Genomic DNA, 56,307 nt, shown 5'->3' with positions numbered 1-56,307 from the left:
GGTGCCCCGCAAGATCAACAAGGACCTCTTCACCTTCCCGTTCCGCCTCGTCGGTGCGCTGAACCGGACCCGTCGCGTCCTCAAGGACCTCGACGCCGATGTCGTCATCGGATTCGGTGGCTATGTCTCCGGGCCGGCCTACCTCGCCGCGAAGTGGGCGAAGGTCCCCACGGTCGTCCATGAGGCGAATGCCCGCACCGGTATGGCCAACCGGCTCGGTGCCAGGCTCGGCGCCCGCGTGCTCGAGGCGGTGAAGGGTTCCGGGCTCAAGGGTGCCGAGGTCGTCGGCATCCCCGTCCGGCAGTCACTGCTGGAACTCGACCGCGCAGCACTGCGTGGCCAGGCCCGCGAGTTCTTCGGCCTCGACCCTGATGCGCCGGTCCTCCTGGTCACCGGCGGCAGCCAGGGGGCGGCGTCCATCAACGACGCCGTCAGCGGTGCAGCCCGCACCCTCGGAGACGCCGGGATCGGCGTCCTCCACGCCTACGGCCGTAAGAACAGTGTCCACGTCGACCAGGTCGACGGTGCCCCGGCCTACGTGGCCGTGCCCTACATCGACCGGATGGACCTCGCCCTGACCGCCGCGGACATGGTGCTCTGCCGGTCGGGGGCGATGACGGTCGCCGAGATCTCCTCGTGCGGCCTGCCCGCGGTGTACGTCCCGCTACCGCACGGCAACGGTGAGCAGGAGCTCAACGCACGCCCGGTCGTGGAGGCCGGGGGTGGCGTCATCGTCAAGGACGCCGAGCTCGACCCGGGCCGGGTCGCCCGTGAGGTCGTCCCGCTGCTGCGTGACGCCGAGCGCCTCGCGGCTGCGGGTGAGGCTGCCCGAGGTGCCGGGCACCGGGACGCCGCCGACCGTATCGCCACCGTCGTCATCGAGACTGCACGCAGGAAGTAGACCATGAACGCGAACCCCATCACCTCCATCGACCAGCTGCACCGGGTGCACATGGTCGGTATCGGCGGCGCCGGCATGTCCGGTATCGCCCGCATCCTGCTCGACCGCGGCATCGCCGTGAGCGGTTCCGACATGAAGGAGTCCCGGGTCGTGCTCGCGCTCCGCGCCGCCGGGGCACAGATCGCGGTCGGCCACGACGCCGCGAACCTCACCTCCGGGGGAGAACTGCCCGACGCCGTCGTCATCTCCTTCGCCGCCATCCCGCACGACAATCCGGAACTCGTCGCGGCCGCAGAACAGGGCATCCCGCTGCTGCGTCGCAGCGACGTCCTCGCCCTGCTCATGGCCGACCGGCGTGCGGTCCTGCTCTCCGGCACGCACGGCAAGACCTCGACGACCTCGATGGCCGTGGTGGGTCTGCAGGCCGCGGGCATGGACCCCTCCTTCGCCATCGGCGGTCAGCTCAACCGGGCCGGCACCAACGCCCACCACGGCACCGGTGACGTGTTCGTCGCCGAGGCCGACGAGTCCGACGGATCCTTCCTGTCCTACTCGCCGACGGTTGCGGTGGTCACCAACATCGAGGCCGACCACCTGGACTTCTACGGCACCGAGGAGGCCTACCACGAGGTCTTCGGCGCCTTCGCCGGCCGCGTCGTCCCCGGTGGTTTCCTCGTGACCTGCGTCGACGACCCGGGCGCGGCGGAGCTCGCCGAGCGCGTCGTCGCCGGTGAGGTTGAACTGGCCGAGGGCACCCGGGTGCTGGGTTACGGCACCGCGGCCGCCTTCGAGGCACACCCGACAGTGCCGGTCGGCGCGTTGATCGTGGACGCCGGCACGACGCCCGACGGTGGTTCGCAGGCTGCTGTCCGGTTCCCCGGGGCCGGCGGGTCCGGTGACGACACCACCCGCACCGTCACCGTGCGCACACCGGGCCGACACATGCTCCTCAACGCCACCGCCGCCGTGCTGGCCGGGGGACTGGTCGGCTCCGATCTTGACGAGGTGATCGACGGCGTCGCCGCCTTCGACGGGGTCCGCCGCCGCTTCGAGTACCACGGCACCGCCGGGGGAGTCGAGGTCTACGACGACTACGCCCACCACCCGACCGAGGTCCGGGCCGTGCTCTCGGCCGCCCGCGACAAGGTCGCCGCCCGCGCCGCCGCCGACGGCGTGGCGGGACGCGTCATCGCTGTCTTCCAGCCCCACCTCTACTCCCGCACCATCACCTTCGCCGAAGAGTTCGCCGAGTCCCTGTCCCTGGCGGACACCGCCGTGGTGCTCGACATCTACGGAGCCCGCGAGGACCCCGTCGAAGGCGTGACCTCCCGGATCATCACCGACCGGATGACGGTTCCGGTGGTCTACGAGGAGCGCTTCAGCGATGTGCCGGAGCGGGTGGCAGAGGTCGCCCGCCCCGGTGATGTCGTGCTCACCGTCGGTGCCGGCACGGTCACCATGCTCGCCGACGAGATCCTCCGGCGACTGGGTGGGGAGGCCTGATCCCCGTGGCGCGCACGAGCAGGAGGACCCGTGACAGGAAGCCGCGTCCGCGCTGGCTGCTGCCCACTGTGGCAGCGGTCGTGGTCGTGGTGATCGGCCTGGTGCTGGTCAGCCAGCTGCTCACCGTCAAGAAGGTCCAGGTCGACGGCGCCGTCAACCAGGACAGTGCCTCTGTACAGGACGCCTCGGGCATCGACGACGGTGACAGGATGGCCGGTGTGGACACCGGCTCGGCCGCCTCCGCCGTCTCCACGCTGCCCTGGGTGGACACGGTCACGGTCTCACGCTCCTGGCCGTCGACGGTGAAGATCACCGTCACCGAGCACACCGCGGTCGGCGTCCTCGATGACGGTGGTACGCCGGTTGTCGTCGACTCCGGGGGACGCCAGTTCCTCCGCGACGCACAGCCTGAGGGAGCGACCCCGATGCGGGTCTCGTCCACCGACCAGGACGCGGTCACCGCCGCCGCGGAGGTTCTCCTCGCCCTGGACCACATGGACCCGGGGTTCCGGGCAGGTGTCACCGAGATCGATGCTCCCGCGTCCGACAGCGTCAGCCTGAAGTTCGGGGACGACCGGGAGGTCTTCTGGGGAACCTCCGACCGCGCGGACGAGAAAGCGGAGGCGACGCGCATCGTGCTCACCCGCGAGGGCGCGCACTGGAATGTCTCGAATCCGGCACAGCCGTCCGTCCGGGACTGAGAAAAGCCTCACAACCCTCAACCTTGAGTTGAGGGATACGACACGCCACAGAAAATGTTCCGGCAATTCTCCGCCGTGTCCCCCAAGATGGGTTCCACGAGCGAGGGCCTGAACAGCAGCAGATCAGCACAGGGAGAACACGCAACATGAGCGACTTTGACAACCACATCGCCAAGATCACCGTGGTCGGTGTGGGCGGCGGCGGCGTGAACGCCGTCAACCGGATGATCGAGGCGAACCTTCAGGGGGTGGAGTTCGTGGCGATCAACACCGATGCGCAGGCACTGATGTTCACCGACGCGGACTCCAAACTCGACATCGGACGGGAGAAGACCCGTGGCCTCGGCGCCGGTGCGAACCCGGAGGTCGGCCGCGCCGCGGCCGAGGACAGCCGGGACCAGATCGAGGAGATGCTCGAAGGCTCGGACATGGTCTTCGTGACCTGCGGTGAGGGTGGCGGAACCGGTACGGGCGCTGCTCCCGTGGTCGCCCAGATCGCCAAGAAGCAGGGCGCGCTGACCGTCGGCATCGTCACCCGACCCTTCGGCTTCGAGGGTCGCAAGCGTGCCAAGCAGGCACTGGAGGGCATCGACCAGCTCAAGGACGTCTGTGACACCCTCATCGTCATCCCGAACGACAGCCTGCTGAAGGCCAGCGATGCTTCGCTGCAGCTCATGGAGGCCTTCCGTCTGGCCGATGAGGTCCTGCACTCCGGTGTCGAGGGCATCACCAAGCTGATCACCACTCCGGGCATGATCAACGTCGACTTCGCCGACGTCCGCTCCGTCATGACGGACGCCGGTTCCGCCCTCATGGGTGTCGGTGTCGCCCGTGGCGACAACCGCGCCAAGGAGGCCGCCCAGGCGGCGATCAATTCCCCGCTGCTGGAGGCCACCATGGAGGGCGCGACCGGCGTCCTGCTGTCCTTCGCCGGCGGCGGCGACCTCGGTCTGTTCGAGGTCAACGAGGCGGCCTCCCTGGTTGAGGAGCTCGCCGACGAGGACGCCAACATCATCTTCGGAACCATCGTCGACGACTCCCTGGGTGACGAGGTGCGTGTGACCGTCATCGCCACCGGTTTCGACGACTCCGCCAACGTCAACGCCCTGCCGGGCCGCGGTCAGCACCGCGCCCCGGAGCCGGTGGACCCGGTGCAGCCCGCCGAGCAGCCCGCCCAGGTTCCGGCCGCCGAGCAGCCCGCCTACCGTCCGGCCCCGTCCCGTGAGTCCGAGTCCCGTCAGGGGATCTTCGGTCAGGACGCCGCGCCGGACCGTCCCCAGCGTGCGGCGGCCCAGTCCCGCCAGCAGCGCGAGAACGACGGTCTGTTCACTCCGCACGAGGGAGCGGCCCGCAACGGTCGGGGCTCCCGCCGTCGCGAGGAAGCGGAGGATGACCTTGATCTCCCCGACTTCTTCTGAGTCGGTGGGGGACGGCCGAAAGGACCGCAGGGTCCGTAAGGTCGTCACCGACCGCACCGGCGGCGCCTCCGAGGGCGTCTACGGCAGCTTCAACCTCGGTCACCATGTCGGGGACGACCCGACCGCCGTCGCCGCCAACCGTGCGCGCCTGGCGTCCCTGCTGGATGTCCCTGCCGACCGGATGGTCTACATGGAGCAGGTTCATTCCCCGAACGTCACCGAGGTGACCGCTGAGCTGCTCGACAGTCTCGACGGCAACCCGGTGGAGGTGACCGACGCACTGGTCACCACGCTGCCCGGAGTGGCCCTGGTCGTCCTCACCGCCGACTGTGTACCCGTCCTGCTCTCCGACGAGGAGGCGGGTGTGGTTGCCGCGGTGCACGCCGGCCGGACCGGTGCGCGCAACGGCATCGTCCGGAAGGCCGTGGACGCGATGGTGGAACTCGGGGCTTCCCCGGCCCGGATCCACGCCCTGCTCGGTGCTGCGGCGGCGGGGGAGGACTACGAGGTTCCCGAGGCCATGGCGGCCGACGTGGAATCCCGTCTCCCCGGATCCCGGACCACCACCAGGGTGGGTACCCCGGGTCTCGACATCAGGGCCGGGATCACCCGGCAGCTGCTGGGGCTCGGTGTCCGGTCCATTGACGCAGACCCGCGCAGCACGGTCTCGGAGCAGAACTTCTTCTCCTACCGGAGAGAAGGGACCACGGGACGGCAGGCTTCAGTGGTCTGGATGCCCTGACACCGGTACCTTTGGACCAGAGAACGACGAGCGACGAAAGTGAGTGAGACCATGGCAGAGGGATTCATCGAGAAGACCAAGGGCTTCTTCGGCTTCGGTGCCATCGACAGCTTCGACGACCGGGACTACCCCCGGGACGAGTTCGACGACTTCCAGGACGATGACCGTCGTGAGCACCGACGCGACGACCGTCGTCCGGAGCCTGAAGACCGCTACGGGGCCACGTCGGGCCGGCACGCCGATCCCACCCCCGCCCGGGAGCACAGCCGCTACGGCCGTCCGGAGAGTGCGCGTCCCGGCGCCGGTCTCGGCGACCGTGACCGCGTGCCAGGTCGACCCGCCGTCGTCGAACCTGCCGCGGTCCCGGCACACACTCCCGAACTCGTCATCGTCGAGGTCTGTGAGTACCGGGACGTGAACAAGGTCACCCCGGAGTACCGCCGGGGCGACATCGTGGGCTTCAACCTCAGCGACCTCGACAAGGCCGAGGGGCTCCAGTTCCTCGCCTACATCGGCGGACTCGCGGCCGGCCGCGACGGCAAGGTCGAGAAGATCGGCGGTTCCCGGAACTTCGCTCTGCTGCCCGAGGGGGTCCGTCTGAACCTGGAGCAGAAGGACACTCTCGAGTCCCGGCTCTCCGGGGAGCGGTAACCGACTGTGGCTACTGCGCTCTACATCGTCGCTCTCGTCCTGCGCGTCTACTGGTTCATTCTGCTGGGCCGGGTGATCATCGAGATGATCCGGTCCTTTTCCCGCCGGTGGTCCCCGTCGCGCGGGTTTGCGCTGGTCGCGGAACCGATGTTCGTACTTACGGACGTCGCCGTGAAGCCGCTGCGGAAGCTCATTCCGCCGGTCCGGTTCGGAGGTGTGGCACTGGATGTCTCGATCCTGGTGCTCTTCTTCGGGTTGTCTATTCTGGTCACGATCCTGATCTCCGTGGCCAACGGTATGGCGTGACCGGGAAACTAATATCGCAATATCCGTTGTGTCTCTTTCCCGGCCCAGCTACACTGGACATGTCTTCGTGGCCCTGAGTTCGCGGAGATGTCGTGTGTAGTGACCGAAGTCGTCGTCTTCCCTGGAATGTGGGTCCGGGCGAGACGGCGGCTTCTTCAATTTCGAGGGGTCCTCACGGGTTCTTATGGGGCCTCTGTTGCTAGTGGGGTTGAAGTTGCTCTATAATTTTGCTGATAGATTGCACTTGAGGTTGAACTTCAGACTCTTGTCTGCGGTGCCTGCTAGGATCTGAACCTGATACACCGACTGTGAAGGGAACTACCGATGCCGTTGACTCCCGCTGACGTTCATAACGTGGCCTTCAGCAAGCCGCCGATCGGCAAGCGTGGCTACAACGAGGACGAGGTCGACCAGTTCCTCGATCTCGTTGAGGACACGCTCGCCGAGCTTGAGGACGAGAAGGAGGAGCTCCGCTCCCAGCTCGAGTCCGGTGCCTCTGCCGCACCGGCCGCTGAGGCTACCGGCGCCGCCGCTGCCGCATCCGCCACCGATCCCGAGGAACTCGAGCGTGCGACCGCCGCTGCGCAGTCCGCGGAAGAGGGCCGGACCCGTGCCGAGGCACGGGTCAAGGACCTGGAGCTTCAGCTCAAGAACGCGCAGACCGCTGCCCGGGCCGCCGAGGAGCGGGCCACCAAGGCAGAGCGCGCCGCGGCGGACGCCCAGAAGGCTTCCGCGCAGGGCGAGCAGGCTGCCACGACCCAGCAGGTCGCAGCCGCTGCGCCCGCCGGCGACGGCACCGCCTCCGCCGAGACCCACATGCAGGCCGCCCGCGTCCTGTCCCTGGCCCAGGAGATGGCCGACCGTCTCACCGGGGACGCGAAGCAGGAGGCGCAGTCCATGCTCTCCGAGGCGCGTTCCGAGGCGGAGAAGACCCTCGACTCCGCCAACAGCACCTCGCAGTCCCAGCTGGCTGATGCCAAGCAGCGGTCCGAGAAGCAGCTCGCCGAGGCCAAGCAGACCTCCGAGAAGCTCCTGGCCGATGCCCGTCAGCAGTCCGACACACTGGTCGGCGACGCCCGCCAGAAGGCGGACACCCTCCTCGCCGATGCGACCGCCCAGTCCGAGGCCCAGGTCCGGGCCGCCCAGGAGAAGGCCACTTCCCTGGAGCAGGACGCCGAGCGCAAGCACACCGAGATCATGGCGACCATCAAGAAGCAGCAGACGACCCTCGAGGGACGCATCGACGAGCTGCGTACCTACGAGCGGGAGTACCGCACCCGCCTGAAGACCTTCCTCGAGTCCCAGCTCGAGGAGCTCAACAGCCGGAGCACCGCCGCCCCCTCGGCGAACAACATCAACTTCGGCAACAAGAAGTAGCAGCCGGAGCCACTGACCCCCATGCTCGCCCTCTCCCTCATCCTGTCCCTCCTCGGGTTCATCGCACTGCTGGTGGCCCTGTACATGGGATCAGTGGTGTGGGCGTGGGTGTGCGTGGGGGTCGCTGCTGTCGGCGTCGTACTTTTCATCGTCGACCTCGTTGCACTGAAACGACGGTAGAGGGGCTATACTGCCCCCTAGTGGGTCCCGCGCCGCCGTGCGGGGCCACCACGTGCACTGATCCGGCCATCACCGGGGAGCACTCCGGAAGAACCGGACGCCGGGCGTAGAGCCTGTCGTCCCCAGTAGAACCGGACGGGACCGCGGCACGTCACGCCGCATGATGAGCGGAACTCCCCACGACATTCGGCGGTGGGGGAGATCAAGCGGGGTGGTACCGCGCGACCGGCAACGGACGCGTCCCCGCGGACTTGAGACGAACAACCTTCAAGGAGTCCGCGATGACCACCCCCGCCGGCGGTGCCTACCCCCGCACAGACATGAGTGACGGCACCAGCTCATTCCCTCTCATGGAGCAGAACGTCCTGTCCTACTGGGCAGAGGACGACACGTTCCGGGAATCACTGAGGAACCGTGAGGGCGCCGAAGAGTACATCTTCTACGACGGCCCGCCCTTCGCCAACGGCCTGCCGCACTACGGCCACCTGCTCACCGGCTACGTCAAGGACATCGTCCCGCGCTACAAGACCATGCGCGGCTACAAGGTTCCGCGCGTCTTCGGCTGGGACACCCACGGTCTGCCGGCTGAACTCGAGGCCGAGAAGCAGCTCGGCATCAAGGACAAGGGCGAGATCGAGGAGATGGGCCTCGCCGCGTTCAACGACTACTGCGCCAAGTCAGTGCTGCGGTACGCGGGGGAGTGGAAGGACTACGTCACCCGCCAGGCCCGCTGGGTCGACTTCGACAACGGCTACAAGACCATGGACCTCTCCTACATGGAGTCCGTGATCTGGGCCTTCAAGACCCTCTACGACAAGGGTCTGATCTACCAGGGCTTCCGCGTCCTGCCGTACTCCTGGGCCGAGCACACCCCGCTGTCCAACCAGGAGACCCGCCTGGATGACTCCTACAAGATGCGTCAGGACCCCACCGTCACCGTGACCTTCCCGGTCACCGGTGCCTGGCCCGGCACCGCCGCGGTCGAGACTCTCGCCGCACACCCCGAGCTCGCCGACGCTGCCCCGCTGGCCTGGACGACCACCCCGTGGACCCTGCCCTCGCACCTGGCACTCGCGGTCAACCCGACCGTCACCTACGCCCTGGTGAAGGTCGCCGCCGACGGTGCCGAGGCCGTCGCCGGTCGGAAGGTGCTGCTCGCCAAGGACCTCATGGGCGCGTACGCCAAGGAGCTGGGGGAGGACGCCGAGATCGTCGCCGAATTCACGGGTGACCAGCTCGTGGGCCTGACCTACACCCCGCCCTTCGACTACTTCGCCGACCGTGCGCAGCAGGGTGCCTTCCGCATCCTCGCCGCGGACTACGTCACCACCGAGGACGGTACCGGTATCGTCCACCAGGCCCCGGCCTTCGGTGAGGACGACATGAACACCTGCAACGCCGCAGGGATCGAGGTCGTCATCCCGGTCGACATGGACGGAAAGTTCACCTCCCTGGTGCCTGACTACGAGGGACAGCTCGTCTTCGACGCCAACCGGCAGATCATCCGGGACCTCAAGGAAAAGGCGCGGATCGTCCGCGACCAGACCATCGAGCACTCCTACCCGCACTCCTGGCGATCCGGTGAGCCGCTGATTTACATGGCACTGCCCAGCTGGTTCGTCTCCGTCACGACCTTCCGTGACCGTATGGTCGAGCTCAACCACGACCAGATCGAGTGGATCCCGGAGCACATCCGCGACGGACAGTTCGGCAAGTGGCTCGAGGGCGCGCGTGACTGGAACATCTCCCGGTCCCGCTACTGGGGTTCCCCGATCCCGGTGTGGGTCTCCGACGACGATGCCTACCCGCGCATCGACGTCTACGGTTCCCTTGATGAGCTCGAGGCTGACTTCGGCGTCCGCCCGCAGTCCCTCCACCGCCCGTACATCGACGAGCTGACCCGGCCGAACCCGGATGACCCGACGGGGAAGTCCACCATGCGCCGCGTCCCTGACGTCCTCGACGTCTGGTTCGACTCCGGCTCCATGCCCTTCGCCCAGGTGCACTACCCGTTCGAGAACAAGGACTGGTTCGACACCCACTCGCCGGCGGACTTCATCGTCGAGTACATCGGACAGACCCGTGGCTGGTTCTACCTGCTCCATGTCCTGTCCACCGCACTGTTCGACCGCCCGGCATTCAAGAAGGTCGTCTCGCACGGCATCGTGCTCGGCGACGACGGCCTGAAGATGTCCAAGTCCAAGGGCAACTACCCCGACGTCAACGGCGTCTTCGACCGCGACGGCTCCGACGCGATGCGCTGGTTCCTCATGAGCTCGCCGATCCTGCGTGGCGGCAACCTTATCGTCACCGAGCAGGGCATCCGTGAGGGTGTCCGCCAGGCGATGCTGCCGATGTGGAACGCGTACTCCTTCCTGCGGCTCTACGCCCACACCCCGGCCGAGCGCTCCACGGCGTCCACCAACGTCCTGGACCGCTACATCCTCGCCAAGCTGCATGACACGGTCGCCGAGGTCACCGCGTCGCTGGACGCCACGAATATCGCGGCGGCCACCGACGAGATCCGGCAGTTCTGCGACGCGCTGACCAACTGGTACGTGCGCCGCTCCCGTGACCGCTTCTGGGCCGGCGACGGTGAATTCCCGGAGGCCTTCAACACCCTGTACACGGTGCTGGAGACCCTCTGCCGCATCAGTGCGCCGCTTCTGCCGATGTCCACCGAGGTCATCTGGCGCGGTCTGACCGGTGGACGCTCCGTGCACCTCACCGACTGGCCGGACGCCGACGAGTTCCCGGCGGACGCCGGCCTGGTCGTCGCCATGGACGAGGTCCGCAGCGTCTGCTCCGCGTCCTCCTCACTGCGTAAGGCGAACAAGCTGCGCAACCGCCTGCCGCTGCAGAACCTCACCGTGGCGCTGCCGTCCTCGGCGCGTCTCGCCGACTTCACCGACATCATCCGAGACGAGGTGAACGTCAAGGAGGTCATCCTGACCGATGACGTGAACTCCGTGGGTCGCTTCGATGTGGTCGTCAACGCCCGTGCCGCCGGCCCCCGCCTCGGCAGGGACGTGCAGAAGGTCATCAAGGCCGTGAAGTCCGGCAACTACACCGTCTCGGGGTCCGGTGCGGTCGTCGCCGACGGCATCGAGCTGATCGAGGGGGAGTACTCCCGCAAGCTCGTCGCCGTCGACCCGGAACGCACCGCCGAGATCCCCGGCACCGAGGGGCTTGTCGTGCTCGACATGACACTCACCGAGGAGCTGGAGGCCGAGGGCTGGGCCGCGGACCGTATCCGCGGCATCCAGGACGCCCGCCGTACCGAGGACTTCGACGTCTCCGACCGGATCAGTCTCGTGCTGTCCGTCCCGGAGGGACGACGGGGGTGGGCGGAGGCCCGTATCGACACCATCGCGCGCGAAGTTCTCGCCACCTCGGCTAGGGTCATCACCGGTGAGGTGCTCACGCACGACACCGGCGACGACTGCACGGTCTCCGTGGAGCGCGTCACCGGCAACTGACGCCGACCGACAACTTCAAGAGCAACAGACCATTCCGACGGGAACACCGCCGGGACCTGAACTCCGACAGATACGCCGGGGTCCGGGTCCCGGCGTTGGTGTTCGCTCGGGCCAGGTTAACTTAGTTTACTTCGGTATATATCAAGGAAGGTCGCCCCACGGTGACAGAGAATCAGACACAGGGGCCACAGGCGACGTCGTCGTTTCTGACCGCTGACCAGGAGGGCTACAAGAAGGGCCTCAAGCACCGCCACATCCAGATGATGGCCATCGGTTCGGCCATCGGCACCGGCCTGTTCCTCGGTGCCGGTGGACGCCTGCATGACGCCGGCCCGTCTCTGTTCATCGCCTACGCGGTGTGCGGTTTCTTCGGCTTCCTCGTGCTGCGCGCCATCGGTGAGCTGGTCATGCACCGGCCGAGCTCCGGCGGTGTGGTCTCCTACGCCCGCGAGTTCCTCGGCGAGCGTGCCGCCTACCTGCTGGGCTGGAACTACTTCCTGCAGTGGGCCATCACCGGCATCGCCGACGTGACCGCCTTCGCCCTCTACCTGAAGTTCTGGCCGGCCTTCGACTCGGTGCCGCAGTGGGTGTTGGCACTGGTCGCCCTGGTCATCGTCGTGGCCTTCAATGTCATCGGCGTGGCGGTTTTCGGTGAGCTGGAGTTCTGGTTCAGTTTCATCAAGGTCGCCGCCATCGTGATCTTCCTGGTCACCGGCATCATCTTCATCCTCACCGGCCACGAGATCGGCGGCTTCTCCGCCGGCCTGGACAACATCTCCGGCCACGGCGGCATCTTCCCCGAGGGTGTCGTCCCGCTGGCCGTCGTCACCTCCGGTGTCTTCTTCGCCTACCTCGGTATCGAGGTCATCGCGACCGCCGCCGGTGAGACCGAGAACGCCCGCGACGAGATGCCTCGCGCGGTGAACAATGTCGTGTGGCGCATCCTGGTCCTGTACTGCGGTTCCGTGCTCGTCATGTCGCTGCTGCTGCCGTACACCGAGTTCAAGGCGGACGAGAGCCCTTTCGTCACCGTGTTCTCGAAGGTCGGTGTCTCCCAGATGGGCGACATCATGAACCTCGTCGTCATCACCGCGGTGCTGTCCTCGCTCAACGCCGGCCTGTACTCCACCGGCCGCGTCATCCGCACCATGTCCCACGCCGGTTCGGCCCCGCACGCGCTCGGTCAGCTCAACAACCGTGGCGTCCCCTTCGGCGGCATCGTCCTGACCAGCGCAGTCATCATCATCGGCGTGATCATCAACTACGTCGCCCCGGGCAAGGCTTTCGACATCGCGATGAACCTCACCGCGGTCACGCTGGTGCTGACCTGGGGTTCGATGATCGTGGCCCAGATGAAGTTCCAGAAGCGGGCCGAGGCCGGCGAGTTCGAGCGTCCGTCCTTCCGGATGCCGTGGGCACCGGTCTCCAACTGGGTCACGCTGGCCTTCCTGCTGCTGGTCGTCGTGCTCGTCGCCTCCGGCGACTCGATCGGTTTCTGGACGATCATCGTCTCCATCCCGATCGTGATCGTCGTCTGGTTTTCGTGGCGCTGGGTCACGCCGAGCGTGGAACGCCGTCGCGAGGAGTACGCACTCAAGGTCGAGCGCTCCGCAGTGAACCCGGCGGAGTGACAACGCCACAACCGCACACTGTCGAACACCTGGACGCCCCGGCGTTCTAGGATGGGGAACCGTGACAGGTTCCGGGACAGGTGAGCGACGCTGGGTGGTGCACGTCGACATGGACGCTTTCTTCGCGTCCGTCGAGCAGCTCACCCGGCCGACGTTGCGTGGCCGTCCGGTCCTGGTGGGAGGGGCCTCGGGCAGGGGAGTCGTCGCCGGGGCGTCCTATGAGGCTCGGGTGTTCGGCGCACGCTCGGCGATGCCGATGAGTCAGGCCGTGCGGTTGTGCCGGGGGAAGGCCTCGGTGGTGCACCCCCGGTTCGTGGTCTACTCGGCGGCATCCGAACGCATCTTCGGCATCCTCGAGCGCGAAGCAGGGTTCATCGAACGGCTCAGCGTCGACGAGGGTTTCGCCGAACCGGCGGTTCTCGTCGGGGCGACCACACAGGACGCCGGGTCCTGGGCTCATGCCCTCCAGGACACCGTCGAACAGGAGACCGGTCTGGTCTGCTCCATCGGGGTCTCGACCGGGAAGCTCCACGCCAAGATGGCCTCGGACCTCAACAAGCCCCACGGTGTGGCCGTCGTCGGGGCAGATCGCCGTGACGAGGTCTTCGGCCCCCGCCCGGTCGGGGAGATCGGCGGTATCGGTCCGGTCGCTCAGGCACGGCTCGCCGAGGTCGGGGTGACCACGATCGGTCAGTTCACCGCCATGGACGACGCCGATGTCCGCAGTCTCCTGGGCTCCGTCGGCACCCAGCTCCTCGGCTACACCCGCGGCGTCGACCCCCGACCGGTCGCGGCCCGGGGGCGCGCCAAGCAGGTCTCCGCCGAGCGCACCCTCGAGGTGGACGCCGCGACGACCGCGGCAGCCGACCCGGTGCTCGTGGCGTCGGCGACCGCCGCACACAGCCGGTTGAAGAAGGACGGCAGGGCTGCCCGGACCGTCACCGTGAAGACACGCACCGCGGATTTCCGGGCCCACACCCGCTCACTCACTCTCGCGGTGCCTACCGAGGATCTCGACGAGATCATCGCGGCCTCCCGCTCGGTGATGCCGCATCCCGAGGAGTCCGGGGCGGTGCGGCTGGTCGGTGTCAGCCTCTCGGGCTTGACCGATGAGTGCCAGGGGGCGTTGTTCCCGGAGCTCTCGGAGATCGGCACCCGGGAGACCGTGCATCCCGACCCGCCGGAACCGGAGGGGGCGGCCGCTACCGACCCCCGCGGCCCCTGGCGGGCCACCCAGGATGTCCGCCATGCGGAGTTCGGTCACGGCTGGGTGCAGGGCACCGGTGGTGGGGTGGTCAGCGTGCGCTTCGAGACCCGTGCGACCGGACCGGGCAGGACGCGCACCTTCCCGGTCGACGACCCGGACCTCAGTCCTGCGGACCCGCTGGAGTCACTGGCGTGGGATCCGCCCGCTGTACCGCCAACTGACACAGCAGTTCCATCCGGGCCTGAGCAGGGCTGAGCACCCCACCGGACCGGGCACCTGCGGCGGCCAGGGTCGCCCCGCCGCCGTCACCGCCGTATACGGCGTCCACCCCGCCGGCGGCGACCCTGGTGCACAGCACGACGGGCACCCCGGCATCCAGGGCGCGTCCGATCCCGGGGGCGAGCCCACCGGCGTTGCCCGAACCGAACGCCGCAATGACAAGGCCGTCGGCGCCGGCGGTGAGGGCGGCGTCCACCAGGGTGCTGTCGGTGCCCTGGTAGGCGGTGAGGATGTCGACACGCAGCCCTGCCAGAGGAGCCGGGGCGGAGCCGGGGGAGACGAGGGGTGCCGGACGATCGACGGGGGAGTCCGGTCCACCGAAGGCCCGGTCCGCGGTGGTGTGGACCTTGCGCACCCCGTAGGCTGGGACCGTTGCACCACCCGTCACCACGACCGGGCCGGTGACGGTGGCTGCCGCGGTGACGGCGTCCCGCAGGTTGGCGGGACCGTCCGGGGACGCGTCATCGGCGGGACGCTGCGCCCCGGTGAGCACCACGGGGCCACCGAGGAGGCGGTCGACGGCCATGGCGGTCTCCTCCATCGAATCGGTGCCGTGGGTGACGACCACCGGACCACCGACGGCATGGATCGCGGCCAGCAGTCCGTCGAGGTCGGCCAGGGTCATCTCCGAGGAGTCGAGGTGCAGAGCGTCGGTCGCGGCGACGTCGTCGGGTGTGAGCCCGGCGTCCGTGCAGAGGTCCACGGCGCTGCGTGTCGGCCGCAGAGCGCCGTCGGGACCTGCGGTGCAGGCGATGGTTCCGCCGGTGGCGAGCAGGGTGACGGGGGAGGGCGCACTCATGGGAACACAGAGTACTGGTGTGACGGGGGAAGCGTGGGGTGGGTAGGCTGACTCACCATGAAATACTCCATGAAGTCCGTCGCCGTCGTGGCTGCCGTCGCCGCAGGTCTGTCCCTGTCCGCCTGCTCCTCCGATGACGATGACTCGACGGACGGGACCACCAGTGCCGCCCCGACCACCCAGACCACCGCACTGCCTACCGCCGTCGAACTCAACGACGTGCTGAACCGCGCCGTCGATCCGGCAGTCCCCTCCGACCAGAAGGCAGACACCGTCGAGGGCGGTGACCAGGCTCTCGAGCTCTTCGACGTCATGACGCAGTCGAAGGAGGAGTCCGGCGCGACCCTGGAGGTCGTTGACCCGGTGCTGCCCGGCATCCTGCCGGACACCGCCTCCGTGACCGTCAACTTCCTCATCCCGGACCGCGACCCGATGCCCGTATCCGGGGTGGAGTTCATCCGCGAGAACGACATCTGGAAGCTCAAGCGTGAGTGGGCCTGCACGCTCATCGAGAACGTCGCCCCGGACAACGTGCCGCCGCTCTGCTCGGCGGATGTCGCCGAGGAACTGCCCGAGGAGATCCCGGAGGACGCCCCGGCACCGGAGGGCGCTCCCGCTGAGGCACCGGCCGAGGCACCGGCCGAGGAAGCCCCCGCAGAGGGCGCTACGGCCGAAGGAGCCCCGGCGGCCTAGTTCTCCGCCTGTTCCCCGTCGGAGGACCAGGTCGAGGTGGTGCGGGACTCCTGCACCACCGTCACGGGGGATTCCGGCTGACCGTAGGTGATCTCGGTCGTCGTCTTCACCGATCCGCTCACCGGCAGGGGGCGTCGCAGGTCGAGGGTCAGTGAACCGGTGGACTCGGTGGTGGAGTCCATCACCTCGAGATCGGTACCGGCCATCTGCTTGACCGTGGGGGTCCGCTCGATGTCCACGTCGAGGTTGACCTGCGATCCGTTGCGCGAGGCGATCGTGTAGGTCACCGTCTGTCGCATGGGAGTGCCTGCGGCGCTGTCTTCGATCTGGCCGGTTACAGTCCAGCGCGCACCTTCCCCGACAGCCTCCTCGGGGAAGACCAGCGGCAGGCTGGTCATTTGCCCGAGGTTGTTTTCTATGGCTGCTCGGGCAGAATCCGACGCGTTCTCCGGCGAGGCGAAGGAGCGGTTGTTCACCTTGCCGTCGTCGCTGTACTTCTGCACCATGCGGAAGCCTTCGGCGGTGGCGATATCATCATTGAGCTCGCCGTTCTCGTCGTCATCAAGGGCTTCATTGCTCCCCTCCGGAGTTCCGATAGTCATGGTGGATTCCAGCTGGTCTCCGTCAGTGGTGGCCGATGCGGTGTAAGGAAGATTGGCTGACAATTCGGAGTACGGCGCTGCGCCATCGGCGGTACCTTGCTCGTCACCACCGATCACCTCTTGTCCGTAACCCCAGGTCACCGAGAATTTCCCGGACTGCTCCCCGTCGTCCGCGAACCAGGCGAGAGGGTCGGTGGGGGACGTTCCGGCGTCCAGCAGCTTCACTGCGACACCGTCGACGGTGGACTCGACGGGGGCGGTGCGGTCGGGTTCATCGTCCGACGAGACACACCCGCTCAGGCCCAGGGTCGACCCCAGGGCGACGGTGGAGACCAGGACTGCCACGGTGGATGGAAAGGATCGTCGTCTGTGCACGACCGTCACGTTACCAACCTCTCCTGGCACACCCGCTAGGATGGACACCCGTGACCCAGGCCCCTTCCTCCCGACCCTCCGCTGAGACAGCGGATTCCCGCCCGGCCCGCATCAGGTCCAGAGTGGTTCCCTGGGCGTTGGCCGTTCTGCTGGGCGTGGTCGTTCTCGACCAGGTGACGAAGTGGGCCGTCGTCGAATTCCTCGAACCGCGGACCAGCTACCCGGTCCTCGGTGAGTTCGCGCGTCTCTACCTCATCCGAAACTCCGGGGCGGCGTTCTCGATGGGGGAGGACGCCACCCCGGTCTTCGCGGTCATCCAGCTGCTGGCGGCACTGCTGTGCGTCTTCCTCGCGTTCCGGGTACGCGCCCCGTGGACCGTCGCGGCGGTCGGCATGATCGGCGGCGGGGCGACCGGCAACTTCATCGACCGGGTCTTCCGGGACCCGGGTGGACTGCACGGCCATGTCGTGGACTTCATCTCGCTCGGGGACTTCGCAATCTTCAATGTCGCGGACTCCGGCATCACCGTCGGCGTCATCGTGTACCTCATCTACGGGCTGTTCATCGAGCCGAAGCAGCAGAAGGACAAAGCGGACGACGCGGACGACGCGGACGACGCGGACGACGCGGACGACGCGGACGAAGCGGACGCAGCGACAGAGCAGGAGGAGCAGAAATGAGCGACCGTGAGTCCAGGATGATGCCGGTGCCCGGCGGCCTGGCAGGAATGCGGGTCGACGCCGGCCTGTCCAAGCTGCTCGGTCTGTCCCGTACCGTCGTCGCCGAACTCGCCGAGGCCGGCGACATCGTCCAGGACGGGAAGACCGCCGGTAAGTCCGACCGGCTCGTCGACGGCGCATGGCTCGACGTCACCCTCCCCGCACCGCCCCGGGACCTCGCCGCCGAACCGGCCCGCGTCGTCGAAGGCATGGACATCCTCTACTCCGACGACGACGTCATCGTCGTCGACAAGCCGGTCGGAGTCGCCGCGCATCCCACGATCGGCTGGGAGGGCCCGACCGTCACCTCCGGTCTGGCAGCCGCAGGGTACCGGATCTCGACCTCCGGACCGCCGGAGCGCAAGGGCATCGTCCACCGCCTCGACGTCGGTACCTCCGGTGTCATGGCGGTCGCGGCGTCCGAGCGTGCCTACACGGTCCTCAAGCGGGCATTCCGCGACCGCACGGTCGACAAGACCTACCACGCGCTCGTCCAGGGCCACCCGGACCCCACCGACGGCACCATCGACGCGCCGATCGCGCGTCACCCCGGCCACGGCTGGAAGTTCGCCGTCCAGGACGGGGGACGCCACGCCGTCACCCACTACGAGACCATCGAGGCCTTCCGTGAGGCCACCCTGGTGCGTGTCCATCTCGAGACCGGACGCACCCATCAGATCCGCGTCCACTTCTCGGCCCTGCACCATCCGTGCGCCGGTGACCCGATGTACGGTTCCGATCCGGCACTGTCGCAGCGGCTGGGTCTGGTGCGTCAGTGGCTCCACGCCGTCCACCTCGGGTTCCCGCACCCCGACGGCCGGTGGATGGACATCGAGTCGCCCTACCCGGCTGACCTGCAGACCGCGCTCGACCGGTTACGGGAGACGAACTGATGGGCAGGTTCCGGTCCGCCGAGCAGATCCCTGCCGACAAGCGGACGCGTCGCAGGCTCGAGTGGGAGGACACGCGACGCCCCGCCTGGGTGATGTGGCTGTCCGTGGCGTGCCTGATCGCCCTGCTGGTCACCGTCATCGCCCTGTCGAATTCCGACCGCATGTCGCAGGCCACCGCGATCAACGGTGACGTCCTCGGCCCGGAGACCGGCGAGTCCACCGGGGACTACCTGGCACGTGCCGGTGAGGCCCTCGCCGCCACGACCGGGGACGCCCCGCGCTGGGCCCTGGTGTCCCCGGACGGTCCGGCGGATGTCGCCGCCCTCACCGCCGTGTTCACCGACCAGCCGGGACTGCGGGTGAGCACCCTGCTCGCCGGCGGTGTCCAGTGGGCCCTGCCCGAGCCCTCGGTCGGCCACCGCCGCGAAGACGTCTTCGCCCAGGCCCGGCACCGGGTCGCCGGCTCCGCCGGTATCCCGGACACCGATGAGGCGCTGGGGATCACCGGCGTCATCGTCCACGGGACCCCTGCCGAGCTGCACTCCCTGGCGTCCACCCCCGGGGTGCGCGCCGTCGAGCCGCTGCCGGCGGACGCGGTCTACGGACGCTTCGGTATGCGTCCGCTGGAGGACACGGCGCCTGCTGCGCCTGCTGAGGAGCAGCCCCAGGATCTTCCTGACGACCTGCCGGAGAACCCGGAGCAGCCGGAGGCTCCTGCGCCATGATCTGGGGAGTCGCCTGCTACCTGATGTGGGGCTTCTTCCCCGCCTTCTTCCCGCTCCTCGAACCGGCCGACCCGATGGAGATCCTCGCCCACCGTTTCGTGTGGACACTCGCCTTCGTCGCCGTCGTCCTGCTGTTGCTGGGACGCAACCACGGCGGTGGTTTCCGCTGGATCGGTCAGCTCTCGCTGCGCCAGTGGGGACGCATCGCCGTGGCCGCCGTACTCATCGCCGGCAACTGGGGCCTGTACATCTACGCGGTGAACAACGACCATGTCGCGGACGCCGCCCTGGGGTACTTCATCAACCCCCTGGTCAGCGTCCTGCTGGGTGTGCTGGTGCTGCGGGAGCGGCTACGGTTGCTGCAGTGGGTCGCCGTCGGCGTGGCCGGCGTGGCGGTCGTCATCCTCACCGTCGCCCTGGGGACGCCACCGGTGGTGTCGCTGGCACTGGCGTTCTCCTTCGGGCTCTACGGCCTGATGAAGAAGAAGGTGACGCTGTCCCCGCTGCAGTCACTCACCGCCGAGACCCTGGTGCTCGCCCCGGTGGGCGTGCTCTACCTCGCGTGGCTGCAGACCCAGGGCACGAACACGATGTTCCAGGGCGGCCACGGAGTGGGCCATGTCCTCCTGCTGATCACCGCCGGCGTGGTCACCGCGCTGCCGCTGCTGTGCTTCGCCCGGGCGGCGCATGAGCTGTCCCTGACCACCCTGGGGATGATCCAGTACATCACGCCGGTACTGCAGATGCTGTGGGCGGTCTTCGTCGTCCACGAGCACATCGAACCGGCGCGCTGGGTCGGCTTCGGCCTGATCTGGGTGGCGGTGATCATCTTCACCACGGACACGTTGTTCAACGTGCCGCGGCGTCCGAAGCTGACCCGGCCCGCTCAGTCCAGCCCGAAGACCCGGTCCACGTAGGGGTTCCGGAACATCCCGTCGGGGTCGACCTGCGACCGCAGGGCCGCGACGGTGGTGAGATCCTCATGCACCGCCGAGAGCTCCGCGAACCCGAGGGTGTGGTGCTTGCCCCAGTGGGGGCGTCCTCCCGCGGCGACGAGGATCGGCTCGAGGACGCGGAAGAACTCGCGGTAGTCGTCGCGGTGGTAGCGGTGTGCGGCGATATAGCAGGACTCGCGGCCCTTCGCCGTGGACAGCGGCACATCGTCAGCCGCGGTGGCACGGACCTCGATGGGGAAGCCGACCGGGATGCCGCAGGCGTCGATGGCGCGGTGGACCTCGGCGAGGACCTCCGGGGCGTCCGCCAGGGGAACGGAGTACTCCATCTCGTTGAACCGCACCCGGCGCTTCGAGACGAAGACGTCATGGGCGACGTCGGCGTACTCCCGCTGGGCCAGCGCCCCGGCGGAGACCCTGTTGAAGAAGCCGGTGGTCTTCGGGGCGACGGACATGACCCGGCACATCGCACCGTAGACGGCGTTGGTCACCAGTTCGTCGTCGATGACCGACTTCCAGCATGGCACGGACCCGGGCACGTTGTCTCTGTCGGACAGCGGATGACGGGTGTTGCGCTTGACGTGGGCGACGGAGGTGCCGGGGAACCAGTAGTACTCCAGGTGGTCGACCTCATGGGCCAGGGCGGTGAAATTCTCCACCACCGGCCCCAGCGGCTCGGCCTTCTCCACGGCGGAGAGGATGAAGGTGTCCACCACCGCCATCCTCACCTGCGTCAGGACGCCGAGGGCGCCGATGCTCACGCGGCCGCACTCGAAGAGCGGGTCGCCGGGGCCGGCGTCATGGACCACACCGTCGGCGGTGACGATGCGAAGACCCCGGACCATCCCGGCGAAGCCGGTGAACCCGACCCCGGTGCCGTGGGTGGAGGTCGACAGCGCACCGGCCAGAGACTGCGGATCCACATCCCCCTGGTTCGCCAGCGCCAGTCCGTGGGGCCTGAGCAGTCCCGGGATGTCCCGCAGCCGGGTGCCGGCGAGAAAGGTGACCTCCATGGCGTCCTTGTCCACGTGGACGAGGCCGGTCAAGTTGTCGAGGTTGACGAGGACACCGTCGGTCACCGCCGCCGGGGTGAAGGAGTGGCCCGCGCCGACGGTCTTCACGTGCAGGCCGCGCGCGGCGGCGTCCCGGACGACGCCGACCAGTTCGGCCTCGGTGGCGGGCTGGACGAACGCCTGCGGGTGCGCGGTCTGTGCCCTGGACCAGTTGTGCCAGGTGGTTGTCATACGAAGACCTTTCCTTCGCCGCGGTACGTGGGCCAGTCGGCGATGACGTGGGTGGTGTTGTCGGCGGGGTCGCGGGAGACGACGGTGACCTTGTCGGTCCACTCGGCCTGCTCACCGGCCTTGGCGTGGCGGAACCACACATGGTCGCCGAGGCCGAGGTCGCGGGCGGCGGTCCCGCGCAACGGGGTCTGGACCTCACCGGCGCCCTCCGTGGCGGAGAAGGACAGCCCGGTGGGGAAGTCCACGACCGGCACACGGTCGGCACCGGGGACACCGGAGGCTAGGCGTCCACCCCCGGCGACGGTCACGATGTCCGTGGCGGCGCGGCGCACGACCGGCAGCACGAACCATTCGGCGGCCGCGGGGGAGAAGGTGCGGTAATGGTCGAAGAGTCCGGAACCGATGATCCCGGAGCCGGCACCGATCTCGGTGACGGCGTCCTCGACCGAGGTGGTCTCCGCCGATCCGGTGCCGCCGCCGTTGACGAACTCCAGCTGCCCGCCACGGGCTTCGACGACCGTCCTGACCGCGGCGACGATCTTCGCGCGGCGCCCGGCCAGTTCCTTCACCGAGGCGGCCTTCATCGCCGCGACAGCGGGGGAGGTGTCGGTGGTGCCGGCGACCTGCCCCTCGTAGGCCATGATGCCGACGAGCTCCACACCGGGGCGGGCGCAGATCTGCCCGGCCAGGCGCGTGGCGTCCTCCACCGTATGTACCGGCGAGCGGCGCGCACCGAGATGCAGCGGGCCGACGGCGAGCGAGGCGTCGACGTCGAGACAGACGCGGACGGTGCCGACGCGGTCCTCCGGCGGGGACGCGGCGTCCAACAGGTCGAGGTGGTCGACGCTGTCGACCATGACGGTCACCGCGTCCAGATAGCGGGAGTCGGCGGTGAGCTGCCGTAGCAGTGACGGGGTGACGCAGGGGTAGGCGACGAGGATGTCGTCGCTGACCTGTTCGTCGACCAGCCAGAGCGCCTCTCCGAGATGGTAGGCCAGCAGGCCCTCGATGCCCTCGCACTCCAGCAGACGGGAGATCAGCGGGCGGATACGGACGGACTTCGTCGCCAGTCGGACCGGGGTGCCGGACGCACGGCGGACGAGATCGGCGGTGTTGGCGAGGGCCGCATCCAGATCGAGGACGCTGAACGGCGCCTCACGGTCTGCGACGGCGGCGCGGACGGAAGGACGGGGCACACTCATTCCCGGATAATTCCATACTTGTGGTCCTTGTGCAGCTGAACACTGTATTGTCTTCCGTCATGACTGTGACGACCACCCTTCAGACCCTCGACGAGTTGGACAGCCCACTACTGTCCGCCGTCCACCGAGCGCCCGGCCACGTCGGCCCCGACGGACCGGTCGGACGCTGGGAAGGGATCGACGGCAACGAGGACTGGGCAGACGAGATCCGCCGGCTGAAGACGGCCCGCAACGCCGTCATCCTCGCCCACAACTACGAACTGCCCGAGATCCAGGACATCGCCGACCACACCGGCGACTCACTGGCCCTCTCCCGCATCGCCGCGGAAACCGACGCCGACGTCATCGTGTTCTGCGGCGTGCACTTCATGGCCGAGACCGCGAAGATCCTCTCCCCGGACAAGACCGTCCTCATCCCGGACGCCGAGGCCGGCTGTTCCCTGGCGGACTCCCTCACCGAGACCGAGCTGGCCGAGTGGAAGGCAGAGCACCCCGACGCGCTGGTGGTCAGCTACATCAACACCACCGCCGCGGTGAAGGGCCTCACCGACGTCTGCTGCACCAGCTCCAACGCCGTGGACGTGGTCGCGGGGCTGCCCGCGGACAAGGAGATCCTCTTCGGCCCGGACCAGTTCCTCGGAGCCCACGTACGCCGCGAGACCGGTCGCGACAACATCCACGTCTGGGCGGGCGAGTGCCACGTCCACGCCGGGATCTCCGGGCCGGAACTGGCGCGCCGGGCAGAGGAGAATCCGGACGCCGACCTGTTCATCCACCCGGAGTGCGGCTGCGCGAACTCCGCGATCTACCTGGCGGGGGAAGGCGTCATCGACCCGGAACGCGTCCACATGCTCTCCACCGGAGAAATGCTCACCTCGGCGAAGGTGGCGTCCGACGCAGGACGCGGCAAGGTGCTTGTCGCCACGGAGGTCGGCATGCTCCACCAGCTGCGCGGCGTGGCCCCGGACGTGGACTTCGCACCTGTCAACGAGCGGGCGGCGTGCCCGTACATGAAGATGATCACCCCGGCGGCCCTGCTGCGCTGTCTCGCCCTCGGCGCCGACGAGGTCGATGTGGCCCCTGACGTCGCCGAAAAGGCACGTCAGGCGGTGGAACGGATGATCGCTGTCGGAAATCCGGGCGGTGGGGAGTAAGTTTGTCCGCCGTGCCTGTTACCAAGACTTCGCGTCGGGAGATGTTCCCGGCTGATCAGCGCTTCCCCTACACCGCCCCGCTGGGTGACCTGGGCTGCGCACCCTCTCTGTTCACCACCCTCGCCCGGACCGCCCTGTCGGAGGACCTCTCCGACGGGGACGCCACGACGCTGGCCACCGTTGCGAGGGGCGAGACCGGACGCGGCCTGCTGGTCGCCCGGTCCGGTGGCGTGGTCTCCGGTATCGATGCCGTCCGCTCCATCCTCGTCGAGGCCGCCGAGCCCACCTTCGCCGCTGTGCTCGGTGGAACGGTCGCGCTGACTGACGCGGTGGCCAACGGTGCGGTCGTCGCGCCGGCCGACACGGTGGGCGTACTCACTGGTCCGGTGCGCGCGATCCTGCAGCTGGAGCGCACGGTGCTCAACATGCTCTCCCATGCCTCCGGTGTGGCGACGCAGACCGCGGCCTGGGTGTCCGCGGTCGAGGAGACCGCGCCGGAGGACCATTCGGTCGCGGTCAGGGATTCCCGCAAGACCCTGCCGGGCCTGCGTCTGCTGGAGAAGCGGGCCGTGGTCCACGGCGGCGGTGTGCCGCACCGCTACAACCTCTCCGACCAGGCGATGGTCAAGGACAACCACGTCACCGCCGGTGGTGGAGTGGTGGACGCCTACCTGGCCGTGCGTGCCGCGCACCCGGAACTGTGGTGCGAGGTGGAGGTCGACAATCTGGTGCAGCTGCGTGAGGTGCTGGCGCTGAAGCGCCCGCCGCAGCAGGTGCTGCTGGACAACTTCTCCGTCGCGGACACGGTCGCTGCGGTGGGGATGCGTGCCGAGAAGGCGCCGAATGTGCTGCTCGAATCCTCGGGTGGTCTGACCCTCGGTGTGGTCGGCGATTACGCGGCGTCCGGTGTGGACTCCGTCGCCGTCGGTGGGCTCACCCACTCTGTCGCCTCGCTGGACATCGGCCTCGACCTGGAGTGAGGGGCCTCATGTCTGCGGCACTCACAAATCCTGCTTTCTGTGCCACGGATCGCCGATTCTGTGAGTGCCGCAGACATGCTGCAACCGAGCGTTGGTCGGTGACGGGCGGCCGCCGGTAAGCTGAGCCCATGGATTCGGTGAGAAGTGCGGGGGAATCAGTGTTCGAGGCACGTACACCGATCGAGTTCCGGGTCATCCCGTTCGTCATCCTGATGCCCTCGCTGGTGGCGGTTCTCGTGGAGCCGGTCTGGTGGGTGATCGCTCTGGTTGCCGGTCTCCTGGCGCTGCTGGTGTGGGCGGCGTTCGCTGCCCGGGTGTCCGTCAGGGTTGGCGCACGGAACGTGGACATCGCCGGACCGTTCTACCGTCGTAGCATCCCCGTGGACGAGATCGCCGAAGTCAGCCTTCACCGCGAAAGTGTGGCGGACCACAGTCTCATCCAGTGGCCGGTCGCTGGACTGGCGTCCTCGCCAGTGGGGGTCCGGATCGGGCTCGGTGGGATGCTCGGGGTGCGCATGCGCACGACGGGCGGCGAGACGTACAAGGTCTTCCTCGGCACAACGTCAGACGGCGAGGCCTGTGTGGCGGCGGTTGCGGCAGCGTCGGCGGTGCAGGCATCGTAGCCTGGGTACATGACCAGCTCAGCCGGAAAGATCACCGTCTTCTCGGTGCATCCGGCGCCGGCGATCCTGCTGGCGATTGTGGTCCGGGAGCCGGCCGTCCAGCTGATCGTCGTGGTCGTTCTGCTCTTCGTGGTCTGGGCGGCCTTCGGTCTGCGGTTGACCGTCAGTGTGGGACAGGAGACCGTCGATGTGGTCGGCACCTTCTACCGGCGCAGTATTCCCGCGGGGCAGATCGACTCTGTGACCGTCGCCCCGGATGACGGCATGAACCACGTCCTGCTCAACTGGCAGGTCACCGGGCGGGCGACCTCACTGGACGGCGTCCGACTGAACCTCGGAGGCAGTGTCGCGCTGCAGATCAGGACGATGGCAGGGGAGCGGTACAACGTCGTTTTCCCCACCAATGCTGACGCACTGGCCTGCCGCGACGCGGCCATCGAGGTGGTAGGGCAACCACCTCAGTCAGCTGTGTGACGCCTCACCCATGCGCCCATGCCGGGAGTGATGAAGTGCAGTCCACCTGATCCGCTCCGGTAGATCGTCCCCTTCTTGATCAGACGGTCGCGCAGGTAGGAGACGCTCCGGATCTCCGCGCCCATCGCATCCGCCACTTGTCCTCCGTTCGGTTCGTCGACGGTGGATTCCGCAGCGGCCAAGGCAGTCAGGTAGTCCCGTTCGCGGTCGCTGGCGTCCTCCCATCTGCTGAGGAACAGCTGCTCCAGGTCGGCCGCGATACGGGGAAGCGCGGCGTGGGCGTGTTCCCCGGTGATGCGGTCGCTCCCGTGGGACGCACGCCAGGCAAAGTGGCCGGCGACCTGGATGGCGTAAGGATAGCCGCCGGTCTGGGCGATGAGGTGGTCGGCTGCGTCCGGGTCCATCGGGCGGCCGGACTGGCCCGCCGGAGCTGTCAGGGCCTCCCTCGCATCCGGGCCGGCCAGTGACTCCAGCGGGTGCCATTCCGCGCGTTCGAGGTATGTGGGAAGCTGCTTGTCGCGCTTCTCCCGCAGGGACGGAAGCGCGGCGACGGCAATGACCAACGGCCAGTTTTCGGGAACCGTCTCCTGGAGCACACCGCCGAGTTCGTGGAGTTCCGCGGCGGTAGCGTTCTGCAGTTCATCGAGGGTGACAAGAAGACCTGCGTCCCGGGACATCGCCGCGGTCATGGTTGATCGTAGGACGCTACCCAATGACTCCGGTGAACTGTCCTCTTCCCGGGAAACTTCGACGCCGCCACCGATACCCGGTATCGATGCCTGGACCTTTGCACCGATGAGTTGTACCCGCCTCGATGTGCCGGAGTCGGTGGGGGTGATTCCCTCAAAGAGTTCCCGCGCCGCCCGGAGCTTCGAGGTCAGATCACCTATGAGATCCGACCTTTTCGCCTCGACGTGCACGGTCGGCCACGAGAGCTGTTCGGCAGCGGCATGGGAGATCTCGCCCAGCGTGACAGTTTTTCCGACTCCTCGGGGGCCGACGAGGATGAGGGGGCGGGCCGTCCTGCCGTCGAAAGCCGCGACCTCAAGTGCTTCATTGGCGGCGTCCAGTACATCTGTGCGTCCTGCGAACACCAGTGGAGCCTGGTTGAAGCCCGGGCGATAGGGGTTCGGCTGACGTGGCGACGGCGCGGTAGTCATGTGCAAATTATGGCGCGTATAGCGAAAAAGGAGGGTGTATAGCAAAAAGCATCGGGTATAGCACCGTACAGCAGGACCAGCATCACCCCAGCGGCGTGAGGACGCCGATCTTCCATCCGCCGTCCACGCGGACCAGCTGGTACATGTTGCGCTCCCCGGGGATCACATCGTCGGGACCGTCATATTCGAACTCGACCACCACCCAGATGCTGTGGTCGGTCGCAGCAGGAACAGTGATGGTGGTCGAGGCGTCCTTGATGCCCTCGTACTGACCGAACGCGCCGGCAAAGAACTGCTCGGTCTGGGAGGGGTCGGTCACGAGGATGCGCTGGCGTGGGAACTCGATGAGCGCGGGTACGGCGTAGGCGTCGGCCAGTGCGGCGGCGTCCCGGTCCAGGAGATGGCGTGTGTAAGTGTCGAAGAACTCTTCGGCGACAGTGGCGGCTTCTGTGGCGTCCATGCCGCCATGCTAGTCCTGGGAAGGATATGCCGACGATCGACGGTGAATGGCGACGCGGCGGAGTGGGAGGCGTCCGATTCTGGTCCTGGCGCCGGAGGTCTGCGTCCGTCATCATTGTGGGTAGTCGCGGAAGCATACCGCTTTCCACTGCTCCCAGGGGTGACCGTGGAGGATGTCAATGCCAACGACCTCGTGGCCTTCTTCGTCGAAGTGGTCGCGTTCATCGCCCTTGCGGTGTTCGCCTGGCGTGCCGCACCGACAGGTGTCCGCAGTTGGGTCTGGATGCTCGGGATCCTGATCGTCGCAGGTTCCCTCTGGGCGCTCTTCGTCTCACCGCAGGCGACTTTTGATGTTCCTGTGCTCGCCCTGCTGCTCAAGATCGTGATCCTGGGCGCAGGGGTCCTGGCACTCAGATCCCTCACCTCCCCGGTGTGGGGGATCCTGTTCGGCGTGGTTGTCGTGGTGAACACCGTGCTGATCTACATCGGTCCGTTCGCACGCTAGAGTCCGGCGGTAGACTGTCCGCCATGAAGAAGTCCTCCTTCGTCCACCTGCACAACCACACCGAGTACTCCATGCTCGACGGCATGGCGAAGGTGGACCTTCTCGCCCAGGAGGTCTCCCGGCAGGGCATGCCCGCGGTCGGCATGACAGACCACGGCAACATGTTCGGCTCGGACGCCTTCTACCACGCGATGACCGCTGCGGACATCAAGCCGATCATCGGCATCGAGACCTACATGGCCCCGGACTCCCGCCTGATCAAGGACCGGATCAAATGGGGCCAGCCCGAACAGAAACGCGACGACGTCGCCGGTGGCGGCTACTACCTCCACCAGACGATGATGGCGGAGAACGCGACCGGTCTGCACAACCTCTTCCGGCTGTCGTCCCTGGCGTCCTACGAGGGGCAGGTCTCGAAGTACCCGCGCATGGACGCCGAGATCGTCGCCGAGCACGCCGAGGGCATCATCGCCACCACCGGCTGCCCCTCCGGCGACGTGCAGACCCGGCTGCGCCTCGGCCAGTTCGACAAGGCCCTCGAGGCCGCAGCGATGTGGCAGGACATCTACGGCAAGGACAACTACTTCCTCGAGCTCATGGACCACGGGCTCGACATCGAGAAGCGGGTCCGCGACGACCTCCTGGAGATCGGCAAGCGCCTCGAGTTGCCGCCGCTGGTCACCAACGACTGCCACTACGTGCTCCAGAAGCAGGCCAAGCCGCACGAGGTCATGCTCTGCGTCCAGACCGGTGCAACCCTGGAGGAGCCGACCCTCGACGAGGGCGGCAAGCGCTTCGCCTTCTCCGGCGACGGCTACTACATCAAGCCGGCCGAGATGCTGCGCGAGTACTGGGACCCGATCGTCCCCGACGGCTGCGACAACACCCTGTGGATCGCCGAGCGCGTCCAGGACTACGGCGAGCTGTGGGAGGAGCACACCCACGACCGCATGCCGAAGTACGACGTCCCCGAGGGGCACACCCCGACCTCCTGGCTCACCAGTGAGGTCCACGACGGACTCATCGAGCGCTTCAACGGCGGCGAGGTCCCCCAGGAGTACCTCGACCGCGCGAAGTACGAGATCGACGTCATCGACATGAAGGGCTACCCGTCCTACTTCCTCGTCGTCGCCGACCTCATCAAGCACGCCCGCTCCATCGGTATCTCCGTCGGCCCGGGCCGTGGTTCCGCCGCCGGCGCGCTCGTGGCCTACGCCCTGACGATCACCAACATCGACCCCATCGAGCACGGGCTGATGTTCGAGCGCTTCCTCAACCCGGAGCGTCCGTCCGCACCGGATATCGACATCGACTTCGCCGATGACCGGCGTTCCGAGATGATCCGCTACGCCGCCGAGAACTGGGGTGAGGACAAGGTCGCGCAGGTCATCACCTTCGGTACGGTGAAAACCAAGCAGGCCATCAAGGACGCCTCCCGCGCCCACCACGGCCAGCCCGGCTTCCAGATCGCCGACCGCATCACCAAGGCCCTGCCCCCGGCGCAGGCGGCCAAGGACATCCCGCTGTCCGGCATCATGGATCCGGAGCACCCCCGCTACGGCGAGGCCGCCGAGATCCGCACCCTCATCGAGACCGACCCGGTGGTCAAGGAGATCTACGATGACGCCCTCGGCCTGGAGGGCGTGGTGCGCCAGGCCGGCGTCCACGCCTGCGCGGTGATCATGGCGTCCGTCCCGCTGATGGACCACATCCCGATGTGGAAGCGTCCCGCCGACGGCGCGTACATCACCGGCTGGCCCTATCCGGCGTGTGAGGCCATCGGCCTGCTGAAGATGGACTTCCTGGGTCTGCGCAACCTCACCGTCATCGCCGACTGCATCAAGAACATCAAGCGCAACCGAGGCGAGGACTTCGATCTGGAGAACCTCGAGACCGACGACCAGGCGTCCTATGAACTGCTGGCCCGCGGCGACACGCTCGGTATTTTCCAGCTGGACTCCGGCGGCATGCAGGAACTGCTCAAGCGGATGAAGCCCACCGGCTTCAACGACATCGTCGCGTCCCTGGCGCTGTACCGTCCGGGGCCGATGGGTGTGGGCGCGCACTGGGACTACGCCGACCGCAAGAACGGCCGCAAGCCGATCGAGCCGATCCACCCGGAGCTCGCCGAGTCCATCAAGGACATCCTGGAGGAGACCTACGGTCTCATCGTGTACCAGGAGCAGATCATGAGGATCTCGCAGAAGGTCGCGAACTACACCGCCGGTGAGGCCGACGGGTTCCGTAAGGCCATGGGTAAGAAGAAGCCCGAGGTCCTGGCCAAGGAGTTCGACAAGTTCTCCGCCGGCATGAAGTCCAACGGCTACTCCGACGAGGCGATCAAGGCGTTGTGGGACACGGTCCTGCCGTTCGCCGGCTACGCGTTCAACAAGTCACACGCCGCCGGCTACGGCCTGGTGAGCTTCTGGACCGCCTACCTCAAGGAGCACTACACCGCCGAGTACATGGCCGCCCTGCTGACCTCGGTGGCCGACAAGAAGGACAAGTCCGCGATCTACCTCGCCGACTGCCGGCACCTCGGCGTGAAGGTGCTGAGCCCGGACGTCAACGAGTCCGCCTACACCTTCCAATCCGTCGGCGAGGACATCCGCTTCGGGCTCGGCGCGGTCCGCAACGTCGGCGAGGATGTCGTCGACTCGATCGTCAAGGCGCGTGAGGAGAAGGGGAAGTTCACCGACTTCTCCGACTACCTCGACAAGATCGACGCCACCGCCTGCAACAAGCGCGTCACCGATTCGCTGATCAAGGCCGGCGCCTTCGATTCCCTCGGTCATCCGCGCAAGGGTCTCAACCTCATCCACGAGGACGCCGTCGACGCCGTCACCTCCACCAAGAAGGCCGCTGCGAAGGGCCAGTTCGACCTCTTCGCCGGTCTGAGTGAGGAGGAGACCGGGGACGCCTTCAAGGTCGAGGTCCCTGATCAGGAGTGGGACCGCAAGCACGCGCTCACCCTGGAGAAGGAGATGCTGGGGCTCTACGTCTCCGGCCACCCCCTCGACGGTTTCGAGGCCTCCCTCGACGCGCAGATCGACACCCCGTTGACCACCGTCCTCTCGGGCGAACTGCCGGACCGGAAGACGGTGAAGGTCGGCGGCATCATCTCGAGCGTGGACCGGCGCGTCGACAAGAAGGGCAATCCCTGGGCCATCGTCACCATCGAGGACCAGCACTCCGCCCAGGCCGAACTGCTGGTCTTCGCCCGAGCGTATGCGCTGGTCGCCCCGATGATCGCCGAGGACAACATCATCCTGGCACAGGCCGAGGTCAGCATCCGGGATGACCGGATGAGCCTGTTCTGCAATGACCTGCGTCAGGCTGAGCTCACCGTCGGTGCAGGCTCCGGTGTGCCGCTGCGGCTGCGGATGCGCATCGACCAGTGCACCCCGGAGAACATCTCGCGGCTCAAGGACGTGCTCCACAACAACCGCGGTGACTCGGATGTCTACCTCACCGTCGCCGACGGTGAGGAGGAGCTGCAGTACATGCTGCCGGCGGAACTCCGGGTGGACCGCACCTCCTCGCTGATGGGTGATCTCAAGGCCTCGACCTGGGCCGGGGTGCTCGGTTAGATGGGGGAGAGGTAGATGGTGGACGCCGCCTACCGGCGTCCTGCCGACGGGACGACCTGGGACGCCACCCTCGAGATCCGGCGTTCCCGGTTCCTCGCCCTGGCTGCCCGCGTCACCGCCGAGGAGGACGCCCGGGCGTTCGTCGCCACCGTCCGCGCCGGATATCCGGACGCCCGGCACCACTGCTCGGCCTTCATCCTCCACGTCGACGGTGCGAACCCGGTCGAGCGGTCCAGTGACGACGGTGAGCCCTCCGGCACGGCAGGCCAGCCCATGCTGGAGGTCCTTCGCGGCTCTGAACTGCAGGATGTGGCGGTGGTCGTGGTCCGCTGGTTCGGCGGGGTGAAACTCGGTACCGGTGGACTGGTCCGCGCGTACGGGGACGCCACCCGTGAGGTGCTGGACAGGATCACCGTCGTCCGCCGGGAGCTACGGGCACTGTGGACCCTCTCGGTGTCCCATGCGGACGCCGGGCGCCTTGAGGCTGACCTGCGCAACCGGGGCATGGAGGTCGAGGCATCGTACGGGGCCGAGGTGACGCTCACCCTCACCCTCGACCCGGCGGAGGATCCCACCGGAACAGTCGCCGGGCTCACCGGAGGGACGGTGACGGCGAGGCGTACCGGGGAACAGTGGTGCGACGTGCCGGTGGGCACCCGGGAGGCCGGTACCCGGTAATCTTGCCCCATGAGCCCTGAGAAGTCAGTCAACAAGTACGCCGGCAGTTCCGTCACCCAGCGCAAGCAGGACGTGCGCAAGCACTCCCGTGCCCTGCAGATCGCCGGTGGCGTGGTGGTCGCCGGAGTGGTTCTCGGTTTCTTCATGAAGTTCTTCTTCGTCGTCGCCCTGGTCGCCCTCGTCGTCGCCGGGGTGAACGCCTGGAAGATCAAGGAGATCGTCAACCACAAGGACCAGTGGTGACGCGCCCGTGAGCACCACCACCAGGATCGACGCCTGGGTCTGGTCCGTCCGCCTGTTCAAGACCCGCTCGGCCGCCGCGGAGGCATGCCGTGCCGGACATGTGAAGCTCAATGACGCCACGGTGAAGCCCGCCCAGACCGTGGTCGTGGGGGACACGGTGCGGGCATGGGTGAACCACCGCGAGCACATCTACGAGGTGACGAAACTCGTGAGCAAACGGGTCGGCGCACCGGTCGCCCGGACCTGCTACATCGACCATTCCCCGCCGCCACCGTCGAAGGAACTGCTGGCGTCGATCCCGCAGCGGGACCGCGGTGCCGGGCGACCGACGAAGAAGGAGCGGCGGGAGACCGACCGGTTGCGGGGGCGGTGACGGGGGTCGCGTCCTACTTCCGGTCAGCACCGGTGAGCCGCTGCCACCGGTTGCCGAGTCGACCCGGTCGGGAATCCGGGTTGTCGCCGATGTGGACGGTGCGTCGGATGTGGTCGCGACCGTAGACCATCAGCAGCAGGTCGTCGATGAGACGGACCTGGCCGGGGGCGTAGCCGTAGTCCATGGCGTCCATGAGCCGGGAGACGTTCTCGGCGTCGCACAGTGTGGCCAGTTCGCCGATGGTGGTGATGCCGTGGGCGGCAAGCATGTCCACGGCGAAGGCGTAGTAGTCCGCCTTCGAGGTGGGGAAGGTGGTGCCCAGGATCATGGTGAGCACACCGGGCAGCGTAGTGACGGAGAGTTCGGCGTCCTCCGCGGCGTCCACCTCGCTGGAGACGATGTGCTGGATCTCGTCGAACTGGCTGTCCGCGAGTTCGATGAGTCCGGCCGCCAGGGTGAATGCGCGGTGGACCTCGACCGGCAGGTCTTCATCGGGGTTCTTGTAGCGGATGTCGTGCTCGAACTCCGCCCAGGCGTGCTGGAGCACGGTGCGCAGCTGGACCTCGACAAGGCGTCCTGTCAGATCTGTGCGTGTCCCTGTGTCGCCGGTGAGCTCGGGCAGTCGGTCGGGATCGACCCGTGCGATGATGTGGCGCGAGGCGTATCCGAAGGTGCCCTCGGCCTTCGCCTTCTCGGCCTTGTCCACGACGTTCTCGACGGCGAAGAGGTTGCGCATCACCCCGACGAGCAGCGGGATCTCCGAGGTGGTGAAGACGGTGATGCGGATCCCGATGACGTCGTGGGCGGACTCGAAGTCGCGGTAGTCGGGGAAGTCGGGGTTGCGCAGCTTGGTGAGGAAACTCCGGCGGTCCTTGATCCGCACCGAGACCTGGTCATAGGAGATGCCGGCGTCATCGAGCTCTTCGGAGAGGACGCGGCGGATGTCGTCGGTCACCGAGGGGTGCTCGGCCAGCCAGACGTCGTAGTGGTGGAGTGCGGAATCATGCGAACCCATGGCACTTACAGTAGGGCACTGTCACTGAGCGTCCGGGCAGGGCTGCACGTGTCGTCGTCGAGCAGGACAGGAAGCGTGGCGCCGTCGTCGAGGACCAGGAGGCGTCCCGAACCTGTCACCGAGATCCGCGGCGTACCGGCCAGAACCCGCAGTGTGGGGCGGATGAGCAGAGGATGGGCGATCAGTCCGGCGGCGGGGAAGGGCTCGTCGATGACGCCGACCTCCCGGACGCCCTCGGCGAGACGACGTTGCCTCAGCGCGGTGCCGTGGGTGGCGGTGAGGCGGCCGAGAGTGGCGAGCATGGTCAGTGCGGCATCCGCCCAGAGTCCGCCGACGGTGGTGTCCCGGCTGACGAGATCGTCGGTGGTCAGCTCCCGGGTGCCCTCGGGGCCGGTCTCCCGGATGCCGGTGACCAGTCCGGCACCGAGCGGGATGAACAGGGGAGTACCGGTGGCGAAGATGTCGGCGGGGTGGTGGTCGTGGGCGGAGTCCGGAAGCGGGAGGAGGTGGAGCGTGGTGTCTGTGGAGTTTCTCGGGTCCATAGACAGTTAGACTCCTAGAAGGGCGCGTCGGTTCCCTTCACCTCGGAAATATCCGGACGCGCGGTCCTGCCGACCTTCTCCAGGAACTCGGCGAAGGTCCACAGCTGGATGTCCTGGCCCTTCTCCTGCAGTTCCCGGGCCCGCTTCTCCTTGGAGGTCACCGAGTCCCAGGTGCCGAGGACGAGCACGGTGGTCTTCTTCGTGACGTTCTTGCCGACGGTGCCACCGGCCGCAGCGATCATGTCCCATACCTCGCCCTTCTCATAGGGCTCGAAGTCACCGGTGAGGGTGACGTTCTGGCCGAAGACAGGACCGTCGGCGTCCGCGGTCAGATCCGGCTCAGGCAGGGTGTCCGGTGTGGCGACCCGGTTCCAGGAACCGCGGCCGCTCTTGCCGCTCTTGCCTCCATTGCCGCTCTTGCTGCTCCTCGTCGTGTCGGAGGACACCGGGGACGCCGTCGGTTCCGGATCCGCGGCCGGCTCCTCAGGAAGCTCGAACAGGGACAGGGGTGATCCGGCCGAGGCGGCGTCCCCGTGATCAGACCCGGAATCATCCATCGGATACCCACCCTGAAGTGCAGTCAGGGCGGCATTCGCGGCGACGAAGGCGTCCTGCTGGCCGGGGGCGAACGCCACGACGGTGGACGCCCCGTGGGTCGCGGGGTAGCCGCGCAGTGGGCGGTCGGTGTTCCCCGCCAGGGAGAACTGGATCCAGCCCGGGGAGGTCGCGGTGGGGGCGTGGTGGTACCAGCCGCGCAGGTCGGCCGGGGAGACGTCGAGGGTGGGCGGCAGGAGCGTCTGCCCCATCGGGGTGCGCTCGACGTGCACGCCGGACCTGTCGACGCTGATTGTGGCTCCGTGGGCGGTGACCGTGGTCATGGGAGTACCTCTATCTCTGTTCGGTTGCGGCAACGCCGTCGAGGATCAGTTCCACCCCGGCGAGGATACGGACCACAGCCTCGGTGTCCGGGGTGGTGACCTCCTCGGTCGCGTACGCGGTCTGCAGCTCCGTGGCGGCACCGAGCAGGTAGCGCACCAGGACCCACGCGGCCAGGCCGGGATCGCTGCCGGGGGCGCCGGCGAGTGCCGCGGTCACCGGCTCGACCGGGTTGTGCTCCAGCGTGCCGGTGGCCAGGGAGGCGGAGACGATCTCCGCTCCGTCACGGATCGACAGCAACCGGTCCAGCAGGCCGGCGGTGGTGTCGAGGGTGCGGGCACGCCAGGCATCGATCTCGGCGTCCTGCGCGGGGTCGGTGACCTCGGCCGGAATGCCGTCGGGGTCGGCGAGGATCTGGTCGGCGACGGCGCCGAGCAGGGCCTGCTTGGACGGGAAATGCCAGTACAGGGCGCCCGGCGCGACCTCCAGGTTACGGGCGAGACGACGCATGCTGAGGTCGCCGAGCCCGTACTCGTGGAGGATGTCGAAAGAGGCGGTGAGGATGGTTTCCCGGTTGAGTTGCACGGTCCACGAGTCTAGCCGGGTTAACGGATCGGGGTGCCGGTCGATGTAACCTCTGACTGAACGAGTCACAGAACAAGTCACTGAATGAGTCGCAGACCGAAGGGATGTCACCGATATGGCTTACGGACGCCGGGGGCGTGCAGCACGCAGAATGCAGGGTGGACGCCCTGCCGCAGTGGCGGGGGTCGTCCTCGCCGGGGCGCTGGTGCTGACCGCCTGTGGCTCGGACGACGGGGACGACGAGGAGCCCACGACCTCGGCGACCACCTCGGCGACCACCGCCGCACCGGAGTCTGTCGACCCGTCGGCGGACCCGGTGGAATCGGATAACCCCGAGAGCCCTGAGGCAGGTGCCGAGGGGGAGGGCGCGCCGGACCCGGAGGTTCCCGCTGACCCGGAGGCACAGGCAGAGGGTGGTGGCCCGGCGGCGGGCACGGACGTCGACCAGATCTCCGGGGTGGCCCGCGGCGTCTCCGGAGACAAGATGCTGTCGGACAACTACCAGTACACCCTGGACAACTACTGCTCCGCCTTCATCGACCAGCAGGGTGGACGCGAGACCATCCAGACAACCATCGCCGGTCTGCGTGGTGACAACGATCAGCTGCTCAGTGCGACGGACAGCGTCGTCGAGGTGACGGACGTCCGTGACGTCCGGGTCGACGGCGACACCGCTACGGCATTCATCGTCGGCACCGTCGGTGGACAGGACGCCTCCAGCACGCAGAATTACGTGCGTGAGGACGGTGCGTGGAAGATCTGCCCCGTCGCATGACGCGTCCGGTGATCACGAAGCAGTGGGGTGAATGGGGACGCGTCGTCGCCGTCGCCCTGGTGATCTTCGCCGTCGCAGGCGTGGCGTGGGGATTTTTCCAGCCGGTGACCACCGGTGAAGTGACCGACGATCTCACGGCCGTCTCTGCCCTGTCCGGGGAGGACGCCGCGGTCCCGACGTTCGGTATCTACATCATCGTCACCGCGGTGCTGGGAGTGGCCCTGGCCGGGTGGATGTTCGCTGGGGCCCGCCGTCTGCGGGGGCCGTGGGGCCTGGCGGCGGCCGGCATCCTCGCGTTTCTCGGGTCCGCGGTCTTCCTCGTCTTCGGCAACTTCGTCACCGGTCACTTCCGGGCGACGGACCTGTCCGGTGAGCTCACCGCCGGACAACAGGTCACCCTGGTCGCCGACGTGGGGATGGGGGCGGGTCTGCTCGTCGCCCCGACGTGCGCACTGGTCGTGTACTGGGCCTGCGCGCTGTTCTCCTCGGACGAGGCGTTCGAGCGCACGACCTAGTTGCCCGGGTGGTCCCCGACCTGTACTCGGGTGCCATGGACGCGCACTCCGACAGGACCTCCGGAGCGCTGCGCAGCGACCTCTTCCGGCTCAACGTCGCCAGCCTGGCGGCCGCCGTCGTCGCCGTAGCGTCGGCGCTCTGCTGGTTCCGGTTCCTCACCCCGCCGGAGGCGGAGGAATCCCTGCCCGGCGTCACGGTACCGGTGATCTGTTTCCTGCTGGTGTACTGGCCGGTCTACGTCGCCCTCTATCTGACATGGTCGTGGCGGGTCTATTCCTCGTTGGACAGTGCCGGACTGCAGTCGACGGCGGAGAGCGACCTGCGGCGCAACCGGGGCTGGCTCGGGTCGCTGTCCGGGGTTCGTCGCGGGGCACTGACCTGACGACGACGGCGGCGACGGTGGCGGTGCTCGTGACCATCATCATCGCCCTGACTCCCGGCGTCCGGGAGAATACCGCGGTGATCATCCTCATCCTGGTGACCGTGGTCGCGTCCTGGGCGATGATGGTCCACGGCTTCGCCCTGGACTACATGCGGGCGACCCTGACGCAGGCGCCGGATGAGACCCCGCATCTGGAGTTCAGGAGCACCCGGGAGCCGACCTTCAGTGACTTCGTCACGGTCGCGGTGATGGTCTCGACAATGGGCGTGGGCTCTCCGGCGGAGGTCAACACGACGGCGATGTGGCGTCGGATGCGGATGAACACGGTGCTGGCGTACTTCTTCAACACCGTCATCGTCGCGATGATGGTGTCGCTGGTGTTCGGCGGCATTACCGGCAGTTAACCCTGCCGCAGATTGCGCAGGGCGTGATAGCCCTCCCACGCGGCGTTCTCTCCGGTGTCGAAGGTGGCACCTGGTTCGTCCGGCTCGCCACCCGGCACACTGAGCAGTTCGACGTGTGCCAGGTCCAGTGCCCGGTCGCAGGCCGTGCCGTCACCCTGGTCCAGGTACAGTTCTGCCGCACTGACCCAGTTCAACGCCGCACCGGAGTGGTCCCGGGCGTCCCGGAAGTACCGGGCGGCACGCTCGGCGTAGGCGACGGCGAGATCCGGTCGGTCCGCCATCTCCCATACCGCCGACATGTCCTCGTTCCAGTCCGCGAGATGCCAGGTCAGCATGTCGTCGTCTGTGTCTGGCGAACGGGCAGCGTCCGTCGCCGGATCCTCCAGGACCCGCAGGGCACGTTCCATGAGCTCCACCGCACGCGAGGTCTCGCCCGAGGAACAGCGTTCCCTCGCGGCGGTACGCAGCACCTGGGCGGCCGGGATGCGCTCGCCGCGGTCCAGATGCAGGGTCGCGGCCCGCTCCAGCAGGGAGACCACCGTCTCCCCGGTCGAGGAGCCCAGCGTCCCCGCCTCACCGGCCTCCTCCGCCGCCATCGTGGCGATGGACAGGCACGCCAGGGTGCGCTCCGAGTCCGGGGTCAGCGCCGACCAGTCGGCGGTGGAGGCAGCCAGGGCGAAGGCCTCGTACGGCAGATCCGCACCCAGCGCTGACCGGGCACGCACCGCCCGCAGGTTCAGCAGGGCGGGGCTCACCGGTGCACCGTCCAGGGCCTTGCCGTAGCGGCGGGCGAGGTCATAGGCGGCGTCATAGTCACCGTCGGCGTTGAGCAGCTGGCAGACCTGTTCCGCCCGGTGCATACCCTCCAGTGGGGCACCCAGTTCGAGGGCGAGTTCAGCGCACGCCCGCCAGTGGGCGAGGACCCCGTCGGTGTCCATCTCCTCCGGCGTCTCCCCGGCGGTCAGGGACAGATAGCCGAGCACATCATGGGCCTCATAGACCTGGGTGGGGGTGACCGCCGGGTCCAGGGTCGCCAGATGGTCGGTGACCAGGGTGACTGCCTCGGCGGTCCGGCCGTCGGCGTGGAGCTGCTGGGCCTCGGTGAGCACCCGGTCGCCCGGCTGCACCGTCGGGGAGGTGAAGCGGGCGCACAGGGCACGGAACTGGCCACGCTTGGGTGCGTTTTCCGTGGAGGTCGCACAGGTCAGTCCGGCCATCGCCGCCAGCGACAGACATACCCGGACATGTCGGGGAGAGTCCTCGGTCAGACCCGCACCGACATCGGTGAGCCGGGCGGCCAGTTCGGTGAGCAGCGCAGGGGTCGGGGCGAGCCCGCAGGTCAGCACCGCGTCATCACACTCGACGACCATGGCCACCAGGCACAGCGACGACAACGCGAGCACCGCCGAGGGGGTGTCGTCGGCGTCTTCGGCGAGGGCGCGCCAGGCACGGACATCGGCGACGGTGTCGTCGTGCAGCTCCATCCGGTCGGCCGCGGCCGCACGCAGCACATGGAACTCGGTGCGCTCTGCTGTCGGGAGATCCTCCGGCAGATCAGCGGGGTCGGCGAGCCAGAACCGGGTACCGAACTCACTGGTGAGCCGCCAGCTTGTCGCGTGGTCGCCGGCCCGTGCCGCCGCCGCGGACGCCCGGAGGAGCTCCGTCAGCTCCCGGGCCTGTTCCCGGCCCTGTCCCTCGTCCGCCATCCTGCTCAAGACCCTCCGTCCCGTCGACTGTGTGCACTACGTCTAGAATCTTCAGACGATACCCGACCATCACCTGAGGAGACGATCCCAGCTCATGCTTTCGCGTCTGGATCTGAGGGGAAAGACCCCCTCGACCGCCGAACTCCGCCGCATCCTGCCCCGCGGAGGAGTCGATATCGACCATGTGCTCCCGGCCGTGACCCCCGTGGTCGAGGCTGTGCGGGACCGCGGTGCCGCCGCGGCCCTGGAGTACGGCGAGAGCTTCGACCATGTGCGTCCCGCGTCCGTCCGCGTCCCGGCGTCAGTCATCGCCGAGGCGACCGAGAACCTGGATCCGACCATCACCGCGGCACTGACCGAGGCCATCTCCCGGGTGCGCGCCTTCCACGCGTCCCAGATGCCCACCGACGCCACTCTCGAGATCGCCCCCGGCGGCCTCGTCGGTGAGCGCTGGATCCCGGTCAACCGCGTCGGCCTCTACGTGCCCGGTGGCAAGGCGGTCTACCCGTCCTCGGTGATCATGAACGTCGTCCCGGCCCAGGAGGCCGGCGTCGGCTCGCTGGTCGTCTGCTCCCCGCCGCAGGCCGACTGCGGTGGCTGGCCTCACCCGACCGTGCTGGCAGCCTGCTCGCTGCTCGGCGTCGAAGAGATCTGGGCCGTCGGTGGTGGCCAGGCCATCGCCTTGATGGCCTACGGCGACGATGAGCTTGAGCCCGTGGATCTCATCACCGGCCCGGGCAATATCTTCGTCACCGCCGCCAAGCGGCTGTGCCGCTCCGTCGTCGGCATCGACGCCGAGGCCGGCCCCACCGAGATCGCCGTGCTCGCCGACTGCACCGCCAACCCGGTCGCTGTCGCCTACGACCTCATCAGCCAGGCCGAGCACGACCCGATGGCAGCTTCGGTGCTGATCACCGACTCTGCCGAGCTGGCAGACGCCGTCGACCGCGAGGTCGCCGAGCGCTACCAGGTCACCCTCAACCACGACCGCGTCAACGAGGCCCTCACGGGCGTGCAGTCCGGGATCATCCTCACCGACACCCTCGACGAGTCGGTGCGGGTGGCGGACGCCTACGCCGCCGAGCATCTGGAGGTCCAGACCGAGGACGCCGAGGGCGTCGCCGCCCGGATCACCAACGCCGGTGCGATCTTCATCGGCCCGTACTCCCCGGTGCCGCTCGGTGACTACGCCGCCGGGTCGAACCACGTGCTTCCGACCTCCGGCACCGCCCGGCACTCCTCGGGCCTGTCGACCCATACCTTCCTCAAGCACGTCGACGTCATCAACTACGACCGGACCGCGCTCAAAGAGGTCGCGGGCACTGTCGTCACCCTGGCCGACGCTGAGCGTCTGCCCGCCCACGGCGAGGCCGTCAAGGCCCGCTTCGAGAACCCGGAAATCTGAGCGCCATGACTGATCTGAACGATCTCCCGCTGCGTCCTGAACTGCGCGGGAAGTCCGCCTACGGTGCCCCGCAGCTCACCGTCACCAACCAGCTGAACACCAACGAGAACCCCTACGCGCCGTCCGAGGGCCTCGTCGAGGATCTCGTCACCGAGGTGCGCCGCCTGGCCACCACACTGAACCGCTACCCCGAGCGGGACGCCGTTGAACTGCGTGACGAGCTCGCCGCCTATGTCTCGCGCCAGACCCACGTCGAGGTCACCCGCGACCAGGTGTGGGCCGCCAACGGGTCCAACGAGGTCCTCCAGCAGCTGCTGCAGGCCTTCGGCGGTCCGGGCCGGTCCGTCATGGGCTTCACCCCGAGCTACTCGATGCACCCGATCCTCGCCTCCGGCACGCAGACGGAGTTCCTCGACGTGCCCCGCACCGGGGAGAACTTCGACATCGACGTCGACAAGGCTCTCGCTGCCATTGCAGAGCAGAAGCCGGACATCGTCTTCGTCACCACCCCGAACAACCCCACCGGCGGGATCACCCCGGTGACCGACCTGCGCCGCATCCTCGAGGCGGAACGGGCGGTCGGTGGCATCGTCATCGTCGACGAGGCCTACGCCGAGTTCTCCGACGAGCCCAGCGCCACCACACTGCTCGCCGAGTACCCGACGACCCTGGTCGTCTCCCGCACCATGTCCAAGGCCTTCGACTTCGCCGGAGGACGCCTCGGCTACTTCGTCGCCGACCCGGCCTTCATCGAGGCCGTCATGCTGGTTCGCCTGCCGTACCACCTGTCGACCCTGTCCCAGGCTGCGTCGACCGTCGCCCTGCGCCACGCCGACGAGACCCTCGCCACCGTCGCGAAGCTGCGGGAGGAGAGGATCCGCGTCGTCGAGGCCCTCGCCAACCTGGGCTACAAGGTCGTGCCGAGCGAGTCGAACTTCGTCTTCTTCGCCGTCCCGGACAACGCCGACGCCCACGAGTTGTGGTCCAGGTTCCTCGACCTCGACGTCCTTATCCGCGACGTGGGAGTCGCCGGCCACCTGCGCATGACCGTGGGACTTCCGCAGGAGAACGACGCCTTCCTCGCCGCCGCCGACAAGATCATCGGAGAATATAAGTGACCACACCACGCGCCGACCGTATCGCCCGCATCGAGCGGACCACGAAGGAATCCGCCATCACCGTCGAGATCAACCTCGACGGCACCGGGACGACCGACATCGACACGAAGCTGCCCTTTTTCGACCACATGCTCACCGCCTTCGGAGCACACGGCAGCTTCGACCTCACCGTCCACGCCGACGGCGACATCGAGGTGGACGCCCACCACACTGTCGAGGACACAGCCATCGTCCTCGGCCAGGCGTTCGCGCAGGCCCTCGGCGACAAGAAGGGCATCCGCCGCTTCGCCGACTCCTACATCCCGATGGACGAGACGCTGGCCCAGGCCGTCGTCGACGTCTCCGGACGCCCCTACTACGTCGGCACCGGCGAGCCGGAGACCATGCTGACCACCGTCATCGGCGGCCACTACGCCACCGTGATCAACCAGCACTTCTTCGAGACCCTGGCCTTCAATGCCCGGATCGCCCTGCACGTGCGCTGCCTCTACGGACGCGACCCCCACCACATCACCGAGGCGGAGTTCAAGGCGGTGGCCCGTGCCCTGCGTGCCGCCACCGAGTCCGACCCGCGGGTGACAGGGGTGCCGTCCACCAAGGGCACTCTGTGATTGACGTCCTCAAGGTCAAGGGTCTGCCCCTGACCCTGCTCAGCGTCTTCTGTGCCTTCCTCGGCTGGTCCCTGCTGCTGCCGGTCATCCCGGTGGCTATGCTCGACGACGGGTACGGTGACGCGCTCGCCGGCCTGTCCACCGGCATCTTCATGGCGGCCACCGTCATCACCCAGTTCTTCGTCCCGCGCCTGCTGCGCTCGGTCGGCTACGTGCCGGTGATGATCGCCGCGGCCGTGCTGCTCGGCGTGCCCTCCGCGTTCTACCTCATCGACGGCGGCGCCTGGTTCGTGCTGCTGGTCTCCGCGGTGCGTGGCATCGGCTTCGGCGCGGTGACTGTCGCCCAGTCCGCGCTGCTCGCCGAACTCGTCCCGCCCCGGCAGCTCGGTCGGGCGAACGCCTTCTTCGGTGCGGCGATCGGCGTCGGCGAGATCCTCGGCTTCAGTATCGGGCTCACGCTCTACACCCGTGCCGGTGACAGTGTCTTCCTCATCGCCGTCGTCTGCGGGGTGGTCGGCGCCCTCGGTGCGCTCGGCGTCCCGTCACTGAAAGCTGAACCGACGGGGCACGAGGTCCGGCAGCGCGGCACCCACGCCCCGTTGTGGAAGCTCGCCCTGGTACCGGTCGTCGGCCTGTGCACCGGTGCGATGGGCTTCGGCGCCCTGTCCTCGTTCACCGCCCCCGCCGTCGACGGCATCGACCCGGCGGCGGCCGCCACCGTGGCCGGGTTCGCGCTGGCGGTCACCGGCGCGGCCCAGATCCTCGGTCGTGTCATCTCCGGCTGGTGGGCGGACCGGATCGGGGAGCCGGGCCGGCTCGTCGTCTGGGCGTCCCTGTGCGCTGTCGGCGGCATGCTCGCCATGGCGTCGGTCATCCACAGCGCCCCGTCCGGCGCGGCCCTGGTGGCCGGTGCCCTCGGGTCCGCGGCCTTGTTCGGTCTGGGGTTCGGCGGGGTCCAGTCCGAGACCCTGCTGATGATGTTCGCCCGGATGCCGAAGGAGCGGCTCTCCGAGGCGTCCGCCACCTGGAACATGTCCTTTGACTCGGGTACCGGTGCAGGTTCCGCGGTGCTCGGCGTCGTGGCGTCCTCCAGCGGCTACGGCGGGGTGTTCCTCGCCGGTGCCGGGCTGGTCGGGTTCGGTACGGCCACGCTGGCGGGGGACCGGTGGCTGGGGCGTCACCGGGTCGTCGAGCACGGGAACATCCGTACCCGGCTGCGTCGTCTCACGGCAGACTCCCCAACCGGACGCCGCCCGCGTGGCTGACGGGTCTGCACGCTAGAATCTGCGGTCATGGCAACTCCTCGCGTCGCACTGCTCGACTACGGTTCCGGTAACCTCCGATCCGCCCAGCGGGCGCTGGAGCATGTGGGGGCGGAGGTGACCGTCACCGCCGACCCGGACACGGTGCTCAACGCCGACGGGCTGCTGGTCCCCGGCGTCGGGAACTTCGGTGCCTGCATGACCGGCCTGCGCGCTGTCCACGGTGACCGGATGATCGACATCCGCCTGTCGGGAGGACGCCCCGTCTTCGGCATCTGTGTCGGTATGCAGATCCTCTTCGACTACGGCGTGGAGGGATCCGACGGTGACGGCCCCGGCACCGAGGGCTGCGGTCAGTGGCCCGGGTCGGTGACGAAGCTGGAGGCGTCCGTGCTGCCGCACATGGGGTGGAACACCCTCGAGGCCGCGGACGGTAGCGGACTGTTCGCCGGGGCGGATCCGGCGGAGCGGTACTACTTCGTGCACTCCTACGCCGCCCGGAACTGGGAGCTGGTCACCGACGGTCGCACCGAGGCACCCAAGGTCACCTGGGCACAGCACGAGGACTGCCGGTTCGTCGCCGCGGTGGAGAACGGACCGCTGTGGGCGACCCAGTTCCACCCGGAGAAGTCCGGTGAGGCCGGGGCGCAGCTGCTGCACAACTGGCTCGCCACCCTGTAGAACCACCACTGAACCCACGACAAACCACACTGTGGGATAATCGATCCCACGATACGGCCGAGGCCGTCCACCTGCGCGATAGGATGTTCACATGACTCTCACCCTGCTCCCCGCCGTCGACGTCCGCGACGGTCAGGCTGTCCGCCTCGTCCAGGGAGCCTCCGGTTCCGAGACCAGCTACGGTGCCCCGCTGGACGCCGCACTGGCCTGGCAGAACGCGGGATCAGAGTGGGTCCATCTCGTCGACCTGGACGCCGCCTTCGGGACCGGCTCCAACTTCGACCAGCTCCACGAGGTCATCAGCCGGCTCGACGTCAACGTCGAGCTCTCCGGCGGTATCCGCGACGACGAGTCGCTGGTCCGCGCGCTGTCCACCGGCTGCCGCCGCGTGAACATCGGCACCGCCGCCCTGGAGAACCCGGACTGGTGCGAGCGCATCATCGGCGAGTACGGCGACCGCGTGGCCATCGGCCTCGACACCCGCCAGATCGACGGCGAGTGGCGGCTGCGCGGCCGTGGCTGGGTCTCCGACGGCGGCGATCTCTGGGAGGTCCTCGAGCGGCTCGACGCCCAGGGCTGCTCCCGCTTCGTGGTGACCGACGTCTCCCGCGACGGCATGCTCTCCGGTCCGAACATCGACCTGCTGCGTGAGGTCGCCGCCGCGACCTCCGCCCCGGTCGTCGCCTCCGGCGGCATCTCGAGCCTCGACGACATCGCCGCCCTCGCGGAGGCCGTCACCGACGGGGTGGATTCCGCCATCGTCGGCAAGGCGCTCTACGCCGGCAAGTTCACCCTCGAACAGGCTCTCGCCGTGGCTCGCGGCGAGGCCGTCCCCACAGACGGACAGGAGTGATTTTATGACCGACTCATCCGAGGACCGGTTCTCCACCGGAGCGGACGACGCCCCGGAGATCCGTGACGTCAACCTCGTCGACGACGAGATCGACACCCGTGCCCTCCTCGCCATCGCCGAGGCCGCCGTCGACGAGGCGGAGGCGACCTTCACCGCCGCTGTCGGTGCCGACCCGGCGGTGATGAAGAGCCCCGGTGACTTCGCCACCGAAGCCGACCTCTCCGTCGAGCGCCAGCTGCGCACCCTGCTCACGCGCTACACCGGAATGCCGGTCCATGGTGAGGAATACGGCGTGGTCCGTCCCGGCGAGCAGGTCGAGATCAACCCCAACGACGAGTACGCCGATGAATTCGACGGCCCGCAGAGCAAGCCGCCCAAGGGGCCGTCGAACCCGGGTCTCCACGAACTGCCGGAGACCTGCTGGGTCGTCGACCCGATCGACGGCACCGCGAACTACGCCGTCGGCAACCCGTTCTGCTGCATCCTCGTGTCACTGGTCCACAAGGGCGAGGCCGTCGTCGCGGTGTGCGAGATGCCACTGCTCGGCCGCCGGATCACCGCCCGCAAGGGCCACGGCCTGTTCGTCGACGGTCACCCCGCCCGCCGGATGCCGCCCTCGGACCCGGCGATCACCCAGATCGGCTTCGGCTCCATTCTGTCCCAGCGCCGCGGCAACCTGCCGGTGTCCTACCGGCAGGACATGCTCAACGCCATCGGCCGGACCTACCCGCGCATGCGCGTCTCCGGCTCCTGCGGCATCGACCTGGCCTTCACCGCCGCCGGCGTCTTCGGCGGCACCGTGACCTTCAGTCCCAACCTCTGGGACAACTGCGCCGGCATCCTCATGATCCGTGAGAACGGGGGAGTGGTCACCGATTTCGCCGGAAACCGCTGGGTCCCGGGCGTCTCCGGCATCGTCGCCGGTGAAACGGAGGTGCACGCCAATCTGATCCGGCACATCCAGTCAGTGCCGATCGGCACCGCCGCCCGCAATGCCCAGGACGTCAAGGACCGTGGAGGAATCCGATGAGTGTCGCTGTCCGTGTCATCCCCTGTCTCGACGTCGACAACGGTCGCGTCGTCAAGGGGGTCAATTTCGAGAACCTGCGGGATGCCGGTGACCCCGTCGAACTCGCCGCCCGTTACGACGCCGAAGGGGCCGATGAACTGACCTTCCTCGACGTCTCGGCGTCCAAGGACGGCCGTGGCACCATGCTCGACGTGGTACGCCGCACCGCCGACCAGGTGTTCATCCCGCTCACCGTCGGTGGCGGCGTCCGGTCCGAGGACGACGTCGACCAGCTGCTGCGCGCCGGTGCCGACAAGGTCTCCGTGAACACCTCAGCCATCCACCGTCCCGAGCTGCTGCGCGAGCTCTCCGGACGCTTCGGTGCCCAGTGCATCGTGCTCTCCGTCGACGCCCGCCGCGTGCCCGAGGGAGGTGACCCGCAGCCCTCCGGTTTCGAGGTCACCACCCACGGCGGTACCCGTTCCGCCGGACTCGACGCCATCGAGTGGGCCCGCACCGGTGAGGAGCTCGGGGTCGGCGAGATCCTGCTGAACTCGATGGACGGCGACGGCACCCGCGACGGCTTCGACCTGGAGCTCATCAGGGCGGTCCGTGAGGTCGTCTCCATCCCGGTCATCGCCTCCGGCGGCGCCGGAAAGGCCGCCGACTTCCCGCCCGCGGTCGAGGCCGGGGCGGACGCCGTGCTCGCGGCGTCCATCTTCCACTTCGGCGACGTCGCCATCGGCGAGGTCAAGGACGCCATGGCGGGCGCCGGAATCGAGGTCCGGCGATGAGCGACACCCGCAGCGACCCCGCATCCTACGATCTCGACCCGGCCGTCGCCGGGCGGCTCAAGCGCAATGACGCCGGCCTGGTGCCGGCCGTCGTCCAGGAGAACACCACCGGCGAGGTGCTCATGCTCGCCTGGATGGACGACCACGCCCTGGCCCACACCATCGCCACCCGCAAGGGCACCTACTGGTCCCGGTCGCGGGGCGAGTACTGGGTCAAGGGGGAGACCTCCGGGCACACCCAGTACGTCCACGAGGTCCGCCTCGACTGCGACGGCGACACCCTCCTGGTGAAGGTCGACCAGACCGGTGGCGCGTGCCACACCGGGGACCACACCTGTTTCGACGCCGACCGTCTGGCCTAGGATCGTCCGTGATGACTACTGCTGAGTCCGACCCGTACCAGATCACGTCGCTGGAGACCTTCCGTCGACTGGGCGCACGTCACCGCGTCGTCCCCGTCGTCAAGAAGGTCCTCGCCGACGGGGAGAGCGCGCTGAGCGCCTACACCAAACTCGCCGCCGACCGGCCAGGCACCTTCCTGTTCGAGTCCGCGGCCCCCGGGCAGTCCTGGTCACGCCACTCCTTCATCGGCACCGGTGCGCGCTGCGCCCTCGTCGCCCGTGACGGTGAGGCGCACTGGACCGGTGCGGCACCGGACGACCTCGTCGACGGTCCCACCGATCCCGTCGAGGCGGTGCGCCATGCACTGGAGGTGCTGCACACCGAGCCACTGCCCGGACTGCCGACCCTGAGCTCCGGCCTGGTCGGATACATGGGCCACGACATGGTCCGCTACATCGAGGACCTGCCGGACACCTGCGACAACGACCTGCAGGTCCCGGACATGGTCCAGATGCTGGTCGACAATGTGGCCGTGGTCGACCACCACGAGGGCACCGTCTGGCTCATCGCCAACGTGGTGAACTGGGACGGCTCCGACGAGCGGATCGACGAGGCCTATGCAGGCGCGGTCGAGCGCATCGACGAGATGGAGCGTCGCCTGGCCACCCCGTCGACGCTGCCCGCGGTGACCTTCTCCACCCCGGCACCGGAGCCGCGGCGCCAGCGCACCAAGGAGGAGCACATCCGTCGCATCGGACTGTGCAAGGAGCACATCCGTGCCGGAGACGCCTTCCAGATCGTGCTCTCGCAGCGCTTCGAGATGGACACGCAGGTCCCCGGCACCGACATCTACCGGATGCTGCGGGTGTCCAACCCCAGCCCGTACATGTTCCTGCTGAACGTGCCCACCGACGACTTCTCCGGAACCGCCTTCCAGATCATCGGCTCCTCGCCGGAGTCACTGGTCCAGGTCGAGGACGGCCGGGTCACGACCTTCCCGATCGCCGGTTCGCGTCCACGTGGTGCGACCTTCGAGGAGGACGAGCTGCTCGAGAAGGAGCTGCTCGCCGACGAGAAGGAGAACTCCGAGCACCTCATGCTCGTCGACCTGGGACGCAACGACCTCGGCCGGGTGTGCGAGCCCGGTACGGTCGCCGTCCACGACTTCCGGCACGTCGAGAAGTACTCCGCGATCATGCACCTGGTCTCGGGTGTCTCGGGGCGCCTCGCCGAGGGGAAGACCGCCCTCGACGCCTTCGCCGCGACCTTCCCGGCCGGCACGCTGTCCGGTGCGCCGAAGCCTTCGGCACTGGCGATCATCGACGAGCTGGAGGACACCCGCCGTGGTGTCTACGGTGGCACCGTCGGCTACTTCGACTTCTCCGGTAACACCGACCAGGCCATCGCCATCCGCACCGGTCTCTACAAGGACGGCACCGTCTTCGTCCAGGCCGGTGGCGGCATTGTCGCCGACTCCGATCCGGAAGCCGAGGACACCGAGACCAGGAACAAGGCCCTGGCGGTGTTGCGTGCGGTTGCCGCGGCCGAGACCGTCCGACCGGTGGGGGTGGCAGAGTGACGCCCGCGAAAGACACCGTGAAGGACACCGCGACGAAGGCCGTGAAGAAGCGGCTCAACGGACGCAACCTCGCCCTGGTCCTCACCCTGCTCAGCGCGGCGGGGCTGTGGGGCACAGGTCAGATGACCTGGCTGACGGCGTCCGTCGTCGACGACAAGACCGGTGAGTCCACCGAGCAGATCATCGGCCGGGTGTGGGACGCCGCGGGTACCCCGCTGGCGTTGGCCATGCTCGCCGCGATGATCCTGTCGTTCGCGCTGGCCCCGATGGCCCGTCGCGTCCTCGGCGGGATCAGTGCGGCGCTCGCCGCGATCGCAGGGTTCGCCGCGGTGATGCTGCTCGGCGGCGACCCGGACCTGGACCGTGCCCAGCAGCTGCTCACCACCGGCGCGGCGACGCAGAAGTCGACCGACCCGGTGCAGATCTCCGACTGGGCGACGGTCGTCGACGCCTCAGTCCACACCTTCCCCGTGGTCCTGGCGCTGCTGGCTGCGGCGTGCGGTGTGGTGGGTGGCGTCCTGCTGGCGATGAAGCCGGGGGAGGCACGGCAGGGTCACAGCCGCTACGAGACCCCTGAGGCGCGCCGTGAGGGCGTCCTCGAGGACCTCAACGAGGAGCCCGGCTCCGGACGCGTCCTGTGGGACGCGCTCGACGCGGGTGTGGACCCGACGGACCGCGAAGAGTCCGACAAGCGGCCTGATTGAATGGCGGGCGTCACGGGCGGTTACGATAACGCCATGACTGTGCTCGACGAGATCATTGCCGGTGTCCTGGAGGACACCGCCCGCCGCGAGGCCGAGGTCCCCCTCTCCGAGATCAAGGCCCGTGCCCTGGACGCCCCGGCTCCCCTGGACGCCCTCGCCGCCCTCTCCGCCCCCTCCGTCAGTGTCATCGCCGAGGTCAAGCGCGCGAGCCCTTCGAAGGGGCATCTGGCGGAGATCCCGGAGCCGGAGGTGCTGGCCAAGGCCTACGAGGCCAACGGTGCCGCGGTGATCAGCTGCCTCACCGAGCAGCGACGGTTCCACGGGTCCCTGGCGGACTTCGACAAGGTCCGCGCCAATGTGAACATCCCCCTGCTGCGCAAGGACTTCACCACCACCCCGTACCAGATCCATGAGGCCAGGGCGCACGGTGCGGACGTCATCCTGCTCATCGTCGCCGCCCTGGAACAGGACCAGCTCGCCGCTCTGCTGGACCGCACCGAATCCCTGGGCATGACCGCCCTGGTCGAGGTCCACACCGTCGAGGAGGCGGAGCGGGCCGTCGCCGTGGGCGCGAAGGTCATCGGCGTCAACGCCCGCAACCTCAAGACCCTCGAGGTCGACACGGGCGTGTTCAGCAGGATCGCCCCGGTCATCCCCGAAGGGATCGTGAAGGTCGCCGAGTCCGGTGTGAAGTCCAAGACCGATCTGCAGACCTATGCCGCGGGCGGGGCGGACGCCATCCTCGTCGGCGAAGGTCTGGTCACCTCTCCGAACCCGGGCCAGGCCTGCCGGTCGCTGGTGGCCGCCGGCCAGCACCCTGCGTTCCCGCGCGCCTGACAGAAGGCACGTGGGTGTCGCAGGGTACAGTCGGACCCCGTGAGCACTCCCAGTACTGAATCCGCGAAGAACCCCCTGGGTCTCCCCACTGCCGGTGAGGTCATCGCGACCCCCACCGCCCATGACGCCGACGAGCGCGGCCACTGGGGGGACTACGGCGGGCGCTACATCCCCGAGGCCCTCATGGCCGTCGTCACCGAGATCGAGGACGCCTGGGGTAAGGCCCGGGTCGACCCGAACTTCCTGGAGACCCTCGACGACCTGCACCGGAACTACACCGGTCGGCCGTCCCCGCTGTACTACGGCCCGAACTTCTCGAAAGCCGTAGGGGCGAAGGTCTACTTCAAGCGCGAGGACCTGAATCACACCGGCTCGCACAAGATCAACAACGTCCTGGGCCAGGTCCTGCTCGCCAAGCGGATGGGCAAGGACAACGTCATCGCCGAGACCGGTGCCGGCCAGCACGGTGTCGCCACGGCCACCGCGTGTGCCCTGTTGGGGCTGAACTGCCGGATCTACATGGGCGAGGTCGACGCGAAGCGTCAGGCCCTCAACATCGCCCGGATGCGACTGCTCGGCGCGGAGGTCGTCGAGGTCACCGCGGGGTCCGCGACGCTGAAGGACGCCATCAACGAGGCCATGCGTTTCTGGGTCTCCCACGCCGAGGACACCTACTACGCCTTCGGTACCGCCGCCGGCCCGCACCCCTTCCCGGAGATGGTCCGTGACCTGCAGCGCGTCATCGGTGTCGAGGCCCGTGAGCAGATCCTCGCCGCCGAGGGACGCCTGCCGGACGCCGTGCTGGCCTGCGTCGGTGGCGGCTCGAACGCCATCGGTCTCTTCCACCGCTTCATCGACGACGAATCCGTCGCCCTGCTCGGCGCCGAGGCCGGCGGTGACGGTGTGGAGACCGGTCGTCACGCCGCCCCGATCACCGTCGGGTCCGAGGGTGTCTTCCAGGGCTCTTTCGCCGCCCTGATGCAGAACGAGGACGGCCAGATCATCGAGTCCCACTCGATCTCCGCCGGTCTGGACTACCCGGGCGTCGGTCCGGAGCACTCCTTCCTCGCGAACATCGGCCGGGCGGAGTATCTGCCGGTCACCGACACCGAGGCGATGGACGCGTTCCGGCTGCTGACCCGTACCGAGGGCATCATCCCGGCGATCGAGTCCGCGCATGCCGTCGCTCTGGCGGTGAAGATCGCCGCCGAGTACACCGACGGCACCCGTACCACCGCCGACGGCAGGGAGCCGGTGTTCATCGTCAACGTCTCCGGCCGTGGTGACAAGGACGTCGACACCGCCGCGACGTGGTTCAACATGCGCCCTGCCGATTCTGAGGAGAACGCCCGATGACCGCCCTGTCCGACATCTTCACCTCGGCGCGCGCCGAAGGTCGTGCCGCCTTCGTCGGCTATCTCCCGGCCGGCTATCCCACGGTGGGCGGTGCCCTGGAGAACCTGTCCACCCTGGCCCGTCACGCGGACCTTGTCGAGGTCGGTATCCCGTTCAGTGACCCGATGATGGACGGCCCGACGATCCAGGCCGCCGGCACCGAGGCACTGTCCAACGGTTTCCGCGTCCACGACACCTTCGCCGCCGTCGAGGCAGTCGTCGCCGCCGGCAGCAACGCCGTGATCATGAGCTACTGGAATCCGATCCTGCAGTACGGTCCGGAGACGTTCGCCGAGGAGCTCGCCGCCGCCGGCGGCCTCGGCTCGATCATCCCGGACCTGCTGCCGGAGGAGTCGGAGCGCTGGAACGCCGCCTGTGCTGCCAACGGCCTGGACAATGTCTACCTCGTGGCACCCTCGACGACCCCCGAGCGTCTCGACATGACCGTGCGCGCCGGTGGTGGATTCATCTACGCCCAGTCGCACATGGGCGTCACCGGCGCCCAGGAGGACGTCTCCACCGACGCCCGTGGTGTGGTGGACCGGGTCCGCTCGGCCACCGACCTGCCCGTCGCCGTGGGTCTCGGCGTGAAGAGCGGCGACCAGGCTGCCGCCATCGCCGACTACGCCGACGGCGTCATCGTCGGTTCGGCACTGATCACCGCCGCCGGTCAGGGGGTCGATGCCCTTGACGCGCTGGCCGCCGACCTGCACGACGGCGTCCGGCGGTGACATCGATGACCGTCACGAACCTCGCGTCCATCCCGTCGCCGCCCCAGGGCGTCTGGCACCTCGGGCCGATCACTCTGCGGGCCTACGCACTGTGCATCCTCGTCGGCATCGTCGTCGCCGTGTGGTGGACGGTGCGCCGCTACGTCGCCCGGGGTGGTGACGGTAACACCGTCATCGACTGCGCGATCGCCGCGGTCCCCGCCGGCATCATCGGTGGTCGCGTCTACCACGTCATCACCGACCACGACAAGTACTTCGGTGAGGGGAAGGAGTGGACGGACGCCCTGAACATCACCAACGGTGGCCTCGGCATCTGGGGTGCCGTCGTTTTCGGTGGGCTGGCCGTGTGGGGTGTCCTGCGATACAAGAAGCTGCCGCTGGCGCCCTTCGCGGACGCCGTCGCCCCACCGATCCTGTTCGCCCAGGCCATCGGTCGACTGGGCAACTGGTTCAACCAGGAGCTCTACGGCGGAGATTCCGACGCGCCCTGGGCGCTGGAGATCTACCGACGGGTCGATGAGAACGGCAACATCAGCAACATGGACGGCGTCTCCGACGGGTTCGTTCTGCAGACCGTCCAGCCGACCTTCCTCTACGAGCTGCTGTGGAACCTGCTCATCGTCGCACTGCTGGTCTGGGCCGACCGCCGGTTCCGCCTCGGCGGTGGCCGGGTGTTCATGCTCTACGTCGCCGGCTACACCTTCGGCCGGTTCTTCATCGAGCTGCTGCGCACCGATGAGGCGACCACCGTCTTCGGTGACGTGCGTATCAACTCGGTGACCTCCGGTGTGGTCTTCATCTGTGCGGTGGCACTGTTCATCGCCACGCGGAAGCGGACCAGGGAGGACCCCTCCGAGGTCAACGCGGGGCGTCCGGTGGGGGAGCCGGAGGAGGACCGCGACGCAGCCGCTGAGACGAATGCCGGGGCGGACGCTGAAAAGAGTCTGGCCGACGGCGCACAGGACGGTACGGAGTCCGCCCCTCAGTAGCGTCCACCAGGGTGCAGGGCTATCCTCGGGAACCGTGAGTAGACGAACCAAGATCGTATGCACCCTCGGCCCCGCAGTGGCCTCCCAGGACAAGATCCGGGAGCTCGTGGACGCCGGGATGAACGTGGCCCGCCTGAATTTCTCCCACGGCGAGCACGCGGACCACCAGCAGAACTACGAGTGGGTGCGGGCGGCCTCCGAGGCCACCGGCAAGCCGGTCGGCGTCCTCGCCGACCTGCAGGGCCCGAAGATCCGGCTCGGCCGGTTCGTCGAGGAGAAGACCTACTGGGCCGACGGTGAGGAGATCCGCATCACCGTCGACGACGTGCCCGGCACCCACGACCGCGTCTCGACGACCTACAAGCAGCTCGCGCGGGACGCCAAGCCCGGCGACCGCCTGCTCGTCGACGACGGCAAGGTCGGCCTGGTCTGCACGTCCGTCGAGGGCAACGACGTGATCTGCGAGGTCACCGAAGGTGGCCCGGTCTCCAACAACAAGGGCGTCTCCCTGCCCGGCATGGACATCTCCGTGCCGGCCCTGTCCGAGAAGGACATCGACGACCTGCGCTTCGCCCTGAAGATGGGCGCCGACGTCATTGCCCTGTCCTTCGTCCGGTCCCCGGCCGACGTCGAACTCGTCCACGAGATCATGGACGAGGAAGGACGCCGCGTCCCGGTCATCGCGAAGCTGGAGAAGCCCGAGGCGGTCGACGCCCTTGAGCCGATCATCCTGGCCTTTGACGCCGTCATGGTCGCCCGTGGTGACCTCGGTGTCGAGGTGCCGCTGGAGGAGGTGCCGCTGGTGCAGAAGCGGGCCATCCAGATCGCCCGTGAGAACGCCAAGCCGGTCATCGTCGCCACCCAGATGCTGGACTCGATGATCGAGAACTCCCGGCCGACCCGTGCGGAGGCCTCCGACGTCGCCAACGCCGTGCTCGACGGTGCGGACGCCGTCATGCTCTCCGGTGAGACCTCCGTGGGCAAGTACCCGGTCGGGACCGTGAAGACCATGGCCCGCATCGTGCTCGCCGCCGAGATCGACGGTGAGGTGCCGCCGCTGAGCCACTCGCCGCGCACCAAGCGTGGCGTGATCAGCTACGCCGCCAAGGATGTCGGTGAGCGGCTCAACGCCCGCGCACTGATCGCCTTCACCGCCTCCGGTGACACGGCCCGCCGCATCGCCCGGCTCCGCTCGCCGCTGCCGCTGCTGGTGTTCACCCCCTCCGAGGCGGTGCGCAACCAGCTCGCCCTGACCTGGGGTGCGCGGACCTTCCTCACCGAGCAGGTGCACACCACCGACGAGATCATGCAGGAGGTTGACCGCCTGCTGCTCGCCGAGGACGACTTCGGTCCCGATGACCTGGTGGTCATCGCCGCAGGTTCGCCTCCCGGAGTGGAGGGCAACACCAACATGATCCACGTCCACCTGCTCGGTGAGGACCTCACCGTGCCCCCGGCGGACAAGTAGCCCACAGGCAGGAGTTCCATGGCCAGTTCCCCGGTCACCACAGCACACGAGACAGCACTCCTCCTCGAGGGAGGTGGAATGCGGGCGGCGTACTCCGCCGGAATAGTCGATGTGCTCATGTCACACGGGGTGCAGTTCGGCTGGGTTGGCGGCATCTCCGCCGGCGCGAGCCACCTGGTCAGTTACCTGACAGGGGAGCGGGACCGGCTGCGGCGGAATTTCGTGGACTTCGTCCTGGAACCGGAGTTCGGGGGCTGGAGCCACCTGCTGCGGGGGCGGGGCTTCTTCAACGCCGAGTACATCTACGGCCGCGCACCGGGGCTGGATCTGCCGCGACCCTATGACTTCGGTCTGGTGACGGACTCTCCGACGCAGTTCCGGATCGGTGCGACCAGGGCGGACACCGGCGAGGGCGTCTACTGGGGGCGAGAGGACATCACCGAGGCCTCGGATCTGCTGATCCGGGTGCGGGCGTCCTCGACCATCCCGTTCGCGATGCCGGTACCGCGGATCGACGGGGCGCCCTATGCCGACGGTGCCTTCGGATCGTCCGGCGGCGTGCCGCTGGACGCGGCAGAGGCCGACGGCTACGACCGGTTCTTCGCCGTGCTCACCCAGCCCCGCGGCTACTTCAAGGACGGGATCTCCCGGCCACGGCTGACGAAGACCTTCCTGCGCCGCTGGCCCGGCCTGGCGGACGCGATGGTGACCCGCCACGAGCGGTACAACGCGACGATGGAGCGGCTCTACGAGCTGGAGGCGCGGGGGAAGGCCGTGCTGGTCTTCCCGGAGGACGCCACCCGCCTGGTGAGCTCCACCGAGCGGGACATCCGGGTGCTGCGCAGCTCCATGTACACCGGCGTGGCGCAGGCGCTGCGCCAGTGGCCGGAGTGGGAGGAGTTCCTCGGT

General features: G+C 68.2%; 58 protein-coding genes (2 of these 58 running past the window's edge). 47 read left to right on the top strand and 11 right to left on the bottom strand.

What is annotated here, in order from left to right:
• The 12 genes from murG to CVA01_RS04810 all read left to right on the top strand — a co-directional run.
• Positions 1 to 901, top strand: partial view of an undecaprenyldiphospho-muramoylpentapeptide beta-N-acetylglucosaminyltransferase gene (gene murG / locus CVA01_RS04860; RefSeq protein WP_141329059.1) — the 3' portion only. It extends 212 nt beyond the left edge of the window; only the last 901 of its 1,113 coding nucleotides appear in the window; its start codon lies beyond the left edge, outside the window; the stop codon is at positions 899 to 901.
• A gap of 3 nt (positions 902 to 904) precedes the next feature.
• A complete protein-coding gene (gene murC / locus CVA01_RS04855) occupies positions 905 to 2,404 on the top strand; it encodes a UDP-N-acetylmuramate--L-alanine ligase (RefSeq protein WP_073883556.1) in 1,500 nt (499 codons plus the stop codon).
• A gap of 5 nt (positions 2,405 to 2,409) precedes the next feature.
• Positions 2,410 to 3,105, top strand: a complete 696-nt coding sequence (locus CVA01_RS04850) for a cell division protein FtsQ/DivIB (protein ID WP_141329056.1) — start codon at positions 2,410 to 2,412, stop codon at positions 3,103 to 3,105.
• Between the two features lie 146 nt (positions 3,106 to 3,251).
• A complete protein-coding gene (gene ftsZ, locus CVA01_RS04845; RefSeq protein ID WP_141329054.1) occupies positions 3,252 to 4,523 on the top strand; it encodes a cell division protein FtsZ in 1,272 nt (423 codons plus the stop codon).
• Positions 4,495 to 5,265 (top strand): peptidoglycan editing factor PgeF, encoded by a 771-nt coding sequence (gene pgeF / locus CVA01_RS04840; protein ID WP_052302482.1) that lies wholly within the window; start codon positions 4,495 to 4,497, stop codon positions 5,263 to 5,265. Before ftsZ ends, pgeF begins: the two co-directional genes overlap by 29 nt.
• A gap of 51 nt (positions 5,266 to 5,316) precedes the next feature.
• The gene (locus CVA01_RS04835; protein WP_141329051.1) at positions 5,317 to 5,916 is read left to right on the top strand and encodes a cell division protein SepF; all 600 of its coding nucleotides are present in this window, start codon (positions 5,317 to 5,319) and stop codon (positions 5,914 to 5,916) included.
• A 6-nt stretch (positions 5,917 to 5,922) separates the two neighbouring features.
• Entirely contained in the window at positions 5,923 to 6,222 is a 300-nt protein-coding gene (locus CVA01_RS04830) for a YggT family protein (protein WP_014009710.1), read from the top strand.
• Positions 6,223 to 6,546: 324 nt separating this feature from the next.
• Positions 6,547 to 7,599 (top strand): polarized growth protein Scy-related protein, encoded by a 1,053-nt coding sequence (locus CVA01_RS04825; RefSeq protein ID WP_141329049.1) that lies wholly within the window; start codon positions 6,547 to 6,549, stop codon positions 7,597 to 7,599.
• Between the two features lie 21 nt (positions 7,600 to 7,620).
• Positions 7,621 to 7,779 carry a hypothetical protein gene (locus tag CVA01_RS14880; RefSeq protein WP_014009712.1) on the top strand — a complete coding sequence of 53 codons (159 nt, stop codon included), beginning with the start codon at positions 7,621 to 7,623 and terminating at the stop codon, positions 7,777 to 7,779.
• A 281-nt stretch (positions 7,780 to 8,060) separates the two neighbouring features.
• Positions 8,061 to 11,258: an isoleucine--tRNA ligase gene (gene ileS, locus CVA01_RS04820; protein WP_141329047.1), complete on the top strand. Its 3,198-nt coding sequence runs from the start codon at positions 8,061 to 8,063 to the stop codon at positions 11,256 to 11,258.
• Positions 11,259 to 11,419: 161 nt separating this feature from the next.
• Positions 11,420 to 12,889, top strand: coding sequence for an amino acid permease (locus CVA01_RS04815; protein ID WP_014009714.1), 1,470 nt, complete (start codon positions 11,420 to 11,422; stop codon positions 12,887 to 12,889).
• Positions 12,890 to 12,950: 61 nt separating this feature from the next.
• Entirely contained in the window at positions 12,951 to 14,351 is a 1,401-nt protein-coding gene (locus tag CVA01_RS04810; protein WP_280528063.1) for a DNA polymerase IV, read from the top strand.
• Here the strand turns inward: CVA01_RS04810 and CVA01_RS04805 are convergent.
• Entirely contained in the window at positions 14,257 to 15,174 is a 918-nt protein-coding gene (locus tag CVA01_RS04805) for an asparaginase domain-containing protein (protein WP_141329044.1), read from the bottom strand. The two genes, CVA01_RS04810 and CVA01_RS04805, sit on opposite strands and share 95 nt — an antisense overlap.
• Positions 15,175 to 15,231: 57 nt before the next feature.
• Between CVA01_RS04805 and CVA01_RS04800 the strand changes: the two genes are divergently transcribed.
• A complete protein-coding gene (locus CVA01_RS04800; protein WP_141329042.1) occupies positions 15,232 to 15,867 on the top strand; it encodes a WKL family lipoprotein in 636 nt (211 codons plus the stop codon).
• Here CVA01_RS04800 and CVA01_RS04795 read toward each other — a convergent pair.
• Complete coding sequence (locus tag CVA01_RS04795; protein ID WP_141329040.1) at positions 15,864 to 16,814, bottom strand: hypothetical protein; 951 nt, start codon at positions 16,812 to 16,814, stop codon at positions 15,864 to 15,866. The genes CVA01_RS04800 and CVA01_RS04795 overlap by 4 nt on opposite strands.
• 80 nt (positions 16,815 to 16,894) lie before the next feature.
• Here CVA01_RS04795 and lspA point away from each other — a divergent pair, with 80 nt between their 5' ends.
• Genes lspA through rarD form a run of 4 tightly spaced genes read left to right on the top strand, consistent with a single transcriptional unit; the run spans position 16,895 to position 20,098 of the window.
• Complete coding sequence (gene lspA / locus CVA01_RS04790) at positions 16,895 to 17,524, top strand: signal peptidase II (protein ID WP_307723355.1); 630 nt, start codon at positions 16,895 to 16,897, stop codon at positions 17,522 to 17,524.
• A complete protein-coding gene (locus CVA01_RS04785; RefSeq protein ID WP_174775604.1) occupies positions 17,521 to 18,456 on the top strand; it encodes an RluA family pseudouridine synthase in 936 nt (311 codons plus the stop codon). The genes lspA and CVA01_RS04785 overlap by 4 nt, the downstream gene beginning before the upstream one ends.
• Positions 18,456 to 19,181 (top strand): hypothetical protein, encoded by a 726-nt coding sequence (locus tag CVA01_RS04780; RefSeq protein WP_244938155.1) that lies wholly within the window; start codon positions 18,456 to 18,458, stop codon positions 19,179 to 19,181. Before CVA01_RS04785 ends, CVA01_RS04780 begins: the two co-directional genes overlap by 1 nt.
• On the top strand, positions 19,178 to 20,098 hold the full coding sequence (rarD, locus tag CVA01_RS04775; RefSeq protein ID WP_041629938.1) for an EamA family transporter RarD: 921 nt from the start codon (positions 19,178 to 19,180) through the stop codon (positions 20,096 to 20,098). Before CVA01_RS04780 ends, rarD begins: the two co-directional genes overlap by 4 nt.
• On the opposite strand, the gene CVA01_RS04770 is transcribed toward rarD, so the two are convergent.
• Both CVA01_RS04770 and CVA01_RS04765 read right to left on the bottom strand, forming a co-directional pair.
• Positions 20,068 to 21,378, bottom strand: a complete 1,311-nt coding sequence (locus tag CVA01_RS04770; protein ID WP_141329038.1) for a D-arabinono-1,4-lactone oxidase — start codon at positions 21,376 to 21,378, stop codon at positions 20,068 to 20,070. The two genes, rarD and CVA01_RS04770, sit on opposite strands and share 31 nt — an antisense overlap.
• Positions 21,375 to 22,580: an alanine racemase gene (locus tag CVA01_RS04765; protein WP_141329036.1), complete on the bottom strand. Its 1,206-nt coding sequence runs from the start codon at positions 22,578 to 22,580 to the stop codon at positions 21,375 to 21,377. The genes CVA01_RS04770 and CVA01_RS04765 overlap by 4 nt, the downstream gene beginning before the upstream one ends.
• Positions 22,581 to 22,639: 59 nt before the next feature.
• Between CVA01_RS04765 and nadA the strand changes: the two genes are divergently transcribed.
• The 4 genes from nadA (at position 22,640) to CVA01_RS04745 (ending at position 25,811) form a co-directional block, all read left to right on the top strand.
• Positions 22,640 to 23,734, top strand: a complete 1,095-nt coding sequence (gene nadA / locus CVA01_RS04760) for a quinolinate synthase NadA (RefSeq protein ID WP_141329034.1) — start codon at positions 22,640 to 22,642, stop codon at positions 23,732 to 23,734.
• A gap of 11 nt (positions 23,735 to 23,745) precedes the next feature.
• On the top strand, positions 23,746 to 24,714 hold the full coding sequence (nadC, locus tag CVA01_RS04755) for a carboxylating nicotinate-nucleotide diphosphorylase (RefSeq protein WP_014009725.1): 969 nt from the start codon (positions 23,746 to 23,748) through the stop codon (positions 24,712 to 24,714).
• Positions 24,715 to 24,842: 128 nt separating this feature from the next.
• Complete coding sequence (locus tag CVA01_RS04750; protein WP_141329032.1) at positions 24,843 to 25,337, top strand: hypothetical protein; 495 nt, start codon at positions 24,843 to 24,845, stop codon at positions 25,335 to 25,337.
• Between the two features lie 9 nt (positions 25,338 to 25,346).
• Positions 25,347 to 25,811, top strand: a complete 465-nt coding sequence (locus CVA01_RS04745) for a hypothetical protein (protein ID WP_141329030.1) — start codon at positions 25,347 to 25,349, stop codon at positions 25,809 to 25,811.
• On the opposite strand, the gene CVA01_RS04740 is transcribed toward CVA01_RS04745, so the two are convergent.
• Positions 25,796 to 26,971 carry an ATP-binding protein gene (locus CVA01_RS04740; RefSeq protein ID WP_141329028.1) on the bottom strand — a complete coding sequence of 392 codons (1,176 nt, stop codon included), beginning with the start codon at positions 26,969 to 26,971 and terminating at the stop codon, positions 25,796 to 25,798. The two genes, CVA01_RS04745 and CVA01_RS04740, sit on opposite strands and share 16 nt — an antisense overlap.
• Positions 26,972 to 27,053: 82 nt before the next feature.
• A complete protein-coding gene (locus CVA01_RS04735) occupies positions 27,054 to 27,431 on the bottom strand; it encodes a DUF6841 family protein (RefSeq protein ID WP_014009729.1) in 378 nt (125 codons plus the stop codon).
• A 165-nt stretch (positions 27,432 to 27,596) separates the two neighbouring features.
• On the opposite strand from CVA01_RS04735, the gene CVA01_RS14875 reads away from it, so the two are divergent.
• From CVA01_RS14875 to CVA01_RS04710, 5 genes are read left to right on the top strand one after another with little or no spacing between them, the layout of a single operon-like run.
• Positions 27,597 to 27,935 carry a DUF2568 domain-containing protein gene (locus CVA01_RS14875; RefSeq protein ID WP_170209703.1) on the top strand — a complete coding sequence of 113 codons (339 nt, stop codon included), beginning with the start codon at positions 27,597 to 27,599 and terminating at the stop codon, positions 27,933 to 27,935.
• A gap of 23 nt (positions 27,936 to 27,958) precedes the next feature.
• Positions 27,959 to 31,525, top strand: a complete 3,567-nt coding sequence (gene dnaE, locus CVA01_RS04725) for a DNA polymerase III subunit alpha (RefSeq protein ID WP_141329024.1) — start codon at positions 27,959 to 27,961, stop codon at positions 31,523 to 31,525.
• Positions 31,526 to 31,540: 15 nt separating this feature from the next.
• Positions 31,541 to 32,203, top strand: a complete 663-nt coding sequence (locus CVA01_RS04720; protein ID WP_141329022.1) for an IMPACT family protein — start codon at positions 31,541 to 31,543, stop codon at positions 32,201 to 32,203.
• A 9-nt stretch (positions 32,204 to 32,212) separates the two neighbouring features.
• Positions 32,213 to 32,446, top strand: a complete 234-nt coding sequence (locus tag CVA01_RS04715; RefSeq protein WP_014009732.1) for a hypothetical protein — start codon at positions 32,213 to 32,215, stop codon at positions 32,444 to 32,446.
• A 7-nt stretch (positions 32,447 to 32,453) separates the two neighbouring features.
• Complete coding sequence (locus tag CVA01_RS04710; protein WP_014009733.1) at positions 32,454 to 32,819, top strand: RNA-binding S4 domain-containing protein; 366 nt, start codon at positions 32,454 to 32,456, stop codon at positions 32,817 to 32,819.
• Positions 32,820 to 32,832: 13 nt separating this feature from the next.
• Here CVA01_RS04710 and CVA01_RS04705 read toward each other — a convergent pair whose 3' ends face one another.
• Genes CVA01_RS04705 through CVA01_RS04690 form a run of 4 tightly spaced genes read right to left on the bottom strand, consistent with a single transcriptional unit; the run spans position 32,833 to position 35,837 of the window.
• The gene (locus tag CVA01_RS04705; protein WP_141329020.1) at positions 32,833 to 33,834 is read right to left on the bottom strand and encodes a GTP pyrophosphokinase; all 1,002 of its coding nucleotides are present in this window, start codon (positions 33,832 to 33,834) and stop codon (positions 32,833 to 32,835) included.
• A 5-nt stretch (positions 33,835 to 33,839) separates the two neighbouring features.
• Positions 33,840 to 34,376 (bottom strand): hypothetical protein, encoded by a 537-nt coding sequence (locus CVA01_RS04700; protein ID WP_141329018.1) that lies wholly within the window; start codon positions 34,374 to 34,376, stop codon positions 33,840 to 33,842.
• A 14-nt stretch (positions 34,377 to 34,390) separates the two neighbouring features.
• Positions 34,391 to 35,254, bottom strand: a complete 864-nt coding sequence (locus tag CVA01_RS04695; RefSeq protein ID WP_141329016.1) for a BRCT domain-containing protein — start codon at positions 35,252 to 35,254, stop codon at positions 34,391 to 34,393.
• A gap of 10 nt (positions 35,255 to 35,264) precedes the next feature.
• Entirely contained in the window at positions 35,265 to 35,837 is a 573-nt protein-coding gene (locus CVA01_RS04690) for a TetR/AcrR family transcriptional regulator (RefSeq protein ID WP_041629947.1), read from the bottom strand.
• A 115-nt stretch (positions 35,838 to 35,952) separates the two neighbouring features.
• On the opposite strand from CVA01_RS04690, the gene CVA01_RS04685 reads away from it, so the two are divergent.
• From CVA01_RS04685 to CVA01_RS04675, 4 genes are read left to right on the top strand one after another with little or no spacing between them, the layout of a single operon-like run.
• Positions 35,953 to 36,612, top strand: a complete 660-nt coding sequence (locus CVA01_RS04685) for a hypothetical protein (protein WP_170209702.1) — start codon at positions 35,953 to 35,955, stop codon at positions 36,610 to 36,612.
• Positions 36,588 to 37,127, top strand: a complete 540-nt coding sequence (locus CVA01_RS04680) for a hypothetical protein (RefSeq protein ID WP_244938154.1) — start codon at positions 36,588 to 36,590, stop codon at positions 37,125 to 37,127. The genes CVA01_RS04685 and CVA01_RS04680 overlap by 25 nt, the downstream gene beginning before the upstream one ends.
• Before the next feature lie 35 nt (positions 37,128 to 37,162).
• On the top strand, positions 37,163 to 37,510 hold the full coding sequence (locus CVA01_RS14870; protein WP_170209701.1) for a hypothetical protein: 348 nt from the start codon (positions 37,163 to 37,165) through the stop codon (positions 37,508 to 37,510).
• 29 nt (positions 37,511 to 37,539) lie between these two features.
• Positions 37,540 to 37,914: a DUF1345 domain-containing protein gene (locus tag CVA01_RS04675; protein WP_170209700.1), complete on the top strand. Its 375-nt coding sequence runs from the start codon at positions 37,540 to 37,542 to the stop codon at positions 37,912 to 37,914.
• Here the strand turns inward: CVA01_RS04675 and CVA01_RS04670 are convergent.
• The gene (locus tag CVA01_RS04670; RefSeq protein WP_141329008.1) at positions 37,911 to 39,620 is read right to left on the bottom strand and encodes a hypothetical protein; all 1,710 of its coding nucleotides are present in this window, start codon (positions 39,618 to 39,620) and stop codon (positions 37,911 to 37,913) included. The genes CVA01_RS04675 and CVA01_RS04670 overlap by 4 nt on opposite strands.
• Before the next feature lie 94 nt (positions 39,621 to 39,714).
• Here CVA01_RS04670 and hisD point away from each other — a divergent pair, with 94 nt between their 5' ends.
• The 17 genes from hisD to CVA01_RS04585 all read left to right on the top strand — a co-directional run.
• Positions 39,715 to 41,025 (top strand): histidinol dehydrogenase, encoded by a 1,311-nt coding sequence (hisD, locus tag CVA01_RS04665; protein WP_073883572.1) that lies wholly within the window; start codon positions 39,715 to 39,717, stop codon positions 41,023 to 41,025.
• A 5-nt stretch (positions 41,026 to 41,030) separates the two neighbouring features.
• Positions 41,031 to 42,143 (top strand): histidinol-phosphate transaminase, encoded by a 1,113-nt coding sequence (locus CVA01_RS04660; RefSeq protein ID WP_141329006.1) that lies wholly within the window; start codon positions 41,031 to 41,033, stop codon positions 42,141 to 42,143.
• The gene (gene hisB / locus CVA01_RS04655; RefSeq protein WP_014009744.1) at positions 42,140 to 42,754 is read left to right on the top strand and encodes an imidazoleglycerol-phosphate dehydratase HisB; all 615 of its coding nucleotides are present in this window, start codon (positions 42,140 to 42,142) and stop codon (positions 42,752 to 42,754) included. The genes CVA01_RS04660 and hisB overlap by 4 nt, the downstream gene beginning before the upstream one ends.
• On the top strand, positions 42,751 to 44,019 hold the full coding sequence (locus tag CVA01_RS04650; RefSeq protein WP_141329004.1) for an MFS transporter: 1,269 nt from the start codon (positions 42,751 to 42,753) through the stop codon (positions 44,017 to 44,019). The genes hisB and CVA01_RS04650 overlap by 4 nt, the downstream gene beginning before the upstream one ends.
• Before the next feature lie 27 nt (positions 44,020 to 44,046).
• The gene (gene hisH / locus CVA01_RS04645; protein WP_014009746.1) at positions 44,047 to 44,697 is read left to right on the top strand and encodes an imidazole glycerol phosphate synthase subunit HisH; all 651 of its coding nucleotides are present in this window, start codon (positions 44,047 to 44,049) and stop codon (positions 44,695 to 44,697) included.
• Positions 44,698 to 44,788: 91 nt separating this feature from the next.
• On the top strand, positions 44,789 to 45,550 hold the full coding sequence (gene priA, locus CVA01_RS04640; protein WP_141329002.1) for a bifunctional 1-(5-phosphoribosyl)-5-((5-phosphoribosylamino)methylideneamino)imidazole-4-carboxamide isomerase/phosphoribosylanthranilate isomerase PriA: 762 nt from the start codon (positions 44,789 to 44,791) through the stop codon (positions 45,548 to 45,550).
• A 4-nt stretch (positions 45,551 to 45,554) separates the two neighbouring features.
• A complete protein-coding gene (locus tag CVA01_RS04635; RefSeq protein WP_244938153.1) occupies positions 45,555 to 46,580 on the top strand; it encodes an inositol monophosphatase family protein in 1,026 nt (341 codons plus the stop codon).
• On the top strand, positions 46,577 to 47,353 hold the full coding sequence (hisF, locus tag CVA01_RS04630) for an imidazole glycerol phosphate synthase subunit HisF (protein ID WP_141329000.1): 777 nt from the start codon (positions 46,577 to 46,579) through the stop codon (positions 47,351 to 47,353). The genes CVA01_RS04635 and hisF overlap by 4 nt, the downstream gene beginning before the upstream one ends.
• A complete protein-coding gene (gene hisI, locus CVA01_RS04625; RefSeq protein WP_141328998.1) occupies positions 47,350 to 47,715 on the top strand; it encodes a phosphoribosyl-AMP cyclohydrolase in 366 nt (121 codons plus the stop codon). The genes hisF and hisI overlap by 4 nt, the downstream gene beginning before the upstream one ends.
• A gap of 11 nt (positions 47,716 to 47,726) precedes the next feature.
• The gene (locus tag CVA01_RS04620) at positions 47,727 to 49,274 is read left to right on the top strand and encodes an anthranilate synthase component I (RefSeq protein ID WP_141328996.1); all 1,548 of its coding nucleotides are present in this window, start codon (positions 47,727 to 47,729) and stop codon (positions 49,272 to 49,274) included.
• A complete protein-coding gene (locus tag CVA01_RS04615; protein WP_234946354.1) occupies positions 49,271 to 49,978 on the top strand; it encodes a TIGR02234 family membrane protein in 708 nt (235 codons plus the stop codon). Before CVA01_RS04620 ends, CVA01_RS04615 begins: the two co-directional genes overlap by 4 nt.
• Positions 49,979 to 50,011: 33 nt before the next feature.
• Positions 50,012 to 50,815 (top strand): indole-3-glycerol phosphate synthase TrpC, encoded by an 804-nt coding sequence (gene trpC / locus CVA01_RS04610; RefSeq protein WP_041630519.1) that lies wholly within the window; start codon positions 50,012 to 50,014, stop codon positions 50,813 to 50,815.
• A gap of 39 nt (positions 50,816 to 50,854) precedes the next feature.
• Positions 50,855 to 52,171, top strand: coding sequence for a tryptophan synthase subunit beta (gene trpB, locus CVA01_RS04605; protein WP_014009754.1), 1,317 nt, complete (start codon positions 50,855 to 50,857; stop codon positions 52,169 to 52,171).
• The gene (gene trpA, locus CVA01_RS04600; protein WP_141328994.1) at positions 52,168 to 52,941 is read left to right on the top strand and encodes a tryptophan synthase subunit alpha; all 774 of its coding nucleotides are present in this window, start codon (positions 52,168 to 52,170) and stop codon (positions 52,939 to 52,941) included. Before trpB ends, trpA begins: the two co-directional genes overlap by 4 nt.
• Before the next feature lie 5 nt (positions 52,942 to 52,946).
• A complete protein-coding gene (lgt, locus tag CVA01_RS04595) occupies positions 52,947 to 53,930 on the top strand; it encodes a prolipoprotein diacylglyceryl transferase (RefSeq protein WP_141328992.1) in 984 nt (327 codons plus the stop codon).
• Positions 53,931 to 53,964: 34 nt separating this feature from the next.
• On the top strand, positions 53,965 to 55,398 hold the full coding sequence (gene pyk, locus CVA01_RS04590; RefSeq protein WP_014009757.1) for a pyruvate kinase: 1,434 nt from the start codon (positions 53,965 to 53,967) through the stop codon (positions 55,396 to 55,398).
• 18 nt (positions 55,399 to 55,416) lie between these two features.
• On the top strand, positions 55,417 to 56,307 hold the 5' portion of the coding sequence (locus tag CVA01_RS04585) for a patatin-like phospholipase family protein (protein WP_141328990.1). 33 nt of this gene lie beyond the right edge of the window; the window shows 891 of its 924 coding nt (coding positions 1-891); the start codon lies at positions 55,417 to 55,419; its stop codon lies off the right edge, out of view.

Source organism: Corynebacterium variabile, from assembly GCF_006539825.1.
Lineage (GTDB): Bacteria > Actinomycetota > Actinomycetes > Mycobacteriales > Mycobacteriaceae > Corynebacterium > Corynebacterium variabile.
Note: the sequence above shows the minus strand (reverse complement) of the source record. Positions and strands in the feature narration are given on the sequence as shown.

What these genes read in the sequence shown, in the direction of transcription:
- murC (WP_073883556.1), top strand. Translation starts at nt 905, where the DNA reads ATGAACGCGAACCCCATCACCTCCATCGACCAGCTGCACCGGGTGCAC.
- ftsZ (WP_141329054.1), top strand. Translation starts at nt 3,252, where the DNA reads ATGAGCGACTTTGACAACCACATCGCCAAGATCACCGTGGTCGGTGTG.
- pgeF (WP_052302482.1), top strand. Translation starts at nt 4,495, where the DNA reads ATGACCTTGATCTCCCCGACTTCTTCTGAGTCGGTGGGGGACGGCCGA.
- CVA01_RS04835 (WP_141329051.1), top strand. Translation starts at nt 5,317, where the DNA reads ATGGCAGAGGGATTCATCGAGAAGACCAAGGGCTTCTTCGGCTTCGGT.
- CVA01_RS04825 (WP_141329049.1), top strand. Translation starts at nt 6,547, where the DNA reads ATGCCGTTGACTCCCGCTGACGTTCATAACGTGGCCTTCAGCAAGCCG.
- CVA01_RS14880 (WP_014009712.1), top strand. Translation starts at nt 7,621, where the DNA reads ATGCTCGCCCTCTCCCTCATCCTGTCCCTCCTCGGGTTCATCGCACTG.
- ileS (WP_141329047.1), top strand. Translation starts at nt 8,061, where the DNA reads ATGACCACCCCCGCCGGCGGTGCCTACCCCCGCACAGACATGAGTGAC.
- CVA01_RS04805 (WP_141329044.1), bottom strand. Translation starts at nt 15,174, where the DNA reads ATGAGTGCGCCCTCCCCCGTCACCCTGCTCGCCACCGGCGGAACCATC.
- CVA01_RS04800 (WP_141329042.1), top strand. Translation starts at nt 15,232, where the DNA reads ATGAAATACTCCATGAAGTCCGTCGCCGTCGTGGCTGCCGTCGCCGCA.
- CVA01_RS04785 (WP_174775604.1), top strand. Translation starts at nt 17,521, where the DNA reads ATGAGCGACCGTGAGTCCAGGATGATGCCGGTGCCCGGCGGCCTGGCA.
- CVA01_RS04780 (WP_244938155.1), top strand. Translation starts at nt 18,456, where the DNA reads ATGGGCAGGTTCCGGTCCGCCGAGCAGATCCCTGCCGACAAGCGGACG.
- rarD (WP_041629938.1), top strand. Translation starts at nt 19,178, where the DNA reads ATGATCTGGGGAGTCGCCTGCTACCTGATGTGGGGCTTCTTCCCCGCC.
- CVA01_RS04770 (WP_141329038.1), bottom strand. Translation starts at nt 21,378, where the DNA reads ATGACAACCACCTGGCACAACTGGTCCAGGGCACAGACCGCGCACCCG.
- CVA01_RS04765 (WP_141329036.1), bottom strand. Translation starts at nt 22,580, where the DNA reads ATGAGTGTGCCCCGTCCTTCCGTCCGCGCCGCCGTCGCAGACCGTGAG.
- nadA (WP_141329034.1), top strand. Translation starts at nt 22,640, where the DNA reads ATGACTGTGACGACCACCCTTCAGACCCTCGACGAGTTGGACAGCCCA.
- CVA01_RS04750 (WP_141329032.1), top strand. Translation starts at nt 24,843, where the DNA reads ATGGATTCGGTGAGAAGTGCGGGGGAATCAGTGTTCGAGGCACGTACA.
- CVA01_RS04745 (WP_141329030.1), top strand. Translation starts at nt 25,347, where the DNA reads ATGACCAGCTCAGCCGGAAAGATCACCGTCTTCTCGGTGCATCCGGCG.
- CVA01_RS04740 (WP_141329028.1), bottom strand. Translation starts at nt 26,971, where the DNA reads ATGACTACCGCGCCGTCGCCACGTCAGCCGAACCCCTATCGCCCGGGC.
- CVA01_RS04735 (WP_014009729.1), bottom strand. Translation starts at nt 27,431, where the DNA reads ATGGACGCCACAGAAGCCGCCACTGTCGCCGAAGAGTTCTTCGACACT.
- dnaE (WP_141329024.1), top strand. Translation starts at nt 27,959, where the DNA reads ATGAAGAAGTCCTCCTTCGTCCACCTGCACAACCACACCGAGTACTCC.
- CVA01_RS04720 (WP_141329022.1), top strand. Translation starts at nt 31,541, where the DNA reads ATGGTGGACGCCGCCTACCGGCGTCCTGCCGACGGGACGACCTGGGAC.
- CVA01_RS04715 (WP_014009732.1), top strand. Translation starts at nt 32,213, where the DNA reads ATGAGCCCTGAGAAGTCAGTCAACAAGTACGCCGGCAGTTCCGTCACC.
- CVA01_RS04705 (WP_141329020.1), bottom strand. Translation starts at nt 33,834, where the DNA reads ATGGGTTCGCATGATTCCGCACTCCACCACTACGACGTCTGGCTGGCC.
- CVA01_RS04700 (WP_141329018.1), bottom strand. Translation starts at nt 34,376, where the DNA reads ATGGACCCGAGAAACTCCACAGACACCACGCTCCACCTCCTCCCGCTT.
- CVA01_RS04695 (WP_141329016.1), bottom strand. Translation starts at nt 35,254, where the DNA reads ATGACCACGGTCACCGCCCACGGAGCCACAATCAGCGTCGACAGGTCC.
- CVA01_RS04685 (WP_170209702.1), top strand. Translation starts at nt 35,953, where the DNA reads ATGGCTTACGGACGCCGGGGGCGTGCAGCACGCAGAATGCAGGGTGGA.
- CVA01_RS14870 (WP_170209701.1), top strand. Translation starts at nt 37,163, where the DNA reads ATGGACGCGCACTCCGACAGGACCTCCGGAGCGCTGCGCAGCGACCTC.
- CVA01_RS04670 (WP_141329008.1), bottom strand. Translation starts at nt 39,620, where the DNA reads ATGGCGGACGAGGGACAGGGCCGGGAACAGGCCCGGGAGCTGACGGAG.
- hisD (WP_073883572.1), top strand. Translation starts at nt 39,715, where the DNA reads ATGCTTTCGCGTCTGGATCTGAGGGGAAAGACCCCCTCGACCGCCGAA.
- CVA01_RS04660 (WP_141329006.1), top strand. Translation starts at nt 41,031, where the DNA reads ATGACTGATCTGAACGATCTCCCGCTGCGTCCTGAACTGCGCGGGAAG.
- hisH (WP_014009746.1), top strand. Translation starts at nt 44,047, where the DNA reads ATGGCAACTCCTCGCGTCGCACTGCTCGACTACGGTTCCGGTAACCTC.
- priA (WP_141329002.1), top strand. Translation starts at nt 44,789, where the DNA reads ATGACTCTCACCCTGCTCCCCGCCGTCGACGTCCGCGACGGTCAGGCT.
- CVA01_RS04635 (WP_244938153.1), top strand. Translation starts at nt 45,555, where the DNA reads ATGACCGACTCATCCGAGGACCGGTTCTCCACCGGAGCGGACGACGCC.
- hisF (WP_141329000.1), top strand. Translation starts at nt 46,577, where the DNA reads ATGAGTGTCGCTGTCCGTGTCATCCCCTGTCTCGACGTCGACAACGGT.
- hisI (WP_141328998.1), top strand. Translation starts at nt 47,350, where the DNA reads ATGAGCGACACCCGCAGCGACCCCGCATCCTACGATCTCGACCCGGCC.
- CVA01_RS04620 (WP_141328996.1), top strand. Translation starts at nt 47,727, where the DNA reads ATGACTACTGCTGAGTCCGACCCGTACCAGATCACGTCGCTGGAGACC.
- trpC (WP_041630519.1), top strand. Translation starts at nt 50,012, where the DNA reads ATGACTGTGCTCGACGAGATCATTGCCGGTGTCCTGGAGGACACCGCC.
- trpA (WP_141328994.1), top strand. Translation starts at nt 52,168, where the DNA reads ATGACCGCCCTGTCCGACATCTTCACCTCGGCGCGCGCCGAAGGTCGT.
- lgt (WP_141328992.1), top strand. Translation starts at nt 52,947, where the DNA reads ATGACCGTCACGAACCTCGCGTCCATCCCGTCGCCGCCCCAGGGCGTC.